59 protein-coding genes and 1 pseudogene (2 of these 60 running past the window's edge) are annotated in these 56417 nt (G+C 67.4%); 36 read left to right on the plus strand and 24 right to left on the minus strand.

The window, feature by feature from the left end; genetic code table 11:
• Positions 1-436 carry the start of a hypothetical protein gene (locus ACIA76_RS21890; RefSeq protein ID WP_397153682.1) on the minus strand. It extends 440 nt beyond the left edge of the window, so 436 of the gene's 876 nt are visible here — the first part of the coding sequence; the start codon lies at positions 434-436; the stop codon falls past the left edge of the window.
• A 424-nt stretch (positions 437-860) separates the two neighbouring features.
• Between ACIA76_RS21890 and ACIA76_RS21895 the strand changes: the two genes are divergently transcribed.
• Together ACIA76_RS21895 and ACIA76_RS21900 are read left to right on the plus strand one after the other, a co-directional pair.
• Complete coding sequence (locus ACIA76_RS21895) at positions 861-1250, plus strand: VOC family protein (RefSeq protein ID WP_397153683.1); 390 nt, start codon at positions 861-863, stop codon at positions 1248-1250.
• 180 nt (positions 1251-1430) lie between these two features.
• Positions 1431-2042 (plus strand): HD domain-containing protein, encoded by a 612-nt coding sequence (locus ACIA76_RS21900; RefSeq protein WP_397153684.1) that lies wholly within the window; start codon positions 1431-1433, stop codon positions 2040-2042.
• Here ACIA76_RS21900 and ACIA76_RS21905 read toward each other — a convergent pair.
• On the minus strand, positions 2003-2731 hold the full coding sequence (locus ACIA76_RS21905; RefSeq protein WP_397153685.1) for a GntR family transcriptional regulator: 729 nt from the start codon (positions 2729-2731) through the stop codon (positions 2003-2005). The two genes, ACIA76_RS21900 and ACIA76_RS21905, sit on opposite strands and share 40 nt — an antisense overlap.
• Positions 2732-2849: 118 nt before the next feature.
• Between ACIA76_RS21905 and ACIA76_RS21910 the strand changes: the two genes are divergently transcribed.
• The 5 genes from ACIA76_RS21910 to ACIA76_RS21930 all read left to right on the plus strand — a co-directional run bounded on the left by ACIA76_RS21910 (position 2850) and on the right by ACIA76_RS21930 (position 7731).
• Positions 2850-4250 carry a sugar porter family MFS transporter gene (locus tag ACIA76_RS21910; protein ID WP_397153686.1) on the plus strand — a complete coding sequence of 467 codons (1401 nt, stop codon included), beginning with the start codon at positions 2850-2852 and terminating at the stop codon, positions 4248-4250.
• Positions 4247-5140 (plus strand): N-acetylglucosamine kinase, encoded by an 894-nt coding sequence (locus ACIA76_RS21915; RefSeq protein WP_397153687.1) that lies wholly within the window; start codon positions 4247-4249, stop codon positions 5138-5140. The genes ACIA76_RS21910 and ACIA76_RS21915 overlap by 4 nt, the downstream gene beginning before the upstream one ends.
• A 60-nt stretch (positions 5141-5200) precedes the next feature.
• Positions 5201-6220 (plus strand): SIS domain-containing protein, encoded by a 1020-nt coding sequence (locus ACIA76_RS21920; protein ID WP_397153866.1) that lies wholly within the window; start codon positions 5201-5203, stop codon positions 6218-6220.
• Complete coding sequence (gene nagA, locus ACIA76_RS21925; RefSeq protein WP_397153688.1) at positions 6217-7380, plus strand: N-acetylglucosamine-6-phosphate deacetylase; 1164 nt, start codon at positions 6217-6219, stop codon at positions 7378-7380. The genes ACIA76_RS21920 and nagA overlap by 4 nt, the downstream gene beginning before the upstream one ends.
• A 123-nt stretch (positions 7381-7503) precedes the next feature.
• On the plus strand, positions 7504-7731 hold the full coding sequence (locus ACIA76_RS21930) for a hypothetical protein (RefSeq protein WP_397153689.1): 228 nt from the start codon (positions 7504-7506) through the stop codon (positions 7729-7731).
• Between the two features lie 96 nt (positions 7732-7827).
• Here the strand turns inward: ACIA76_RS21930 and ACIA76_RS21935 are convergent, their stop codons facing one another.
• A complete protein-coding gene (locus tag ACIA76_RS21935) occupies positions 7828-8184 on the minus strand; it encodes a hypothetical protein (protein WP_397153690.1) in 357 nt (118 codons plus the stop codon).
• A gap of 278 nt (positions 8185-8462) precedes the next feature.
• On the opposite strand from ACIA76_RS21935, the gene ACIA76_RS21940 reads away from it, so the two are divergent.
• From ACIA76_RS21940 to ACIA76_RS21950, 3 genes are all read left to right on the plus strand, one after another.
• Positions 8463-9857, plus strand: coding sequence for an ATP-binding protein (locus tag ACIA76_RS21940; protein WP_397153691.1), 1395 nt, complete (start codon positions 8463-8465; stop codon positions 9855-9857).
• A complete protein-coding gene (locus ACIA76_RS21945) occupies positions 9854-11800 on the plus strand; it encodes a VWA domain-containing protein (RefSeq protein ID WP_397153692.1) in 1947 nt (648 codons plus the stop codon). The genes ACIA76_RS21940 and ACIA76_RS21945 overlap by 4 nt, the downstream gene beginning before the upstream one ends.
• A 62-nt stretch (positions 11801-11862) precedes the next feature.
• Positions 11863-12237 carry a ubiquitin-like protein gene (locus ACIA76_RS21950; protein WP_397153693.1) on the plus strand — a complete coding sequence of 125 codons (375 nt, stop codon included), beginning with the start codon at positions 11863-11865 and terminating at the stop codon, positions 12235-12237.
• Here ACIA76_RS21950 and ACIA76_RS21955 read toward each other — a convergent pair.
• Positions 12223-13125, minus strand: a complete 903-nt coding sequence (locus tag ACIA76_RS21955; protein WP_397153694.1) for a LysR family transcriptional regulator — start codon at positions 13123-13125, stop codon at positions 12223-12225. The genes ACIA76_RS21950 and ACIA76_RS21955 overlap by 15 nt on opposite strands.
• 93 nt (positions 13126-13218) lie before the next feature.
• Between ACIA76_RS21955 and mqo the strand changes: the two genes are divergently transcribed.
• The 3 genes and pseudogenes from mqo to ACIA76_RS21970 form a co-directional block, all read left to right on the plus strand.
• Positions 13219-14685, plus strand: coding sequence for a malate dehydrogenase (quinone) (gene mqo, locus ACIA76_RS21960; RefSeq protein ID WP_397153695.1), 1467 nt, complete (start codon positions 13219-13221; stop codon positions 14683-14685).
• A gap of 17 nt (positions 14686-14702) precedes the next feature.
• Positions 14703-15386 carry a PAS and ANTAR domain-containing protein gene (locus ACIA76_RS21965; protein ID WP_397153696.1) on the plus strand — a complete coding sequence of 228 codons (684 nt, stop codon included), beginning with the start codon at positions 14703-14705 and terminating at the stop codon, positions 15384-15386.
• A 21-nt stretch (positions 15387-15407) separates the two neighbouring features.
• A pseudogene (locus ACIA76_RS21970) lies at positions 15408-15509 on the plus strand (DUF2382 domain-containing protein); the annotation flags it as partial.
• Between the two features lie 164 nt (positions 15510-15673).
• Here ACIA76_RS21970 and ACIA76_RS21975 read toward each other — a convergent pair.
• The 5 genes from ACIA76_RS21975 to pgsA form a co-directional block, all read right to left on the minus strand.
• Positions 15674-16486, minus strand: coding sequence for a hypothetical protein (locus ACIA76_RS21975; RefSeq protein ID WP_397153697.1), 813 nt, complete (start codon positions 16484-16486; stop codon positions 15674-15676).
• Positions 16487-17020: 534 nt separating this feature from the next.
• The gene (locus tag ACIA76_RS21980; RefSeq protein ID WP_397153698.1) at positions 17021-17833 is read right to left on the minus strand and encodes a PspA/IM30 family protein; all 813 of its coding nucleotides are present in this window, start codon (positions 17831-17833) and stop codon (positions 17021-17023) included.
• Positions 17834-18040: 207 nt separating this feature from the next.
• Positions 18041-18442, minus strand: coding sequence for a helix-turn-helix domain-containing protein (locus ACIA76_RS21985; protein WP_397153699.1), 402 nt, complete (start codon positions 18440-18442; stop codon positions 18041-18043).
• 52 nt (positions 18443-18494) lie between these two features.
• On the minus strand, positions 18495-19028 hold the full coding sequence (locus ACIA76_RS21990; protein ID WP_397153700.1) for a CinA family protein: 534 nt from the start codon (positions 19026-19028) through the stop codon (positions 18495-18497).
• The gene (gene pgsA, locus ACIA76_RS21995) at positions 19025-19693 is read right to left on the minus strand and encodes a CDP-diacylglycerol--glycerol-3-phosphate 3-phosphatidyltransferase (RefSeq protein WP_397153701.1); all 669 of its coding nucleotides are present in this window, start codon (positions 19691-19693) and stop codon (positions 19025-19027) included. Before pgsA ends, ACIA76_RS21990 begins: the two co-directional genes overlap by 4 nt.
• Before the next feature lie 125 nt (positions 19694-19818).
• Here pgsA and ACIA76_RS22000 point away from each other — a divergent pair, with 125 nt between their 5' ends.
• The 11 genes from ACIA76_RS22000 to ACIA76_RS22050 all read left to right on the plus strand — a co-directional run bounded on the left by ACIA76_RS22000 (position 19819) and on the right by ACIA76_RS22050 (position 27444).
• Positions 19819-20361 (plus strand): amino-acid N-acetyltransferase, encoded by a 543-nt coding sequence (locus tag ACIA76_RS22000; protein ID WP_397153702.1) that lies wholly within the window; start codon positions 19819-19821, stop codon positions 20359-20361.
• Between the two features lie 19 nt (positions 20362-20380).
• Positions 20381-20665, plus strand: coding sequence for a YciI family protein (locus ACIA76_RS22005; protein WP_397153703.1), 285 nt, complete (start codon positions 20381-20383; stop codon positions 20663-20665).
• Positions 20666-20729: 64 nt separating this feature from the next.
• Positions 20730-21551, plus strand: coding sequence for a class I SAM-dependent methyltransferase (locus ACIA76_RS22010; protein WP_397153704.1), 822 nt, complete (start codon positions 20730-20732; stop codon positions 21549-21551).
• A 29-nt stretch (positions 21552-21580) separates the two neighbouring features.
• Positions 21581-22189: a TenA family protein gene (locus ACIA76_RS22015; protein WP_397153705.1), complete on the plus strand. Its 609-nt coding sequence runs from the start codon at positions 21581-21583 to the stop codon at positions 22187-22189.
• Positions 22190-22233: 44 nt separating this feature from the next.
• On the plus strand, positions 22234-22635 hold the full coding sequence (locus ACIA76_RS22020; RefSeq protein WP_397153706.1) for a nuclear transport factor 2 family protein: 402 nt from the start codon (positions 22234-22236) through the stop codon (positions 22633-22635).
• Between the two features lie 127 nt (positions 22636-22762).
• Positions 22763-23944, plus strand: a complete 1182-nt coding sequence (locus ACIA76_RS22025) for a diguanylate cyclase domain-containing protein (RefSeq protein WP_397153707.1) — start codon at positions 22763-22765, stop codon at positions 23942-23944.
• A 19-nt stretch (positions 23945-23963) separates the two neighbouring features.
• Complete coding sequence (locus ACIA76_RS22030) at positions 23964-24257, plus strand: hypothetical protein (protein ID WP_397153708.1); 294 nt, start codon at positions 23964-23966, stop codon at positions 24255-24257.
• Positions 24257-24685, plus strand: a complete 429-nt coding sequence (locus ACIA76_RS22035; RefSeq protein WP_397153709.1) for a TIGR03668 family PPOX class F420-dependent oxidoreductase — start codon at positions 24257-24259, stop codon at positions 24683-24685. Before ACIA76_RS22030 ends, ACIA76_RS22035 begins: the two co-directional genes overlap by 1 nt.
• 224 nt (positions 24686-24909) lie before the next feature.
• Positions 24910-25764, plus strand: a complete 855-nt coding sequence (locus tag ACIA76_RS22040) for an oxaloacetate decarboxylase (RefSeq protein WP_397153710.1) — start codon at positions 24910-24912, stop codon at positions 25762-25764.
• A gap of 169 nt (positions 25765-25933) precedes the next feature.
• Positions 25934-26644: a cupin domain-containing protein gene (locus tag ACIA76_RS22045; protein ID WP_397153711.1), complete on the plus strand. Its 711-nt coding sequence runs from the start codon at positions 25934-25936 to the stop codon at positions 26642-26644.
• 98 nt (positions 26645-26742) lie between these two features.
• Positions 26743-27444 carry a cupin domain-containing protein gene (locus ACIA76_RS22050; RefSeq protein ID WP_397153712.1) on the plus strand — a complete coding sequence of 234 codons (702 nt, stop codon included), beginning with the start codon at positions 26743-26745 and terminating at the stop codon, positions 27442-27444.
• On the opposite strand, the gene ACIA76_RS22055 is transcribed toward ACIA76_RS22050, so the two are convergent.
• On the minus strand, positions 27445-30036 hold the full coding sequence (locus tag ACIA76_RS22055; RefSeq protein ID WP_397153713.1) for a DNA translocase FtsK 4TM domain-containing protein: 2592 nt from the start codon (positions 30034-30036) through the stop codon (positions 27445-27447).
• A 372-nt stretch (positions 30037-30408) separates the two neighbouring features.
• On the opposite strand from ACIA76_RS22055, the gene ACIA76_RS22060 reads away from it, so the two are divergent.
• Positions 30409-31203 carry an SAM-dependent methyltransferase gene (locus tag ACIA76_RS22060; protein ID WP_397153714.1) on the plus strand — a complete coding sequence of 265 codons (795 nt, stop codon included), beginning with the start codon at positions 30409-30411 and terminating at the stop codon, positions 31201-31203.
• Here ACIA76_RS22060 and ACIA76_RS22065 read toward each other — a convergent pair.
• The 3 genes from ACIA76_RS22065 to dapA form a co-directional block, all read right to left on the minus strand.
• Positions 31200-31823, minus strand: coding sequence for a TIGR03085 family metal-binding protein (locus ACIA76_RS22065; protein ID WP_397153715.1), 624 nt, complete (start codon positions 31821-31823; stop codon positions 31200-31202). The genes ACIA76_RS22060 and ACIA76_RS22065 overlap by 4 nt on opposite strands.
• 91 nt (positions 31824-31914) lie before the next feature.
• Positions 31915-33906 carry a ribonuclease J gene (locus ACIA76_RS22070; protein WP_397153716.1) on the minus strand — a complete coding sequence of 664 codons (1992 nt, stop codon included), beginning with the start codon at positions 33904-33906 and terminating at the stop codon, positions 31915-31917.
• Positions 33907-33929: 23 nt separating this feature from the next.
• The gene (dapA, locus tag ACIA76_RS22075) at positions 33930-34838 is read right to left on the minus strand and encodes a 4-hydroxy-tetrahydrodipicolinate synthase (RefSeq protein WP_397153717.1); all 909 of its coding nucleotides are present in this window, start codon (positions 34836-34838) and stop codon (positions 33930-33932) included.
• A 111-nt stretch (positions 34839-34949) separates the two neighbouring features.
• Here dapA and ACIA76_RS22080 point away from each other — a divergent pair, with 111 nt between their 5' ends.
• Complete coding sequence (locus ACIA76_RS22080) at positions 34950-35405, plus strand: hypothetical protein (RefSeq protein ID WP_397153718.1); 456 nt, start codon at positions 34950-34952, stop codon at positions 35403-35405.
• Here the strand turns inward: ACIA76_RS22080 and ACIA76_RS22085 are convergent.
• The 4 genes from ACIA76_RS22085 to ACIA76_RS22100 all read right to left on the minus strand — a co-directional run bounded on the left by ACIA76_RS22085 (position 35402) and on the right by ACIA76_RS22100 (position 39056).
• Positions 35402-36442: a hypothetical protein gene (locus tag ACIA76_RS22085; protein ID WP_397153719.1), complete on the minus strand. Its 1041-nt coding sequence runs from the start codon at positions 36440-36442 to the stop codon at positions 35402-35404. The two genes, ACIA76_RS22080 and ACIA76_RS22085, sit on opposite strands and share 4 nt — an antisense overlap.
• Positions 36429-37613, minus strand: a complete 1185-nt coding sequence (locus tag ACIA76_RS22090) for a sensor histidine kinase (RefSeq protein ID WP_397153720.1) — start codon at positions 37611-37613, stop codon at positions 36429-36431. Before ACIA76_RS22090 ends, ACIA76_RS22085 begins: the two co-directional genes overlap by 14 nt.
• Before the next feature lie 151 nt (positions 37614-37764).
• A complete protein-coding gene (locus ACIA76_RS22095; protein ID WP_397153721.1) occupies positions 37765-38442 on the minus strand; it encodes a LuxR C-terminal-related transcriptional regulator in 678 nt (225 codons plus the stop codon).
• A gap of 161 nt (positions 38443-38603) precedes the next feature.
• Positions 38604-39056 carry a flavodoxin family protein gene (locus ACIA76_RS22100; protein ID WP_397153722.1) on the minus strand — a complete coding sequence of 151 codons (453 nt, stop codon included), beginning with the start codon at positions 39054-39056 and terminating at the stop codon, positions 38604-38606.
• Positions 39057-39169: 113 nt separating this feature from the next.
• On the opposite strand from ACIA76_RS22100, the gene ACIA76_RS22105 reads away from it, so the two are divergent.
• From ACIA76_RS22105 to puuE, 6 genes are all read left to right on the plus strand, one after another.
• A complete protein-coding gene (locus ACIA76_RS22105) occupies positions 39170-39904 on the plus strand; it encodes a GntR family transcriptional regulator (RefSeq protein WP_397153723.1) in 735 nt (244 codons plus the stop codon).
• An 86-nt stretch (positions 39905-39990) separates the two neighbouring features.
• A complete protein-coding gene (locus ACIA76_RS22110; RefSeq protein ID WP_397153724.1) occupies positions 39991-41484 on the plus strand; it encodes an NCS1 family nucleobase:cation symporter-1 in 1494 nt (497 codons plus the stop codon).
• Between the two features lie 5 nt (positions 41485-41489).
• Complete coding sequence (locus ACIA76_RS22115) at positions 41490-42230, plus strand: aspartate/glutamate racemase family protein (RefSeq protein WP_397153725.1); 741 nt, start codon at positions 41490-41492, stop codon at positions 42228-42230.
• Positions 42227-43441: a DUF6986 family protein gene (locus ACIA76_RS22120; protein WP_397153726.1), complete on the plus strand. Its 1215-nt coding sequence runs from the start codon at positions 42227-42229 to the stop codon at positions 43439-43441. Before ACIA76_RS22115 ends, ACIA76_RS22120 begins: the two co-directional genes overlap by 4 nt.
• Positions 43438-44511, plus strand: a complete 1074-nt coding sequence (gene alc, locus ACIA76_RS22125; RefSeq protein ID WP_397153727.1) for an allantoicase — start codon at positions 43438-43440, stop codon at positions 44509-44511. The genes ACIA76_RS22120 and alc overlap by 4 nt, the downstream gene beginning before the upstream one ends.
• Positions 44512-44513: 2 nt before the next feature.
• Complete coding sequence (gene puuE, locus ACIA76_RS22130; protein WP_397153867.1) at positions 44514-45416, plus strand: allantoinase PuuE; 903 nt, start codon at positions 44514-44516, stop codon at positions 45414-45416.
• Between the two features lie 20 nt (positions 45417-45436).
• Here the strand turns inward: puuE and ACIA76_RS22135 are convergent, their stop codons facing one another.
• The gene (locus tag ACIA76_RS22135; RefSeq protein ID WP_397153728.1) at positions 45437-46786 is read right to left on the minus strand and encodes a TIGR01777 family oxidoreductase; all 1350 of its coding nucleotides are present in this window, start codon (positions 46784-46786) and stop codon (positions 45437-45439) included.
• A 223-nt stretch (positions 46787-47009) separates the two neighbouring features.
• Here ACIA76_RS22135 and ACIA76_RS22140 point away from each other — a divergent pair, with 223 nt between their 5' ends.
• From ACIA76_RS22140 to ACIA76_RS22150, 3 genes are read left to right on the plus strand one after another with little or no spacing between them, the layout of a single operon-like run.
• Positions 47010-47519, plus strand: a complete 510-nt coding sequence (locus ACIA76_RS22140; protein WP_397153729.1) for a cupin domain-containing protein — start codon at positions 47010-47012, stop codon at positions 47517-47519.
• A 1-nt stretch (position 47520) separates the two neighbouring features.
• Entirely contained in the window at positions 47521-48705 is a 1185-nt protein-coding gene (locus ACIA76_RS22145; protein ID WP_397153730.1) for a PLP-dependent aminotransferase family protein, read from the plus strand.
• Positions 48702-49079, plus strand: a complete 378-nt coding sequence (locus ACIA76_RS22150; RefSeq protein ID WP_397153731.1) for a hypothetical protein — start codon at positions 48702-48704, stop codon at positions 49077-49079. Before ACIA76_RS22145 ends, ACIA76_RS22150 begins: the two co-directional genes overlap by 4 nt.
• Before the next feature lie 77 nt (positions 49080-49156).
• Here ACIA76_RS22150 and ACIA76_RS22155 read toward each other — a convergent pair whose 3' ends face one another.
• Both ACIA76_RS22155 and ACIA76_RS22160 read right to left on the minus strand, forming a co-directional pair.
• Positions 49157-49822 (minus strand): epimerase, encoded by a 666-nt coding sequence (locus ACIA76_RS22155; RefSeq protein WP_397153732.1) that lies wholly within the window; start codon positions 49820-49822, stop codon positions 49157-49159.
• A 72-nt stretch (positions 49823-49894) separates the two neighbouring features.
• Positions 49895-50311, minus strand: a complete 417-nt coding sequence (locus ACIA76_RS22160) for a hypothetical protein (RefSeq protein WP_397153733.1) — start codon at positions 50309-50311, stop codon at positions 49895-49897.
• Between the two features lie 303 nt (positions 50312-50614).
• On the opposite strand from ACIA76_RS22160, the gene mdoH reads away from it, so the two are divergent.
• A complete protein-coding gene (gene mdoH / locus ACIA76_RS22165; RefSeq protein ID WP_397153734.1) occupies positions 50615-52726 on the plus strand; it encodes a glucans biosynthesis glucosyltransferase MdoH in 2112 nt (703 codons plus the stop codon).
• Between the two features lie 140 nt (positions 52727-52866).
• On the opposite strand, the gene ACIA76_RS22170 is transcribed toward mdoH, so the two are convergent.
• From ACIA76_RS22170 to ACIA76_RS22185, 4 genes are all read right to left on the minus strand, one after another.
• Positions 52867-53739 (minus strand): SGNH/GDSL hydrolase family protein, encoded by an 873-nt coding sequence (locus ACIA76_RS22170; protein ID WP_397153735.1) that lies wholly within the window; start codon positions 53737-53739, stop codon positions 52867-52869.
• A gap of 390 nt (positions 53740-54129) precedes the next feature.
• On the minus strand, positions 54130-54798 hold the full coding sequence (locus ACIA76_RS22175; protein ID WP_397153736.1) for a TetR/AcrR family transcriptional regulator: 669 nt from the start codon (positions 54796-54798) through the stop codon (positions 54130-54132).
• An 85-nt stretch (positions 54799-54883) separates the two neighbouring features.
• Complete coding sequence (locus tag ACIA76_RS22180) at positions 54884-55795, minus strand: LLM class flavin-dependent oxidoreductase (RefSeq protein ID WP_397153737.1); 912 nt, start codon at positions 55793-55795, stop codon at positions 54884-54886.
• Between the two features lie 235 nt (positions 55796-56030).
• Positions 56031-56417: the 3' portion of a DUF1062 domain-containing protein gene (locus tag ACIA76_RS22185; protein ID WP_397153738.1), read on the minus strand. Its footprint extends 162 nt past the window's final position; 387 of the gene's 549 nt are visible here — the last part of the coding sequence; the start codon falls outside the window, past its right edge; the stop codon is at positions 56031-56033.

The following is a 56417-nucleotide window of genomic DNA, read 5'->3' on the forward strand; positions in this document are numbered from 1 at the left end:
ACGCCGTGTCACAGATGACGCCTTCCCGCTCGTGCCCCAGGTTGTGCACCATGGCGGTGAAATTCGGGGCGTCGTCGGGGTTCATGTTCTTGAGCAGCGCCGGAAACGGTTTGTACTCGCCCACTTGGCGTTTGACGCCGTAGAGGGTGAGGTTGTCGCCGCCACCGGCGGTGATGAGCCGGGCGAGGTCGATGGTCCAGCTGTTGTACACCGGTCGCGGCGTGACAGGTCCGGGCGCGAGCCACACGACCAGCCCGACCGCGGTGCCGTCGAACGCGGTGACCCAGTGCGTGCGGCATTCGATACCGCCCGCGGTGCGTGCGCCGTCGATCCCGGGGCCGTCCCTCATGATGTCGGTGACGACTCCGCGAAAGAGGTTCTCCCCCTGGTAGTCGAAACCGAGCGTGGGTGCCACGCGACGCAGTCGCCGTGCCATCCGTTGACCCCCTGCGGAATGAACCACAATCTCGCTGTGTATCAGAGTGCCGATGACGTCGATCCCGACCCACAAACGTGGTAGGTCCATGGCGCAGCATGCTAGTTCCACGCGGCAGGGCTTTCGAAGTGTTTCGCGCAGTGTTACGCTCGCGACGCGCCGACTGGTGAGCGATTCCCACGTCCGTAAGCGAATCCCGTTGGCGGGACGACGCTTTCGTTGTGATGGGTGGGATCACCGTGTACGAATGTCCGTGGGGCAGGGAGGCGAGAGCCTTCCGGCACACACTCTCCCCTGCCACACACAGGCATTGGGCTCCTTGCGTCCGTCTCGCTCATTGCGAAGCAGCATCCGCCGCTGGCGGCGAACAAGCACCCGGGTACCGGTATCGCACCACCGTCATACCATCGAGAGGGGTCGGAACATGTCAGAGAACACGCACGAGGCACAGATCGAGGGCGTGCAGGCGCTCGCGCTCCATCACGTCGCGATCGTCGTGAGCGACGTCGATTGCGCGGTGGATTTCTATTGCGGCGTACTGGGTTTGGGGCGGCGGACCGATCGTCCCGACGACCTCGGGCCCGGCGCCTGGCTGGATCTCGGCGACCGGCAGATCCACCTGATGCAGGCCACCGTCCCACCCGCCCTCGGCCAGCACTTCGCCGTTCTCGTCGACCGACTCGACACCGTGGTGGACACGCTGCGAGCACGGGGACTGGAAGTGTCCGATCCGTTTTCGACCGCCCCGGGGCATCTGCAGTCGATGGTGTCCGATCCCGACGGCAACGTCGTCGAGCTGCATCAGCTCGTATGACGCTGAGGTGTCGGCAGCCGTGAATTGTCGAAACGATAGGGGGCAATGGGCGCGCGCGGCGTTGGATACGAACTTCGTGGCGGTGCGAATCCGGTGTCCGGAATTCTCGGTCGGGACGAATGGTATCGAGATCCCTTGTGGGCAAACAGATTTCGTCTGACACCGCTGGAACGACGACTGTTGCGGACATGGGAGCTGCGGCGACTGCAATTCGTCGTGCACGCGGGTGCGGCCGCATCCACGACGAACCAGACCTACACCCGGCTCGAGCACAGCCTCGGATTGCTCGCTCTCGTCGCGCATTTCGCCCCGCACGACGAGGTCGCGCGGTTGGCCGCGCTGCTGCACGACATCGGGCACCTGCCGTTCAGCCACACGTTCGAAGGCGTTGCCGGACTCGACCATCACGAGTTGGGCCGACAACGTATTCGTGAGCTGACGCCACTGCTCGCCGAATACGGTATGGATGCCGACGAGGTGCTCGGCGTCATGGACAGCGGCACATCCGTACTGCGCGGGCGCCCAGGAAGTCTCAAACTCGATCACCTCGAGTCGCTATCCGTACCAACTCGAGCGGCTCTACCTCGATACCGCCTGCGTCGACGGCGATCCGATCGGATTCACGGCGAGCCAGCTGGCGGTACTACCCGAATTACCCTGGCGCTGTGTGGCTCTCATCGGTTGCGAACCGAGGGGTTCCTAGTCCCTGGAACCTCATTCACCTCGCCGGCCTCGCGATGGCGATGGTTCGGTCACGCGCGGGCGACGAAGCGGAAGCGGTCGCCGCGGTAGACCGATCGGGTCCACTCGATGGGCCGGCCGGTGTGATCGCAGGCGCGCCGATGCACCAGCAGGATCGGGGAGCCGACCGCCACCTCGAGCGCAGTGGCCTCCTCCGGCGTGGTGAGCGCGGTCTCGACGGTATCTTCCACCGCGGCCACCTCGAGTCCGTAATGATCGCGCAGGGTGGCATACAGCGAGCCGCGATCGGCGAGGCGGCGGGCGAGATTCGGCAGCGGATCGGCCAGATGGGCGACCTCGATCGCGAGCGGTTCACCGCCGACCGAGCGCAGCCGCTGCAGACGATGGATCCGGCGGCCGGGCGCGATGGCGAGCCGTTCGGCCACGGCCTCGTCGGCCGGTGTCTTCGTCAGCGCCAGGACGCGGGAGCTGACCTGCAGCCCCTGGGTGTTCAGATCGTCGGTCAACGACGTCAGCTGCTGGAGGTGAACCACCTTCGGCGGCGCCACGAAGGTGCCGCTGCCCTGGACGCGGCGCAGCAGTCCCTCCGCGGCGAGTTCGGCCAGCGCCTTGCGCAGCGTGGTCCGCGACGTGCCGAGCTGTTCGGCCAGCACGCGCTCCGGCGGCAGCGAGGTGGACGGTTCCAGCGTGCTGATCAGATCGCGCAGTGCCAGCTTGGTGCCGTAATAGCGCGGTTGCGGCTGCGTGAGTCCCGAAGCCGTCCCGGCGGCGTTGTGCATACTGCAAAACCTACCGCTCGACCTCCGGTTTGACGCGGTAATTGGTATATGCCAATCTCACACCGGCAAATTGGTGTACACCAATTCCTTCCCTGTTCAATGGTGAGAGGCGAAGAATATGGGGTTCGTGGGCGAGCTGCGGGCGTCGTCCCGACTGGGAGTGCTGGTCGGCGGGGCGGCCGCCAGCGTCGGGGTGATCTACGGGTACGACCTGTCCAACATCGCCGGAGCGCTGCTGTTCATCACCGACGAGTTCGGTCTGACCACCCATCAGCAGGAGCTGCTGACCACGGTGGTGGTGATCGGCGAGATCGCGGGCGCGATCGGTGGCGGCATGCTCGCGAACCGGATCGGCCGCAAGTGGTCGATGGTTCTGGTCGCGTCGACCTATGCGGTCTTCGCGTTGCTGGGCGCGCTGTCGACCGCGCTGCCGATGCTGATGGTGGCCCGGTTCCTGCTGGGCATCACGATCGGCATCTCGGTGGTCGTGGTGCCGGTGTTCGTCGCCGAATCCGCGCCCACCCGAATACGCGGCGCGCTGCTGGTGGCCTATCAGGTGACGACCGTGATCGGCATCATCATCGGATATCTCGCGGCGTATCTGCTGGCCGGCTCGCACAGCTGGCGCTGGATGCTGGGCCTGGCTGCGGTGCCCGCGCTGCTCACCACGATTCTCGTGCTGCGCCTGCCCGATACCGCGCGTTGGTATGTGATGAAGGGCCGCACCGAACAGGCCCGGCAGGTGCTGCGGCAGGTCGAGCCGGAGGCCGACACCGAGGCCGCCCTGGCCGAGATCGAGGACAGTCTGCGCTCGGAATCCGGTGGCGCACTGCGGGAGATGCTGCGGCGACCGTATCTGCGGGCGACGGTGTTCGTGGTCGGACTCGGCTTCTTCATCCAGATCACCGGCATCAACGCCATCGTCTACTACAGCCCGCGGCTGTTCGAGGCGATGGGCTTCCGTGGTCATTTCGCACTGCTCGTACTGCCCGCGCTGATCCAGGTCGCGTCGCTGGCCGCGGTGCTGGTCGCGCTCGTGCTGGTCGACCGGCTCGGCCGGCGGCCGATCCTGTTGTCCGGCATCGCGATGATGATCGTGGCGAATATCGTGCTCATCGCGGTCTTCATGGCCGGATCCGAATTCGGCGGTGCGCTGACCGTTTTCGGATTCCTCGGCGTGCTGCTGTTCACCGTCGGCTTCACCTTCGGCTTCGGCGCGCTGGTGTGGGTCTACGCGGGTGAGAGCTTCCCGGCGCGGCTGCGGTCGATGGGCTCGAGCGCGATGCTCACCTCCGATCTGGTGGCCAATGCGATCGTGGCGGCGGTATTCCTGACGCTGCTCCAATCCCTCGGCGGCGCGGGCACATTCGCGGTCTTCGGCGCACTCGCGGTGGCGGGATTCGCCTTCGTGTATCGGTTGGCGCCGGAGACCAAGGGCCGTGGGCTCGAGGAGATCCGGCACTACTGGGACAACGGCGCCCGCTGGCCCGCACCGCTCGACGAAGGTACGCACCGATGACCGCCATCCTCGGTCTGGACATCGGCGGGTCCAAGACGATGGCCCTGCGCGCCGAGGACGGCGTCGTCGTCGCCCAGGCGCGCGCGGGCAGCGCCAATGTGGCCTCGGTCGGTGTGCTCGAGGCCGGACGTCAGCTCGATCTCGTCCTGGAACGGGTCCAGGGCCACGGCGCGCGCATCGTCTGCGCGGGCGCGGCGGGCGCCGACACCCCGGAGGGCCGGGCCCGGCTGCGCGATCTGCTCGCCGAGCGACTGCCCGATGCGATGATCCACGTCGTGCACGACACCGAACTCCTGCTGGCGGCAGCGGGATTGGACGAGGGCGTCGCGCTCATCTCCGGCACCGGATCGGTCGCCTGGGGTCGCCGCGGCGATCAGACCGCGCGCGCGGGCGGCTGGGGTTATCTGCTCGGCGATCAGGGCAGCGGCTACTGGGTGGCGCGCGAGGCGGTCTGCCGCGCGCTGGCCCGGGTCGACCGCGGCCGGCCCGAGGATCGGCTCGGCCGCGCGCTGGCCGCCGAATGCGGACTGCGCTCGACCGAACAACTGCTCGACCATTTCTACAACCACACCGACCGCCGGTACTGGGCTCGGCGCGCCAACATCGTCTTCGATCTGGCCGCGACCGGCGATCCGAGCTGCCGCGCGATCGTCGACGAGGCGGTCGCCCAACTGACCGAACTCGTCGAAACCGTCACGGGCAGACTGTCCTTCGACGGTCCGGTGATCGCGGCGGGCGGGCTGGTGGTCAATCAACCGCTGTTGCATCGGGAGCTGCGCGACAGCCTCGCCGAACGCGGTATCCGCGATCTGCGCGTGCTCGACACCGACCCGGTCAGCGGCGCCTTGCGACTCGCACAGCAGCTGGCGGATCGCGGCGCGCCGGCCTGACCGAACAAGCCATCCACCTCGAGGAGTGACATGACAGATCAGATCAAGCCCGGCGCGCTGATGGCGGCGGAGATCGCCGAACAGCCCGCGGCGTGGCAGCGACTGCTGAGCGAGGGCACCGGCGCGATCCGCGCCGCCGCGGCCCGAATCGCCGAGTACAAGCCGCGATTCGCGCTGTTCGTCGCGCGCGGCACCAGCGATCACGCGGCGCTGTACGGCAAGTATCTGGTGGAGATCCACCACGGTCTGCCCGCCGGACTGGCCTCCCCGTCGACGATGACGATCTACGGCAGCACTCCGGATCTGCGCGATGTCCTGGTGATCGCGGTGAGCCAGTCGGGCGGCTCGCCCGATCTGGTGCAGTCGGTGGAGGTCGCCCGCCGCCAGGGCGCGCTGACCGTGGCGCTCACCAACAATCCGGATTCCGCGCTGGCCGCGGCCGCCGAGATCCATATCGATCTGCTCGCCGGGCCGGAGCTCGCGGTCGCGGCGACCAAGTCTTACACCGCCGAACTGCTCGCGCTGTATCTGATGCTCGACTACGCCCGCGGCGGCGATGGTGCGGGCACCGAGGAGCTGCCCCGCCTAGGCGCGCAGGTGCTCGAATCGGGCGCGGCCCTCGCCGGTGTCGCCGAGCGATACCGCTTCGCGCAGCGCCTGATCACCTCCGCGCGCGGTTATTCCTATCCGACCGCCCGCGAGGCAGCGCTGAAGCTGATGGAGACCTCCTACCTCTCGGCACAGGCGTTCTCGGGTGCGGATCTGCTGCACGGCCCGCTGGCCACCATCGACCCGTCGGTGCCCGTGGTGACGATCGTGCCCGAGGGTGCGGGCGGCAAGGCGATGCTGCCGGTGCTGGCACGCCTGGCCGAACTGCGCGCCGATGTGTTCGGTGTCGGTGCCGCCGAGGCGATTTCGGGTCTGAACGCGGGAATCGTCCTGCCGACCGGCGTTCCCGAACCGCTGTCGCCGCTGCTGGAAATCCTTCCGCTGCAACAACTGGCCTTCCATCTGGCGATCGCGCGCGGCGGCGATCCGGACCGGCCGCGCGGACTGAACAAGGTGACCGAGACGCTGTGACCCTGCTCAGCGCCGGCACTCTCGTGCTGGACGACCGAATCTGCCGCCCCGGCTGGATCGAGTTCGAGGGCCAGCGCATCCGCGCGTGCGGAGCCGGAATCGCCCCCCGCACACCCGATATCGACCTGCCCGAGGCCATCGTCGTCCCCGGTTTCGTCGATATCCATGTACACGGCGGCGGCGGTGCGTCGTATTCGGAGGGCACCGTCTCCGATATCGAGGACGCCGCGCGCTTCCACCTGCGCCACGGCACCACGACGACCCTGGCCAGCCTCGTGACAGCCGCCCCGGAGGAGCTGCTCCGCACGGTGGCGCTGCTCGCGGAGCGGGTCGGTGCGGGCACGCTCGCGGGCATCCATCTCGAGGGACCGTGGCTCAGCCCCGCCCGGCGCGGCGCGCATGCCGAAAACCAGCTGCGCGAACCCGATTCCGCCGAGATCGCCGCCCTGCTCGAGGCCGGGCGCGGCGCGATCGCGATGGTCACCATCGCGCCCGAACTACCCGGCGCGGCGGCCGCGATCGACCGCTTCGTCGACGCGAATGTCGTTGTCGCCGTGGGCCATACCGATGCCACCTATGAGCAGACCCGGACCGCGATCGACGCGGGCGCGACCGTCGGCACCCATGTCTTCAACGCGATGCGGCCGCTGCACCACCGTGAGCCCGGACCCGCACTCGCGCTGCTCGAGGATCCCCGGGTGACCGTCGAACTCATCGCCGACGGCGTGCACATCCATCCGGCCCTGCTGCGAGATCTGGTGTGTGCCACCGGTTCCGAGCGGATCGCCCTGGTCACCGATGCGATGGCCGCCGCGGGCACCCCCGACGGCGCCTACCGCCTCGGCCCGGTCGATGTGACGGTGTCCTGCGGAGTCGCGCATGTGACCGGCACCTCGACCATCGCCGGAAGTACCGCGACCATGGATCGGCTGTTCCGCGCGGCCGTCGAGGCGGCGGGCCCCGATCCCGACGCGGCGCTGCTGGCCGCCGTGCGGATGACCGCGACGACCCCGGCACGCGCGCTGGGCCTCGACGAGGTGGGGTGTCTGCGTGCCGGGCTGCGGGCGGATCTGGTCGTCCTGGATTCCCGGCTGGAACCGGCCGCCGTCATCCATCGTGGCAGCGTGGCCGCCGGACGGCTCGCCCTGCTCGAGGCGTAAATCCGTTGCGTCGCAGGCACCGAGGGCGGGCACCGGGTCGCGCTGGCCAATCGCGACCGGTTCGCCCGAGACCTGTTACCCGGCTTACCACTCGGCATCGCGCGCGGCATCGTCGATGCTAGTGTGCCGGACCGGGTCGCGCGGGCCTTGGCGTTGCCACGTCCCGGTGTGGCGGTCGGTCCGGTCGACGCCGCCCTGCGTGCCCGCCGAATCCTGATGCGGTACCTGCCGTCTCGCACCCAGCCCGTCCCCTTGATCGAGATGAGCCGGGATCGCAGCTACCCCAACGGTTATCGCATCGACGACCTCGGTCCGATGCCCGCGGCCTGTCCGGTCCGGCACGCGGAGTAGCTCATCGACCGGCCTGCTCGCCGATCGCCACCGCCGCCCCCTTCGCGGCGGTGGCGAGATTATGTCCGGCACAACCGATTCGAATCGTCGACGCGGTCACTTGCCGATCTCATCGGCCCCCAGGACGGTCCCGCTCACGGCCGGCGCGATGGAATCGCCGGGGCCCTCGACCGTGCACGCGGTGATGATCGCCGTCGCGGCGGCGAGCGCGGTGGCCTTGACGCGCAAGCCATTTCGGCTCTCGCTCACCGGGATCGGCGTCATCGACAGATAGGCCACCCGCAACCCGAAGCCGCAGGCGAACCAGGCCGGGGCACCCCAGCCGACCAGCACACCCATCGCTCCGCCGAGCACCCCGAGCTCGACGGCGATAGATCCGAACAACTGCGCCAGCAGGCACAGCACCGCACCACATTCCAGCGTCCGAGACCCACAGACGCGCTCGGTAGACACTACGAACTCCTTCCGCGCGTTCCCCCGAAACCGCGTTTCGTCCTCCGTCGACATCGGCGAAGATCGCATCGCGATCGCATATCGCCCGTGCGCACCCGCCACAGCCGCCGGACGACTACCTGGGATGTTCGCACCGCGCCGAGTACCGGCGCGATGGTTTCAATCCAGCCTGAAATGGTCCGCGGCGTGGGCGGACAGCTCGACGGCCCCTTGTCCAGCGTGTTTCCTACCGGAGAACAAGGTCGACGGGAGGGCCGGATCGTCGTAGCGTCGACACGGTGACACCCCCACACGATCTGCCCCGGACCGCGGGCGAGCTGCGGGCGGCCGGCCATCGGCCGCGCGGCGTGAAGGCCGAGATCCGGGAGAATCTGCTGGACCTGCTCGGATCCGGCGGCGACCCCTGGCCCGGCATCGTCGGATTCGACCGGACCGTGCTGCCGCAGCTGGAGCGGGCGCTGCTGGCCGGGCACGACGTCGTCCTGCTCGGTGAGCGCGGCCAGGGCAAGACGCGACTGCTGCGCACGCTGATCGGCCTGCTCGACGAATGGTCGCCCGTCATCGCGGGCGCCGAACTCGGTGAACATCCGCTCGATCCGATCAGCCCGCTCGGTAAGCGCATGGCCGCCGAACTCGGCGACGATCTGCCGGTCGCCTGGCGCCATCGCACGGAACGCTATGCGGAGAAGCTCGCCACGCCCGATACCTCCGTCGGCGATCTGATCGGCGATGTCGACCCGGTCAAGGTCGCCGAGGGACGCAGCCTGGGCGATCCGGAGACCATCCACTTCGGGCTCGTACCGCGCGCGCACCGCGGCATCGTCGCCATCAACGAGCTGCCCGATCTGGCGGAACGGATCCAGGTCGCGCTGCTGAATGTCATGGAGGAGCGCGATATTCAGGTACGCGGCTACACCCTGCGCCTGCCGCTGGACGTGCTGCTGGTCGCCACCGCCAATCCGGAGGACTACACCAACCGCGGCCGGATCATCACCCCGCTGAAGGACCGCTTCGGCGCGGAGATCCGCACCCACTATCCGCTCAGCGTGGATACCGAGGTGGATCTGGTCCGCCAGGAGGCCGAGCTCGTGGCCGAGGTGGGCGATCCGCTGATCGAGGTGCTCGCCCGATTCGTGCGGCAGCTGCGCGAATCGCCCGCGATCGATCAACGTTCCGGTGTGTCGGCCCGATTCGCGGTGGCCGCCGCCGAGACCGTTGCCGCCGCCGCGCTGCGCCGCTCCGCCCTCACCGGCGAACGCCCGGCCGTCGCGCGCCCGATCGATCTCGAATCCGTCCCCGCGGTGCTGCGCGGCAAGCTCGAATTCGAATCCGGTGAGGAGGGCCGCGAACAGGAACATCTCACCCATCTGCTGCGCCGCTCGTTCGCCGAGACCGCACGCGGTCGCCTCGGCGGGTTGAATCTGCGGCCGCTGGTCGAGGCGCTCGGCGACGGCGCCATGGTCACCACGGGTGAGCGGGTGCCAGGGGCGGAAATGCTCGCGGCGCTGCCCGAACTGCCGATCCTGCACGAGGTGGCCGGGCGGCTCGGCGTCGCCGCCACCGATCCGCCGCCCCGGATCGCCTCGGCGGTCGAATTCGCGCTGGAGTCACTGTATTTGGCCCGCAAGGTCGCCAAGGATTCCGACGACGGCACGGCGGTGTACGGGCCGTGACCACCGACCGCTACGCCTACGGCCCGTATCACGACGGGCCGGATCCCCTTGCGCCCCCGCTGGATCTGCGCGAGGCGCTCGATCACATCGGGCGCGATGTGATGGAGGGCAGCTCGCCGCGCAGTGCCCTGGAGGAGCTGCTGCGGCGCGGGCTGCGCGACACCCGCGGTCTCGACGAGCTGACCCGGCGGCTGTGGCAGCGCCGCGCGGAGATCACCCGTCGACACCGTCTGGACGGCACGCTGCAACAGGTCAGGGAGCTGCTGGACGAGGCGGTGACCGCCGAGCGCACCGCCCTGTTCCCCGACCCGTCCGATGACGCCCGCTTCGCCGAGGCGCAGCTGGACGCGCTACCGCCGAGCACGGCCGCGGCGGTCAGCGAATTGGCCGAGTACCCCTGGCGTTCGGAGACCGGTCGCGAGAACTACCGGAAGATCCGGGACCTGCTCGGCCGAGAGCTGCTGGATTCCCGCTTCCAGGGCATGAAACAGGCCCTGCGCAATACCGGTCCCGAAGATGTCGAGCGGATCCGGCAGATGATGTCGGACCTGAACGACCTGCTCGCCGCGCATGCGCGCGGCGACGATACCGAGCAGCGGTTCGCCGAATTCATGGCTCGCCATGGTGAGTTCTTCCCGGAGAATCCGCGCGATACCGACGAGCTGATCGATGCGCTGGCCGCCCGCGCCGCCGCCGCGCAGCGCATGCTGAATTCGATGTCGGCCCAGCAGCGCGCCGAACTGGAGGAGCTGATCGGCCAGGCATTCGGCGATCCCCGGCTGGCGCAACAGATTTCGGCGCTGGACACGAATCTGCGATCGCTGCGGCCCGGTGAGGACTGGGAATCGGCGCAGCGGTTCCGGGGCGAGGATCCGCTCGGGCTCGGCGAGGGCGCCCAGGCGCTGCAGGATCTCGCCGAATTGGATGCGCTGGCAGAGCAATTGGGCCAGTCCTATCCCGGCGCCCGGCTCGAGGATATCGACCTGGACGCGCTGGCCCGCCAGCTCGGCGACGAGGCACGCGTGGACGCGGCCCGGCTGGCCGAACTCGAGCGCGAACTGCGCCGCCAAGGGCTGTTCGAGCGCGCGCCCGACGGCTCGCTTCGATTGACGCCCAAGGCATTACGACGACTCGGCGAGGTGGCGCTGCGTAATATCGTGGGCCAGTTGCGATCTCGACGGGGCCAGCGGGATACCGCCCTGGCGGGTGCGGCGGGCGAGCCGACGGGCGCCTCGCGGGCCTGGCAGTTCGGCGATACCGAGCCGTGGGATGTGCCGCGGACCGTGCGCAATGCCGTACTGCGCTCGGCCTCGACGGGCGGGCGCACCGTGACCCTGGACGTCTCCGACGTCGAGATCATGGAGACCGAACAGCGGTCCCGGGCGGCGGTGGCGCTCTGCGTGGACACCTCCTGGTCGATGGTGCAGGACGGGCGCTGGGTACCGATGAAGCGCACGGCGCTGGCCCTGCAGCATCTGGTCGCCACCCGATTCCGTTCCGACGCACTGAGTCTGATCACCTTCGGCCGCCACGCCACGACCGTCGACATCGGCGAGCTCACCGGCCTCGAGCCGGTGTGGGAACAGGGCACGAATCTGCACCATGCCCTGCTGCTGGCCGCCCGGCACGTCCGCCGCCACCCCGACGCCGTACCGGTCGTACTCGTCGTCACCGATGGTGAGCCCACGGCCCATCTGGAACCCAGCGGCGAGGCCTACTTCAACTGGCCACCCGAACCGCGCACCCTCGCCGTCACCATGAGCCAGGTCGACGCCCTCGCCAAACTCGGCGCTTCGATCACGGTCTTCATGCTCGGCGAGGACCCCCGCCTGGCCGCCTTCGTCGACCTGGTGGCCCGCCGCAGCGGCGGCCGGGTCGTCGCCCCCGACCTCGACGGCCTGGGCACGGCCGTGGTCAGCGACTACCTCCGAGCCCGCCGATAGCCCACGCGACATGCCGCCGCCGAAGCACGCCTTCGGCGGCGAGCCGGACTTGAATGACCTACATGACCGCCTCCCGCAAGTTCTGCCTGATCGTCGCGATCGCGATCGCGGCAAGCCTGCCGACGCTCGCGGCAGCCGACCCCGGCCCCACCCCACCCGCCGCCCCGCCGACCGCCTCGCAACTCACCCTGTACATCAAGGCAACCCGGGACACGAGAGTGGCATTGGGCGAGAAACTCCCCCTGACCGGGGAATTCCCCATCGAAGCCGCACCAACCGACAGCATCAGAAACGTCAAGACCAAGATCGACGCCCAATACGAGATCTCCCCCAACCACCAACGCCTCACCCAGGACGGCAATACCCTCGAAGACAGCCGCAGCCTGCTCTCCTACAACATCACCAGCGACACCCACCTCCTCTTACAGGTGGTCTGACGCGGCACGCGTCGCGATGTACTCCCGCAGCCTGGATACGACCGGAGTCGGCCGATACGCACCACCCACCAGCCCGATGCTGCGGCGCCGGCGACCGGTCAGCGCCACGGCGACGAGTTCGGGATGCGCGAGTTCGGGAGTCGGCAGCAGCGCGATCCCGAGTCCATGGCCGACCAGCGCGCGCAAGGTATCGAATTCGGTGATCTCGAAAACCACACGCGGTTCGAAACCCGCTGCCGCACACCAGGAGTCGAGCAACTGCCGCAGGTGATAGCTCGGCGGATTGGCGACGAACGGTTCCGCGGCCAGCTCCGCGAGATCGACCCGCTTACGTCCGGCGAGCCGATGCCCACGCGCCACGTAGAGGTGAATGTCCTGATATCCCAGGACGATCGCGGGCGGATCATCGGGCGCGGGAATCATCACCGCCAGATCCAGGCGGCCGTCGCGAATCTGCTCGGCGAGCGCCTCCCCATGCGCCTGCACGAGATGGAGCCGGATCCGCGGCGCCGCGGCATGGAATTCGGCCAGCAGGCCGGGCATGCTGATCGGTCCGAGGCTGAGCGGGAATCCGAATCGCACCAGCCCGGCCTCGGGATCGGCGTGCCCTCGGACAACATCCACCGCATCGCCCAAGGCCCGCAACGGTTCTCGCATGCGTTCGAATAGTTCTCGCCCCGCCGGCGTCAGGGCGACCCGACGGCCCACGGGCTGGAACAGCGATACCCCGAGCGCCTGCTCCAGCGCCTTGAGTCGCCGGCTCAGCGACGACTGCGGCACGCCCAGCAGATCCGCGGCCCTGGTGATGTGCTGTTCGCCCGCGGCGGCCTCGAATGCCGCCAGCAGTGGTGCGAACGCCTCGACGCCGGTCGCCTCGTATTCATCCACATTCGGATCATAAAGGCGCCGTTCTTGTATTGGACGGATGGGTTCGGGCGCGGCGACAATGGCCCCGAGACGGCCATGACAGGGAGGTCACGAATGTCGGATACCCATGAGATCCACGATGTCGTGCTGATCGGCGGCGGCATCATGTCGGCCACGCTCGGCGCACTGCTCACCAGGCTGCGGCCCGACTGGTCCGTGGTGCTCTACGAGCGGCTCGACGAACTCGCCGGAGAGAGTTCGCAGGCCTGGAACAACGCGGGCACCGGACATTCCGGACTCTGCGAGCTGAACTACATGCCGGATCCGGCCGATTCGAGCAGGGCCGAGGAAATCGCGCGGCAGTTCCACCTCTCGCGACAGTTCTGGGCGTCCCTGGTCACCGAGGGGCGACTGCCGGACCCGACGCGGTTCGTGCGAGCGGCGCCGCATCTGGACGTGGTGTTCGGTGAACGCGATATCGCCTATCTGCGTGCGCGTTTCGAGACCCTGCGCAAGCTACCGGCGTTCGCGGCGATGCGCTACAGCCGCGATCCCGAGACGATCGCCCGATGGGCGCCGCTGATCATGGCAGGCCGTGATCGCCGAGAACCCGTGGCGGCCACCCGATACGAGGCCGGAACCGATATCGACTTCGGGGCGCTCACGCGCGCACTCGCGGACCTGATGACCGACGCCGGGGCGCGGATCCGGACCGGGCACGAGGTCATCGCCCTGCGCCGCGGCCCCGACGGTATCTGGTCGGTGCGGGTTATGGATCGAAATACCAAGCGCCACACGGTTGTTCGCGCCCGATTCGTATTCGTGGGAGCGGGTGGATACGCACTGAAGCTGCTGCAGCGGGCCCGCCTTCCCGAGGTTCGCGGTTACGCCGTCTTCCCGTTCGGCGCCCGGTTCCTGCGTACCGACGATCCGGAACTGGTGCGGCGGCACGACGCGAAGGTCTACGGTCGCGCCGCGCTCGGCGCGCCGCCGATGTCGGTGCCGCATCTGGACCGGCGGTTCGTCAACGGCCGGGAATCGCTGCTGTTCGGGCCCTACGCGACATTCAGCACCAGACTGCTCACTCGTGGCCGGCTCGTGGATCTGTTCACCACGCTGCGGCCGCACAATGTCGCGGTCCTGCTCACCGCCGGGCTGCGGAACCTGGGACTGGTTCGCTATCTGATCGGTCAGCTGCTGTCCACGCGCCGCGCAAGATTCGCCGAGCTGCAACGATTCTGCCCCGATGCCGATCCGGCGGACTGGTATCCGATCCAGGCGGGTCAGCGCGCGCAACTGGTCAAGCCCGACGCACACCGGATCGGCGTGCTCACCTTCGGCACCGAACTGGTCACCGGCGCGGACGGCACGATTGCCGGACTGCTCGGCGCCTCCCCGGGCGCGTCCACCGCCCCGGCGATCATGGTCGAACTGCTCGCCCGCTGCTTCCCGGGGCATGCCGCGGAATGGGAATCGACTCTGCACGCGCTCATGCCCGGGCTCGCGAGTCCCGGCGATGCCGATCGGCGGACCGTCGAGGACATGCTGTCCTGGACCGGGGCGCGGCTGCGCTTGGCGTAGTGGCGGATACTGGGGTGATGATCGACGGTGAGAAGCTCGAGCCGCAGTTGGTGAGTGCGCTCGGGAGTGTGATCGGTAACGAGCCGTGTGCGACCGCGGGGGAGTTCCGGTTCAGCTTTGCCGGGCAGCGGTGGGAGTGGTCGGACGAGTTGGCGCGGATGCACGGATATGAGCCGGGGGCCGTGGAGCCGACCACCGAACTGCTGCTGTCGCATCAGCATCCCGATGATCGGGCAACCGTCGAAACGCTGATTCATAAGATCGTCGAGTCGTCCGAGCCGTTCTGCAGTCGGCATCGGATCATCGACACCGCGGGCGACACCCGTGAGGTGATCGTGATCGCCGATTACGACACCGCCGACGACGGGAGCGTCATCGGCACCGTCGGGTACTACATCGAGCTCACCGGCATCCTCGGCGAGGAGCGCAACGATGTCATCGACGAGGTCATCCCGGATCTGGTCGATGCGCGCGCACCGATCGAGCAGGCCAAGGGAATCCTGTCGCTGATCTACGAACTGGATCCCGAGCGGGCCTTCGCGGTGCTGCGGTGGCGTTCCCAGTACACCAACGTCAAGCTCCGCGATCTGGCCGTGCAATTGGTGCGGGACGCGCGGCACCTGGAACCGAACCGGGCGGGGCTGCGGATCCGCTTCGACCACATCCTGCTGACGTTGCACGAGCGAGTGCCGCAGCCGTAGCGCGGATCGGACACGGCGCGACTCGGCAAATACATTGTGACCGAGGATCAATCGATTACCGTTCCGGTACAGCACGACGAGGTGCGCATAGAGCGGGAACTCATTACCGAGCCGCAGCGCTGACCGGCGCCTGCCGAATACGTCACCCCCTCTTGGACAGTGCCCCAGGGCACTCGGATCCGGGGTGGCAGGCCGACGGAGATCTTCGTCCGTACCCTGCGCGGCTTGCCCGCACCGGGCGAAGCTCCGTCGGCCGATCATCGGTCCGGCCGGATCGGGCCGTGGACCTAGCGTCGGTCCGCGAGATCGGCGAGGGCCTGGGCCCAGCCGTCGAGGCGATCGGCGGCATCGCGCAGATTCTCCAGCGCCCAGCCGAGATCGTCGGGCAGCGCCGGGGATTCGGGGACGGCCAGGACGCGGCCGGCGGCGGCGACCAGTTCCTCGAATTCGGCGACACCGTTCCCCAGCCGCTCCACCGAGGCGCGGATATGGTCGGCCAGTCCCGGGCCCGCGATCGACTTGACCTGTGCGATAACGCCGACCGCCCGTTCCATGGCGATCACGTCGGCGGCCAGCGCGTGCAGCGCGGCCGCGCCGGAACCGGCGGTCTCCAGGGTGTCGATCACATCGTCGGCGGGCAGTCGACCGCCGCGGGCGATCTGGCGGCCCAGGATGTGCAGGGCGCGTTCGGCGCGCACCAGCCGGGCGATCGGGGCGCGCGCGGCCGAGCGGACCGGCGGCAGCTTGCGCGGCACGAACGCCGCGTCCGGCAAGGGATTGCGGCGCAGATCCAGATAGCGCCGCGTGGTCACTGCCGCACCGGTCACCAGCGCCGCCGCCCCGCTGCCCACCACCAGCACCGCCCATACCGGCGCCGACATCAACACCAGCCCGGCGGTCCCCAGCGCGGTGATGCCCGAGGCCGCCCCCAACCGCAGGCTTCGCCGCCGCACTCGCCGACGCCGCCGCAGTTCTCGTTCCCGCGGATCGGCCCAGGTCCGCACCGCGTGGAAGACGTGCTCCCCCGCGTCGCGCAGACCGTCCGACAATCGCCGCGCCTGCTCGAGCGACTCCTCTTGAATCCCGCTCTCCCTCAACACATCCCGCACAAATCGCCCGGCCCCGCGCTCTGCGGCCGCCTGCCGACCGGCACGCTCGCGCGCGCTGCCTTCGCTGCGATCGTGTTCGGAATCGGGGGCGGGGGCGGGGAATCCGCGGCGGTCACCAGCCGAATCAGTGCGGGGCGCGGACGTTCTCCGCCCGCCCGCCGAAGCCTCGCCCGGGACCTGCCCGGTGCTACGCCGCTGTCCCCGGGCTGCCGGGTCCCCGGTCGCGCGACTCGCCCGCGAAGGGCTCGAATTCTCTTCCGGCACTCGCGAAGTGGGATCGGAAGGGGCCGCCGGGGCATCCAATCGCGGTGCGCGGATATCCGGCGCGCCGACGGGCGATTCGATGGGATCGGCCTGCGGTTGGGGACGGAAACCGGTGGGGAACAGTGCCTTCCAGGCCGGGCGCTGGCCCGCCTCCGGCTGCGGGGGCGGGGCCGCGGGCCGGGGGCGGGCACGGGTGGTCGCGGACTCCACGCGGGTCCGCGATTTCCCCATCACACCAACGCCTTTCGAAGCGGTGCCGCGTTACTGCTGGGCGGCCTGGCCCTTGTTGACCTGGGTCGGGGCGGCCGGATTCGGGATGGCCTGCTGCGCGTCGCCCGCGGGCAGGGCGTCGCCACGCATGGAGGCACGGATCTGCTCGAGGCGGTTGTGGCCGGCCATCTGGATGCTCGCCTGCTGGACCTCCATCATGCGGCCCTGCACCGTGTTCTGCGCCAGCTCGGCGGCACCGAGCGCGTTGGCGTAGCGGCGCTCGATCTTCTCGCGCACCACGTCCAGGCTCGGGGTGGTGCCCGGCGCCGAGAGGGTCGAATCCATCTGCTGCAGCGAGGCCGACACCTGCTCCTGCATCTTGGCCTGCTCGAGCTGGGACAGCAGCTTGGTGCGCTCGGCGACCTTCTGCTGCAGCAGCATCGCGTTCTGCTCGACCGCCTTCTTGGCCTGCGCGGCGGCCTGCAGCGACTGGTCGTGCAGCACCTTCAGATCCTCGACGGCCTGCTCGGCGGTGACCAGCTGAGCGGCGAACGCCTCGGCGGCGTTGGTGTACTGGATCGCCTTGTCGGTATCGCCGGCGCCCGTGGCCTGATCGGCGAGCATGACCGCCTGACGCGCGTTGGCGTTGAGCTTCTCGACCTCGTCGAGTTGACGGTTCAGCTTCATCTCCAGCTGGCGCTGGTTACCGATCACCGAGGCGGCCTGCTGCGACAGGGCCTGGTGCTGACGCTGGGCTTCCTCGATAGCCTGCTGAATCTGGACCTTCGGATCCGCGTGCTCCTCGATCTTGGAATCGAAGAGGGCCATGAGGTACTTCCAGGCCTTGACGAACGGATTAGCCATCGATTGATCCCGCCTCCATCTGACGCGCCGCGCTCCCACGCGACTGTAGTGCGCGACCGTCACGCACCCACTATGGTCCCTATCCTGCTGCGCGGCGCCCGAGTCGGAAAATCGGCCGGTTACCAACGCTTATAGAGAATCTATCCGTTTCCGCTCCGTCGTACAGCGTTGCCGGCGTCGAACTCTCGACGCCGGCAACTTCGATGGTCACTTCGCCGGAACCAGCACCAACTTCTCCGCGCGCGGCGCGGGGATGACGATCCTGGTCTCCCCGGCGATGGCGCCGAGAGCGGCGGCGTGCATTCCCTCGAGAACCGGTTCGGTCTCCACCGGAACCTCGGTGCGGCGTTCGGCCGGTTCGCGGCGGATATCGCCGTCGGCATCGGCCATGGCCGCGCCGACATCGATCAGCACCCGCGATAACGGCATGTCCAGGGCCTGGCAGATGGCGGCCAGCAGTTCGCTGGATGCCTCCTTGCGGCCGCGTTCGACCTCGGACAGATATCCCAGGCTCACCCGGGCCGAGGTCGACACCTCACGCAGAGTCCGGCTCTGGGCGATCCGAGCACGCCGCAGACTTTCCCCTATGGCCTCTCGCAGCAGCGTCATCTCGTTCTCCTTACGTACTCATCCGCCGGACCGAGCGTATGCAGTGACAACGTCACACGCCGCCTGGTTGGTTCCCGACCGCGGCGCCCGGTGCCCGGCTGCCGCCGAGACTCCGGAGAAGTTCGGTGACCGCCGCGCGAACCGCCGCCATCCTGATCGTCCACCGGTCTCCCGGCAGTTTCAACCGCATCACCTCGGTGCCCTCGGGTCCGGCCAGGCCGAGGTAGACCGTGCCGACCGGGTGTCCATCCTGCGGATCGGGGCCCGCGACACCGGTCAGACCCACGCCGTGATCGGCCCGGCAGACCGTGCGCGCGCCCACGGCCAACTGCTCGGCGGTGCTCGCCGCGACCGGGCCGTCGAGGGCCAATGTGTGTTCGCTCACCTTCGCGAGACTGTGTTTGAGATCGGTGGCGTAGACGATCAGACCGCCGCGCAGTACCGCGCTCGCACCGGGCACGCCCGCGATGGTCGCCGCCAGCAGGCCCGCGGTGAGCGATTCCGCCGTAGCCATGGTCGTGCCGGACGCCCGCAGCAGCGCGACCAGTTCCGCCGCGGGAACGGTTGCGGCCAGCGGATCGGTCATGACCGCTTGACCGGCCCCGACCACAACCGGGCCGCCTGCACGACGTAGTCGAGCCCGGTGACCACGGTCAATACGACCGCCACGTACATCAACCAGATGCCCGCGGTGGCGAACGCCCCCGACAGCGGCAGCAGCAGCACGCCGATCGCCAGCGATTGCACCAGGGTCTTCACCTTCCCGCCGCGGCCGGCCGGGATCACACCGCGCCGGACCACGACCAGCCGCAGCAGCGTCACCCCGACCTCGCGCGCGCAGATGACCAGCGTGATCCACCAGGCCAGATCGCCCAGCGCCGACAGCCCGATCAGCGCCGCGCCGATCAGTGCCTTGTCCGCGATCGGATCGGCGAGCTTGCCGAAATCGGTGACCAGGCCGTACTTGCGGGCCAGCTGTCCGTCGATGCGATCGGTGATGGCGGCCGCGCCGAACAGCACGGTCGCGCCGAGCCGCCACCCGGTGTCGTGGCCGCCCGCGGCGAACAGCGCCAGCAGGAACAGCGGCACGATCAGAATACGCAACACCGTCAGGATGTTCGCGATGTTCATCAGCGGCACAGCCGAGGGCTCCACCGTGCGCGCGGCCTGCGCGGGGACCAGATTCGCTCGCGCTCTCGCGGCGTCCACCCAGGCGCGATCCATGTCATCGCTCTGCACGCTCACCGGCACCCCCCAACGGTTTCGGCCACGCTGTGCCCCATGGCGCCGACCCGGGCACGGGTGGGCGATCGGACGGGCTGGGTGTGCGGCACTCCACCAGACTATCGGTACCGGGGCCGACTACTGTGCACCCCATGACAACACGGGTACCGCACAGTGATTCGATCGGCGGCTCCGAGATGAGCACTCCGATCGTGCGACGTGCCCGGACCTCGGATGTGCCCGCCATCAAGGAGCTCGTCGACCGCTACTCCGGCAAGATCCTGCTGGAGAAGAACCTGGTCACCCTCTACGAATCGGTGCAGGAATTCTGGGTCGCCGAATCGCATGGACAACTGGTCGGCTGCGGCGCCCTGCATGTGCTGTGGGCGGATCTGGGCGAGGTGCGCACGGTGGCCGTCCTGCCCGAGGTGAAGGGTCAGGGCATCGGGCGGCTGATCGTGGACCAGTTGGTCACGATCGCGCGCGAACTACAGCTGCGGCGGCTGTTCGTGCTTACCTTCGAGATCGACTTCTTCGGCAGGCACGGCTTCGTGGAGATCGAGGGCACCCCGGTCACCGCGGAGGTGTTCGCCGAGATGTGCCGGTCCTACGACACCGGCGTCGCGGAGTTCCTGGACCTGAGTTATGTCAAGCCGAACACCCTCGGCAATACTCGAATGCTGTTGACCCTCTAAGCCGTTCCGGGAGTCGTTCATGCCGCTGTTCGCCGTTCACTACACCTATGCCGAATCCCAGGCCGCGGGCCGCGACGAGTATCGCCCCGAGCATCGGGCGTGGCTGTCGGATCTGGTGGCGCAGGGCGTCGTGCTGACCAGCGGGCCGTATCCGGACGGTTCGGGCGCGCTGATCGTGTTCGGCGCCGAGGACGCCGCGGCGATGGATACGCTGCTGGCGACCGATCCGTTCGCGCGGCACGGGCTGATCGAGACGGTGCGGTGCGTGGAGTGGCTGCCGGTGCTGGGCGCCTTCGCGCAGTGAATCGGTTTCGGCCGGAATCAAATACGATGCGCCCGGGCACGGCACTGTGCCAGAGTCGGTCGTCATGTCCGACTACCGCGATCTGAACCGCGCCAACTGGGACGAGCATGCGCCGCTGCACGCCGCCTCGCCGGATTACGCCTTCGAACGATTCCGCACCGATCCGTCGTTCCTGAGCGATGTCGTGCGCTTCGACCTGCCCCGGCTCGGCGATATCCGCGGGCTGCGCGGGGTACATCTGCAGTGCCACCTCGGCACCGACACCGTCTCACTGGCCCGGCTCGGCGCGACGATGACCGGACTGGACTTCTCCCCCGCCGCGCTGAAGAGCGCCCGCGAACTGGCCGAACAGATCGGCGCCGCAGTCGATTTCGTGGAGGCCGACGTCTACGACGCGGTCGAGGCGCTCGGCGGCGAACGCTTCGATCTGGTCTTCACCGGCATCGGGGCGCTGTGCTGGCTGCCCAGTATCGAACGCTGGGCGCGCACGGTCGCCGGGCTGCTGCGCCCGGGCGGGCGGCTGTTCCTGCGCGAGGACCATCCGATGGCGGCGACCCTCGACGAGACGCAGACCGATCGGTTCGTGATCGGCTATCCCTACTTCGAGACGCCCGAGCCGATGGTGTTCAACGACGCGGGAACCTACGTCGAGACCGAGCGCGAGGCGCCCGCGATGACCACGCACGAGTGGAATCACGGTCTGGGCGAGATCGTTTCGGCGCTGCTGGACGCCGGACTCGTACTCACCGGCCTGGTCGAGCACGACTGCGCCGCGTGGGCCCGGCTGCCCGACCGCATGGTGCGCGGCGAGGACGGCGAATACCGGCTGCGCGAGCATGGCGAGCGCATCCCGTTCACCTTCACCCTGCAGGCCCGCAAGCCCTGAGACCCCCGCCCGTGAGAGAGACTGCGGGCATGAGTCTTTCGGCGCATCTGGAACAACTCGGCCGCCCGCTGGTCGATCGGCAGCTGGAACATCCGACCGTCCTCGGCATCGCGCGGGGCGAGTTACCCGATCCGGTCTTCCGCTCCTGGCTCGAGCAGGACTACCTGTTCCTGCTCGACTATGTGCGGGTGTTCTCCCGGCTCGCCTGGCAGGCGCCCGCGGCACATCTGGGCGATCTGGTCGACCTCGCCCACGCCACTTACCACGACGAGCTGTCGCTGCACCGCGGTCTCGCGGCCGAATTCGACGCCGATCTCGACGGCGCCACCAAGGGCGCGCCGTGCGCTGCTTACACGGCCTTCCTCTTGGACTCCGCCGCCGACTACGCCGACGGGCTCGCCGCGCTCTATCCCTGCATGTGGGGCTATTCGACGCTCGGGCGGATTCTGGCCGAGAATCCCCCCGCGGACCCGCGCTACCGGCGCTGGATCGACACCTATGCCGATCGCGGATTCGCCGCCCTGACCCGCCGCTGCGCCCAGATGCTCGACGAGGTCGACGCCGATCCGGCCCGCGCCGAACGCCATTTCCTCGAGGGCATGCGGCATGAACTCGCCTTCTGGGATGTCCCCCGATAGGATGCGGGCCATATACAACCAGTTGCATATGCGAGGTGGGAAGAATGCATCCATTCCGGGAAGCTGTCGAGGCGCGCGATGAGTCGGCAATCGAGCAGCTACTGGCCGAGGACGTCGTATTCACCAGCCCGGTGGCCTTCAAGCCCTATCCGGGCAAGGCCATCACCGCGGCGATCCTGCGCGGGGTGATGCGGGTATTCGAGGACTTCCGCTACATCCGGGAGATCGCCGATCCGAACGGCCGCGATATCGCGCTGGTCTTCGAGACGACCGTTGCGGGCAAGCGCGTGACCGGCTGCGATTTCATACATATGAACGACGACGGCAAGGTCGACGATCTGATGGTGATGGTCCGCCCGCTGTCGGCCGCCACCGCCCTGTCCGAGGCCATGGGCGCGCAATTCGACCGCATCCAGCGCGAGGCCACCGAACATTTGCGGCGCTAGCGTCCGATTTCACATTGCAGCAAACATCGGTCCGATTTACTCTCGAGGCGAACGCCAAGCTGAACAACCTTCGAGCCAACCTCTAGCAAACGCTGTGAGCCGGCTAACCGACACGAGGTGGTACTCCTTGACGGACAGTCGATCGATGTATCGAACCTGGTGGCGCGACCGGGTCGATTATCGCTGGCTGGTCGAGACCATGGAATCCTTCGGCGCACTGGGCAGATTCAAGTTCATGCTGGGCGCCGGCGGCATAGTGATGCTGCTGATCGCCGTGCTGGCCTCGGTGGCACAGGGCGATGTCGGGGGGCGCGCGGAGACGATCCAGGGGATCGTCGAGGCCGTCGTGGCCGGGGCGTGGACCGTGCGCTGGTGGTTTCTGCCGTGGCCGCGCGAGGCCGAATCGCTGATGTGGATCGCGATCTTCGATATCGACACCGCCGCCAACGATCTGCTGGTCCGCGACCGGGTCATCGGGGTGCTGGGCGTCGTGCTGCTGATGGCGATAGGCGGCTATGTCACGGTGTTCCACGGGCCGCGCATCCTGGCGCTGCATATCGGGTGGTCGGTGCTGACGTCCGTGGCGCTGGCGACCCTGATCGCCACCGGGCAGCTGCCCACGCGCCCGCCCGCCGAACATTGGCAGCAGAACGTCGCCCTCGGCGTCGACATCGTGCTGGTGATGGTCGTCGTGGTGGGGGTGATCCTGCCGTTCGTGCAGTTCTGTCACTGGCTGCTGCGGATCAACGCCCTGTCGGATCCGCTGACCGGACTGCTGAATCGCCGCGGCCTGGACTCCTATGTCTCCCCGCGCATCGACCGCTGGTCGCACCGCTCGGCCTACGTCGCCACCCTGGATCTGGACAGCTTCAAAGCCGTGAACGACACCTTCGGCCATCCCTTCGGCGATGAGGTCCTCATCCGCACGGCCCGGCGCCTGCGCGCGGCGGTCGAGGCCGACGCACTGCTCGCCCGCACCGGCGGCGAGGAGTTCGTGGTCGTCGGCTATCTGCGCGAGGATCCCGAGGCCGTGGCCCAGCGGCTGCGCCGGGCGATCGAGACCATGCCCGAGCTGCCCATCACCATCACCGCCAGCGTCGGCCTGGCCGTCCTCGACGCCACCGACCCCCCGACCGAATACACCGACATCGCCTACCGCGCCCTGCTGCGCGATTCCGATTCCGCGATGTATCGAGCAAAACACCTGGGCGGCAACACCATCGTGATCGCCGATCGGGAGCGGCCGGTCCCGATCATGGCGACCTTCACCGAGGACCATGCCGAGATGTCCGGCCCGCGGGGGCGTTGACTGCGTTAGCTTGGAAACCATGAACGAGGGCCTACGGTTCGTGTCGTCGGTCGACGAGCTCGACGCGCTGCCGCTGATGTCGGTGATCATGGCCGTCAAGCCATCTCGGGCGGTCTTCCAGAAGTGGCGCGACCGGGACGGCCGGATGCCGAAGTGGGTGCGGATGAAGGGCGATATGCCCTACACCGCCGAGGAGCTGTGCATCGGCATGTTCCCGCTGACCGCGCCGCAGCAGTCCCGGTTCGTCGTGCTCTACGACCCCGCGGTGCACGGCGATCCGAGCGAGTGGGAGTCCGCCGCGGTGCAGGCCTGATGGATCGGCGGGCGGCCTGGGATCGCTTTCGGGCACAACGCGTCGCGCGGCTGGCCACGGTCGGCGGCGATGGGCAGCCGCATCTGGTCCCCGTCACCTTCGCCACCGATCCGGCGGCATTCGACCATCCTGTCGTGGTGATCGCGATCGACCACAAACCCAAGACAACCCACGCGCTGCGGCGACTGCGCAATATCGCCGAGAACAACCGGGTTTCGATACTCGCCGACGAATACGACGAGCAGTGGTCTCGGCTGTGGTGGGTCCGATTGGACGGCGCCGCCAGGGTTTTCGCGGCCGGGCCGGAGCATGAGGCCGCAATCGGCTGGCTGACAATGAAATACGATCAATACCGGCAAATACCGCCCACGGGCCCGGTGATTCGGATCGAGGCCACCGCGATACGCGGCTGGTCCTACGTAGGCTGACGCGCATTTGGAAATGCAGCTTTTCATACTTCCAGATGGAAGTATCAATCCATCTGCCACGGCTGTCAACACTCATCTTGGATGCAAACAACTTATTGACTGATACGGTATGTAACTGTTAGTTTCGGACATCCGGTCCCTTTCAGCCGGTAGTCCAAAACCGAATGCAGGCGCGGCAGCGCCGTCGCGAACCTGGATTCAGAAAACATCAACAGGTGAGTCGCATGAGTTATGGAAACTCTCTTCGCCAAGACATACACAACGACGCCATCACTCCCCTCATAGGGATCTACGATATGTACTCCGCCTCGCTGGCATCCCAGCACTTCGGCGGAATGTTCGTATCGGGCTTCGGCTTCGCGGCCTCGTACTACGGCCTGCCCGATATCGGATTCATCGCCTGGCCCGACATCGTCGACTTCGTTCAACGACTCCGGCTGGCCTTCCCGCATCAGCATCTGCTGGTGGACATCGACGACGGCTATGTCGACACCGAGGTCGCCTGCCACGTCATCACACATCTGGAACGCATCGGCGCGTCCGGCGTGATCCTCGAGGATCAGAAGCGTCCGCGCCGCTGCGGCCACGTCTCCGGTAAGCAGATCCTCCCCTTGGACGAGTACCTGGAGAAGCTCAACCTGGTACTCGAGACTCGGTCGGATCTGGTCGTGGTGGCGCGCACCGACGCCACCGAGGAATCCGACATTCTGTATCGGGCGGCGGCCATGGCCGATACCGAGGCCGATGTGCTGCTGGTCGACGGCGTCCGCAGCGTCGAATGGATTCGCAAGGTACGCAAGGTAGTCGGCGACAAGCCGCTGCTGTTCAATCAGATCGCCGGCGGGCTCTCGCCCCGACTGTCGCTGCCCGAACTGCAGGATCTCGGCGTGAATGTCGCGATCTACTCCACACCGTGCCTGTTCGCCGCCCACACGGCGATCACCGACGCGCTGACGCAATTGCGCGCCGATGAGGGACGGCTGCCCGAATTCGATGATTCCAGTATCGGTGTGGCGGCCTCGCTCTCGATGCTCGAGCGCAATATGGCCCGGCATCGAAAGGTCAGGCTCGCCGCCTGACCTACGCACCGGAGTCGCTGGTTCCGGCCGATCGACATTGCCCTGGATGTCGACCGGTTCACGGCGATCGGTGATCCTACGGATGCCCCGGACATATGTGCCGGGGCATCCGTCGCATGGGCTGTCGTCGGCCTGACAAATCCTGATGAAGAAGAAAGACGTAAGACCGATGACCGATGATTCGACCACGCCCGCGGACGATGCGGGCGACAAGGGTATCGATCGCCGAATGCTGTTCGGCGGTGGATTGATCGGCGCGGCCGCCGCTGCGGCGGTCGGGGGTGGATTGATCGGCGCGAAGGCCAGCGCAGCCACCTCCGTGCCACTCCCGTCGGAGAACGATGTGGCGACCCATCTCAACCAGGCCGACCACCTGTTCAAACTGACCGCCACGCCGCCGAAGACCTTCGACGGCGGCCAGCTGCAGGGGGCCGACGAGCAGACGTTCCCCATTCTGCGCGGACAGCACGGGTCGGTGTATCTGGTCCGTTTGGAGGTGGGTGGCTTCCGCGAACCGCACTGGCATCCCACCGCGTGGGAACTGAACTTCGTGATGTCCGGCACCGCGAGATGGACTCTGCTGGGAACCCATCCCGACGGCACCTACAGCAACGCGACCTTCGTCGCCGAACAAGGTGATCTGGTCTTCGCACCGCAGGGACATCTGCACTACTTCGAAAACGCCCGCACCGACGCGCCTTTGGAGACCCTGGTCTTCTTCAATTCCAGCGCGGTCGAACCCTATGACGACATCGGCATCGTGGCCTCGTTCAACGCCATGCCGCGCGACGTGCTCGCCGCCGCGTTCGGCGTGCCCGAATCGGCCTTCGCGGCCATTCCGACCGATATCAAACCGATCGTGATCGGACGCCGCCGATAGTCCACTCCCCGTTGCCCTCCCACGGATGACGCCCTCCCGGCGGTACGCTCTCGCTGTTGTCGGCCGATGAAGTCCCGGCGCACAGAAAGGGCCAGCCGATGCCGGAGGATTCGACTGAACACCCCGACGAGGGCGGTAAGGGTATCGATCGCCGGATGGTGCTCGGTGGCGCGGCGGTGGCCGCGGCCGCGGTCGGCGGCGGATTGATCGGTGCGAAGGCGAGTTCGGCGCCGGCACCGATGCCGATGCCGAGCGAGGGCGATATGGAGACCCACCTCGACCAGTCGTCGCATCTGTTCAAACTCACCGCCGCGGACCGGTCGAACTACGACGGCGGCTATCTGCAGGGGGCCAACGAGCATACGTTCCCGATCCTGCGCGGGCAGCGCGGCTCGGTGTATTTCGTCCGGCTGGAGGTCGGCGGCTTCCGCGAACCGCACTGGCATCCCACCGCCTGGGAGCTGAACTACGTGATCTCCGGCACCGCGAAATGGTCGATCCTCGGCACCCATCCCGACGGCGCCTATCACAACGCCGTCTTCGAGGCCGGGCAGGGCGATCTGGTGTTCGCGCCACAGGGCCATCTGCACTACTTCGAGAACGCCCGCACCGACGCACCTCTGGACGTGCTGGTGATCTTCAATTCCAGCGCGGGCGAACCCTATGACGACATCGGCATCGTGGCCTCGTTCAACGCCATGCCGCGCGACGTGCTCGCCGCCGCGTTCGGCGTGCCCGAATCGGCCTTCGGCGCCATCCCGACCGACATCAAACCGATCGTGATCGGGCGGCGGAAGTAACTACTCCACGTCGTCGGCATCATCGGGCGGTGGCTCGTCGGTCCCGCCGCCGCGGATCGAATACAGCACCCCGGCCAGCTCATCCGGTTTCACCAGCACGTCGCGCGCCTTGGAACCCTCACTGGGGCCGACGATTCCGCGCGTCTCCATGAGATCCATGAGCCGCCCGGCCTTGGCGAAGCCGACCCGCAGCTTGCGCTGCAGCATCGACGTCGAGCCGAACTGCGAGGTCACCACGAGCTCCACGGCCTGCACCAGCACATCCAGATCGTCGCCGATATCCGGATCGATATCCTTGGCCTCACCGGCCTTCGCGGCAGTCACGCCCTCCTGATACTGCGGCTCGGCCTGGTTCTTGGTGAATTCGACGACGCGCGAGATCTCCTCATCGGAGATGTACGCGCCCTGCAGACGGGTCGGTTTGGAGGCGCCCATCGGCAGGAACAGCCCGTCGCCCATGCCGATCAGCTTCTCCGCGCCCGGCTGGTCCAGGATGACGCGGGAGTCGGTCAGCGAGGAGGTGGCGAAGGCGAGCCGGGACGGGACATTGGTCTTGATCAGGCCGGTAACCACGTCGACCGACGGCCGCTGGGTCGCCAGGACCAGGTGAATACCCGCGGCGCGGGCCTTCTGGGTGATGCGCACGATCGCGTCCTCGACGTCACGGGGCGCGGTCATCATCAGATCGGCCAACTCGTCGACGATGGCGAGGATATAGGGATAGGGCCGATAGATCCGCTCGCTGCCCAGCGGCGTAGTGATCTGGCCGGACTTGACCTTCTTGTTGAAATCGTCGATGTGGCGGACCTTGCTGGCCTGCATATCCTGATAGCGCTGCTCCATCTCCTCCACCAGCCAGGCCAGCGCGGCGGCCGCCTTCTTCGGCTGGGTGATGATGGGCGTGATCAGATGCGGAATGCCCTCGTACGGCGTGAGTTCCACCATCTTGGGATCGATGAGGATCATCCGCACCTCATCGGGCGTGGCCCGCTGCAGCAGCGAGACCAGCATCGAGTTCACGAAACTCGACTTACCCGAACCGGTGGAACCGGCCACCAGCAGATGCGGCATCTTCGCCAGATTGGCGCTGACGAAATCGCCCTCGATGTTCTTGCCGAGGCCGATCACCAAGGGGTGGTGGTCGTTTCGCGTCGATGAGGCCTTGAGCACATCGGCGAGGCGGACCATCTCGCGGTCGGCGTTGGGCACCTCGATGCCGACGGCGGATTTGCCCGGGATCGGGGCCAGCAGCCGGACGTTCTCCGTCGCAACGGCATACGCGATATTGCGGGCCAGCGCGGTGATCTTCTCGACCTTCACACCGGGGCCGAGTTCGACCTCGTAGCGGGTGACCGTCGGGCCGCGCACGAAGCCGGTGACCGCGGCGTCGATCTTGAACTGCACCAATACCTCGGTGATCGCCTCGATCATCGATTCGTTGGCGGCGCTGCGCTTCTTGGGCGGATCGCCGTCGATCAGCAGCGACAGCGGGGGTAGGTGGTAGTCGCCCTCGACCTCGCGCTCGGTGACGAATTCGAGTTGCTGCGGCGGGGGCGGTTCGGGGGTCTGGTCGACGACCTTGGGGGCCTTCTTGGGTTTCGCCTTGGGCGCGGGCTTTTCGGGCTCCGGGGCGATGATCTCCTTGGCCTCGCGCAGCGGCGGCTCGCCGATCACCTCGGTCACCGCATCGGAGCCGCCGAATTCGTCGGTGGGGTAGTTCTCCTGCGGGGTGCGGCCGCGCTTACGCGTCTTGCGATGTGCCGGGAAGCCGTCGTCGTCATAGGTTTCCGGGTCGTAGCGGCCGTATTGCCCGTCGTAGGAGTCGTATTCGTCGCCGCCGCTCGCGGTGCCGAACAGTTCTCGCAGCCGCTCGGGAACCTCGCGCACGGTGGTTCCGGTCACCAGCAGCAGGCCGAATGCCATGGTGAGCAACAACAGTGGCACCGCCAGCCAGGAGGTCAGGCCGTCGCGCAGCGGGCCGCCCACGACGTAGCCGACGAAGCCCGCGGCATGCGCGCGATCGTCCTGATCGGTCGGCGCGCCCGCGGCGATATGCCACAGGCCCAGCGCGGGCAGACCCAGCAGCAGGCCGCCCAGCACGAGCCGGGGCCGGATCTCCGGATGCGGTTCAGTGCGCATGAGTACCACGGCGATGCCCACCGCCACGAAAGGCAGTGCGGCCGAGGCGGATCCGGATATCCAGCGCACCGCGGTATCGACCGCGTGCCCGATCGGGCCGCCCGCCGACAACCAGACCGCGGCCGCGATGACCGCGCTGAAGGCGATGAGCACCAACGCGATTCCGTCACGCCGATGTCCGTGTTCGATCTCACCAGCGCGGCTCAGGGTGCGGGTGGTCGCGCCCACGCCGCGCGCGAGCATGTTCCACCCGTTGCCGACGCCCCGGGTGAATACGGCCAGCGGGGCGGTGTTCGACCGGCGCCGCGGCGCGGGCCGACGCGCCGGAGTGGTCCGCGCGCGGGGCGTCGAACGCGTCCGGGAGCCACCGGAACGAGACCGCACCGGAGCCCGCCCCCGGGTCGATCCCGCCCGCGAACTCGACGTCGTGGTGCCGCGGGACTTACCTGCCATGCCCCTCAGGCTAGCCGCAACCGCCCCATCCAGACCATCCGCAACACCCACACCAGGACCATCGGGGGTGTGATCCCCGTCGGCTTCGCCGCCGGGGAACAGAGAGAAAGAGCGCGGGAACAGAGAGAAAGGGCGCAGGGACAGCAAGAAGGGTGCGGGAACTGAAGACGGGCACCGGGAACTGAAGACGGGCACGGGGAACAGAGAGAAGGCGCGAGGAACAGAGAGACAAGGGCATGAGGAACTGGAGAACGGGCAGGGTATGGGCCCACTTCCCCGCTCAGTCAGCGAAATTCGCGCGATGGCTCCGCAACGGGGCGATGACTTCTACGATGTATGTGCATGTCCCATCCCCAGGTTGGTGCGGTTCCCATGAACGACGAAGACGTCCGAGCGGGTCAGGCGAAACCGAGCATCGCCAGGACCTACAGCTATCTGCTCGGGGATCGCGACTACTATGCGGTCGATCAGGAGGTCGGGCAGTACTTCATGGACTCCCTGCCCGGGTCCGTCCGCATTGCCACCACGGCCCGTCGCGCGGTGGAGCGTGCCGTTCGCGAGATCTCCCATGACGGGGTGCGGCAGTTCGTCGACTTCGGTTGCGGCCTGCCCACCGTCGACAATGTGCACCAGATCGCCCAGCGGGAGGATCCCGATTCCCGGGTGGTCTACGTCGACAACGATCCGATCGTGGTCGTACACGCCGCGGCGACGATGGGCACCGACGAGCAGACCATCGTGATCCAGGGCGATGTGCGCGAGCCGGAGTCGATCTACGACAACGCCGATATCCGGGCGCTGCTCGACTTCGACCGGCCGGTCGGGCTGCTGTTCAGCGCGGTCCTCGGCTTCGTCAACGACGATGAGGATCCGTACGGGGTGATGCGGTTCTGGGTCGAGCGCATCGCGCCCGGCAGCCGGGTCTACATCTCGCATTTCCGCTCCGGCTACAACGACGAGACCCGGGCCACCGAGCAGAAGCTGCAGGGCACCTGGGGACGCGGTCGCTGGCGCAGCGATGCCGAGATCATCAAGCTGTTCTCCGGCCTCGACATCCTCGTGCCGGGCCTGGTGCCGTGCGCGCAGTGGCGACCCGAATCGGGTGACCCGAACGACATCACGTCCTGGGAGCAGTTGGTCGTCTCGGGCCTGGCCGCGAAGGTCTAGACGCTGCGGTCGGCCGCGAATACGGCCCGCACGTCCTCGTCCGAACCGGCGGCATCCAGGCGAACCTCGTTGCGCCCGAACGCGTGCAGCAGTAGCTCCGAGGGCTTGCCGGTCAGCACCACGGCGTCACCGCCGACATTGTGCGCGGTGACGCGCTTACCGTCGGGCGTCGACAGCACCAGGCTCACCGGCGATTTGCGATAGGCCATCTTGGCCATGCGCCGCAGCACATTCCACAGCCGCGCCTCGTCCTCGGCGCTCAGTTCCCGTGGCTCCCAATCGGGTTGGCCGCGGCGCACGTCCTCGTGGTGGATGTACATCTCGGGCAGATTGACGACCGCGTCGACCGGGCGCAGCGGCGACCACCACGGCGGACCTGTCCGAATCTGTTCCAGCAGTTCGGGGAACGGCTTGCGCGCCGTCGAATTCTGGACCGAATCGGTATATCCCGCAAGAGGTTTCAACAGGATGCCGGGCGATGCGTCGGGTCTGCGCTCGCGCACCACCAGATGTGCGGCCAGATCGCGCACCGTCCACGACCCGCACAGGGTGGATGCGTCCGGACCGATCGCGGTCATGGTCACCACCAGTGCGCGGCGTTCCCGCTGAGCCATACTCATCAGCCGAGGGTAACTGCCCTGCCCCGGCTTCGCCGGGGCAGGGACTGGGGGAGTCCGGGCGGGACCGGAGGAACCCGGAGGGCCGGAGCCCCTACACCCCGATGACGGTCGGGACGATCATCGGGCGGCGACGGTAGACGTCGGCGACCCAGCGGCCGACGACTCGCCGAACGCCCTGGGCGATGCGGTGGGTATCGGTGACACCCTCTCCGGCCAGGCGGATGAGTTCGGCCTCGACCAGTTCCTGAGCGCCGGTCAGGGCCTCCGGATCATCGGAGAAGCCGCGACCGGACACCTCCGGCGGGCTGACCGCCTTACCGGTGGTGGCGTCGACGACGATCGTGATGGCAATGAAACCGCCCTCACCCAGGATCAACCGATCCGACAGCGTCGACTCACCGACATCGCCGACCGACAGGCCGTCGACATAGACCTGGCCGACCGGGAAGCGGCCGACGATCGAGGCGAGGCCGTCGACCAGGTCGACCACCACGCCGTCCTCGGCGAGCATCACGCGATCCTCGGGCACACCGGTGGCGACCGCGAGCGCCCCATTGGCCCGCAGATGCCGCCATTCGCCGTGCACCGGCATGGCATTGGTCGGCCGCACCGCGTTGTACAGATACAGCAGCTCACCGGCCGAGGCATGGCCGGACACATGGACCTTCGCGCTCTGCTGGGTCACCACGGTGGCGCCGAGCCGGGCCAGGCCGTTGACGACCGCGAAAACCGCGTTCTCATTGCCCGGGATCAGCGAGGAGGCCAGCACCACGAGATCGTCGGCGCGAATGTTGATCTGGCGGTGATCGCCGCGCGCCATCCGCGACAGCGCCGAGAGCGGCTCGCCCTGTGAGCCGGTCGAGATCAGCACGAGTTTGTGCACCGGCAGATTGGCCGCCTGATCGATATCGACCACCAACCCGTCGGGCAGGTTCAGATAACCCAGGTCCTGCGCGATCTGCATATTGCGGACCATCGAGCGCCCGACGAAGCAGACCCGGCGGTTGTGGCTCGCGGCCACGTCCACGACCTGCTGAATGCGATGCACGTGACTGGCGAACGAGGCCACGATGACCCGGCCCTTCGCCTTGCCGATGACGTTGTCGAGCACCGGCCCGATCTCACGCTCGGGCGTGACGAAGCCCGGCACCTCGGCATTGGTCGAATCGACCAGGAACAGATCCACACCCTCATCGCCGAGCCGGGAGAATCCGGCCAGGTCGGTAAGGCGCCCGTCGAGCGGCAGCTGATCGAGTTTGATATCGCCGGTGTGCAGCACCAGACCGGCCGGGGTGCGCACGGCCACCGCGAGGGCGTCCGGAATCGAGTGGTTGACCGCGAAGTACTCGCATTCGAACGGACCGTGGGTGGTCTTCTCACCCTCGGTGACCTCGATCAGCTTGGGCTGCAGGCGATGTTCGCGGCATTTCGCGGCCACCAGCGCGAGGGTGAACTTCGAACCGATGACCGGAATGTCGGGCCGATGACGCAGCAGGAACGGCACCGCGCCGATATGGTCCTCGTGGCCGTGGGTCAGCACGACCGCGGCGACCTCGTCCATCCGGTCCTCGATGGCACGGAAGTCGGGCAGGATCAGGTCGACGCCGGGCTGCTGATCCTCCGGGAACAGCACGCCGCAGTCGATGATCAGCAACTTGCCGTCGAATTCGAATACGGTCATGTTGCGGCCGATTTCGCCGATGCCGCCGAGGGCGAACACCCGCAGGCCGTTGCGCGGCAACTTCGGCGGCAGGCCCATGGCATGCGGATCGGCGGCCACCGGCCGCGGCTCGGACTGTTCGGAGCGGGTGCGGCCGTTGGGCCGCCCGCGGCCGCGCCGGTTGCGGTCGCCGCGACCCGAATCCTGTTGCGCGGCAGCACGTTCCGGCTCACGTCTCGGCTGGGCCGGGGGCGCCGCCGGGGCCTGTTCCGCCGCGCGGACCGTTCGTTCGGCCTCGCGGGCGCTCTGTTTCGCCTGTTGTGCGGCCACCTTCGCTTGTTCGGCCGCCTCGATGGAGGGGGCGGGCGCCGGTGCACCCGCCGCCCTGTTGGAGGCGCGCCTGCGGACACGTCGATTGTTCACTGGATCATTACTCATAGGTTCGGTCATGCGATCACTCCGGCCGCTTCCAGATCGGCGATGATGGCGTGCAATTGCTCGGTATCGGGCAGCAGCTGCGGCAGTCTCGGCGCGCCCACCTCGATCCCGAGCGCGCGCAGCGCACCCTTGGTCAGTGCCACGCCGCCGACCCGGGCCATCGCGCGCATGAGCGGCAACATCGAGGCGTTGATATCCCGGGCGCGGACGACATCGCCCGCGAGGTAGGCCTCGCGCAGCTGGACCAGGCGCTCGGGCACGAGGTGGCCGATGACGCTGACGAATCCGACCGCGCCGACCGACAGCCAGGGCAGGTTCAGCACATCGTCACCGGAGTAGTACTCGAGTCCGGTCTCGGCGATGATCTCCGCGCCCGCGCCCAGATCGCCCTTGGCGTCCTTGACCGCGACGATGCGCGGATGCTCGGCCAGGCGGCGCAGGGTCTCCGGGGCGATCGGCACGACCGAGCGCGCCGGAATGTCGTAGAGGGTGACCGGCAGATCGGTCGCATCGGCCACGGCGGTGAAGTGCGCGAGCAGACCCTCCTGCGAGGGGCGCGAGTAGTACGGGGTCACCACGAGCAGGCCGTGCGCGCCCGCGCGCTGCGCGTTGCGGGCCAGCTCGATGCTGTGCGCGGTGTCGTAGGTGCCGGCGCCCGCGATGACGGTCGCGCGGGAGCCGACGGCATCGACGACCGCGTGCAGCAGGTCGAACTTCTCCGATTCGGTGGTGGTCGGCGATTCGCCGGTGGTCCCGGAGATCGCGAGCAGATCGACACCACGGTCGACCAGGCGGGTGGCCAGGGCGACGCCGGTTTCGACATCGAGCTTGCCCTCGGCGGTAAAGGGAGTCACCATCGCGACACCAACCGTGCCGGACGCGCGCAGCCCTGTTCGCGTCGATTCACCGTACGTCATGGTCAGAAAGGCTACCCGGTCGCCGAACGGCCGTTGAACCGTTGTCCGCCTAATGCCGTTGATGTCGCCCTGCCGGTTGCGTGATGTCAGAAATGACGTCACGCTGGTGTCATGGATTTGAACACCTATACCGCTCGCCTGCGCGAGGACCTGGTCGCGGCCGCCGCATTGGGCGATGAGAAGACCCAGGCCACCGCGGCCGCACTCGCCGCGGCCACCGAGAACGCCGCCCGGCTCACCCTGCTGGCCGCGCTGTCGGAGCTGGCCGCCGAGATCAGCACGACCCTGGGCGACCGGACCGTACACGTCTCGGTGGACGGCACCGATGCCCGAATCGACGTGCGCCCCAACGCCTCCGAGGAGCAGCATCACACTCCCACCTTCGAGGAGATGACCGGCGATATCAGCCGCGTCACACTGCGCCTGGTCGAGAACATGAAATCCCGCGCCGAGGAGGCGGCCGCCCAGAGCGGGCAGTCCCTGAACTCCTGGTTGTCGACCGCGGTCCAGGGCGCGCTGCGCGATCAGATGCGCCGGGGCGGGGCGGGCCGCTGCGATACGCCCTAATCCGACACCGTGACCGCGCCCTCGGTATCGATCTCGGTGCGGCGATCGTGATCCGGCGCATGGGCGAGCACCGTGGCGAGCACGCGCCGGCGTAGCGGCAGCACGCGCACGGTCACCGCACCGGTGTTCGCGGCATCCAATTCCCGTGTGGCGGCATCGATCACGCGCTGACGCACCCAGGGCGGGACACCCGCGAAACCGCCGTCGTCGAGCAGCACCACCTCGACGCCGCGCGCCCGGGCGCCACGCGCGGCGCCGCTGAGTTCGTCGGTGACCAGCTGGGGCGCGCGCAGGCCGTCGCGCAGTTCGGCCTCCAGCAGGCGGCACTCCTCGCGCTCGACGACCGACAGCGCCGCGCCCTCGGCGATGCGCTCCAGGATGGGCCGCGCGACCCGGTCGAGGCGGGCCAGCTGCCGAATGCGTTCGCCGTCGGCGGCGGCCATGGTCGCCTCGGCGGCCGCACGGATCGTCGCCTCCTCGCGCAGCCGGCGCAGCGAATGCTGGGTCGGGCGCATGATGAGCGCGAATGCCGAGATCGCCACGACCGTGCCGATCGGCACGATGGGCGCCACGATCGTGCTCGCCGACTGCCCGGTCCGCGCACCCCAGATCGCGATGACCCCGGCGACACCGGCCACGCCGAGCCAGGCCCAGCCCATCCGCCCGCGCAGCACCAGCACCGCGAGTACATAGGAAGAGGCGAAGGTCGTCCACAGAACGTGGTGCGCGCGTTCGGAACTCAGGCCGGACATGGTCAGCGCCGCGGCCACGGGCGCGGAGGCGGCCACGAACGCGGTCACCGTCAGCGGCAGCGGATCGACCGGAACGACCAGCACCAGCGCGCCGGCGGTGCCCAGCACCGCGAGTCCGGTCAGCGCGGCGGCGGGCGGCGCGGAGGCCAGATTGCCGACCATATAGAGCGCGATGGTCAGTTCCAGGATCACCAGGAACAGCCACGCCATGCCGCCGCGCAGACCGAGCAGATCACGAAAGCCGAAGCGGGGGTCGGTATCCGAGAACGGATCAGTGTGAGCCATCGCCGCCCCACACCAGGGTCACCGTCGTCCCCTCGCCCGGTTGTGATTCGACGAATCCCGCGCCGCCGGACAACTGCCGCATGCGACCCAGAATGCTGACCGAGATGCCGAGCCGATCGGCAGACACATGCCGCACATCGAATCCCGCACCGTCGTCGGAGAATACGAGCCGAATACTGCCCGCGCTGATGGTGCAGGTGACCGTGCGATGCACGATCCGCCCGGGCACCGCGGCGTGGCGCAGGCTGTTGCGGACCGCCTCGCCGAGTGCGGAGGCGAGCGTCGCGGCGACATGGACCGGCATGCGCAGATCGTCGAAGCCGGGCCAGGTGCGGGTGGCGAAGCGAATGCTCGGATTGATCTCGTGCACAGCCGATCTCAGGAAGATGACCGCGGCGCGGGCGTCGAGCACATCGGGTTCGTGTGCCTCCACGCGGATCTCGTCGAGCTGGTCGAGGGTGCGCTCGGCCTGGCGGCGCAGCACCTCGGAACTCTCACCGCCGCGCGAGGCGTCCAGCAGTGTGGACAGCACGGCGTCGTGGATGAGCGCCGCGAACCGGGCCCGTTCGTGATCGCGCGCCGCGGCGGCCGCGGCGGCCGCCGCGCGGCGACTGGCGATCGCGGATTCGCGATCCACATGTGCCGCCGCGCCCAGCGCGCTGGTCGCGCACCACAGGAACAGCGCCGACAAGCCGAAGATGCGCGCGAACGCGGCCAGCACCGAGGCCGCGGTGAAGTCCTCGATCAGATAGATATTGGTCAGCGCCGCCGCCGCGGAACTCATCACGAGATAGGCGATCGAGGCATGCCGCGACCAGGCCATGGCCGCGGCGACCACACCCAGCGGCACCAACCGGTACAGCCAGACCGCCGTGGCGTCGATGGTGTGCAGATGTAAGGCGAACGGCGTAGTGGCCAGGGCGGCAAGGTAACTCAGCGCGGTGAATCCGGCCACCATGCGGACCCAGCGGATCGCGGACCCGACCGAGACCGTGGCGAGCACCGGGAAGAGTCCGAACATCAACGCGACGGCCGCGGGCGTCCACCAGGCGGCCGCCGCCTGGCCCTGACCGGTGATCTCGGGCAGATCGACCAGCCCCATGATCACGCCGCCGATGCCCACCGACAGCCCGAGCCGCCGAATGATGCGATCGAACGCCACCGCGCTCATATCCTGCTCCACCGTAGACCGACCTCGCCACCACGCCGTCATGCGTGGTAGCGGTCCCGATCGGGACAGCGGAGTCTCCAACGCGTCGACGGTGATCACGACAGCGCCTCACCCGGCACTGCCGCGTCGGCCGCACCCATCGCGCGCTCGCTCATACGCGTGGCGTGCGCTCGGGCACCGGTAGCCACCCATCCTCGACGGCCCGTTTGTACAGGTCGGTCTTGGTGGGGGCGGGGCGGCCCGCATCGGCGTACTTCTGCCGGATACGGCCCAGATAATCGTTGACGGTCTGTTCGGACAGACCGGTCAGCCGCGCCACCCGAGAGGCCTTCTCGCCGGAGGCGTAGAGCGTGAGCACCTCCTGCTGACGCGGGCTCAGGCCGACGTCGGACAGCTGCGGATCGCTATCGATCGCGGCCGCCCAGTCGGTGGTCACCACCAGTTCACCCGAGGCCGCGGCGCGCACGGCCGACACCACGGTCTGCACATCCTCGGATTTGCGGACCACCCCGAGCACGCCGGCCTTGGCGGCCGCGCGCACCAGGAACGGATTGTCGGCGCCGGTGAACACCAGCACTTCGAGGCCTCGCTGGCGCAGCGCACGCACGTTGTCCTCGGGGCTGGAACCGTCGGCGAGCCGCAGATCGAGCACCACCAGATCCAATTCCGGTGCGGTCGAAAGCAATTCGCCCACGGTGCCCGCGGTGATGAGCAGTTCGAGGTCGGGCTCGGGGGCCAGCATGGTGGCCAGGCCGAGCGCGACGGACTCATGGTCCTCGACAAGCCCGATTCGGGCATGTCTCGACGTCCCCTGCTGTGTCGCCTCCACGGCGCAGTCACCTCTTCCCAAAGTCCCGAGAACCCGTCACGCTCCGAATCCGGCCGCGCACAGGCAGGTCCCGGAGCATACCTGTCTGTCGAGTATGCCGGGGGTGAGCGTGGATATGTGAGCCACCAGAAATCGGGGGACAGTGTTCGGCGGGATTTTTGCTATCCCATCAATTGCGCCGCAATGGTTCCGCCGAGTTCCCAGCACCGCTCCCGCACCCGCTTGTCCGGCGCACCGCTCGCGATCACCGGTGCGGCCGCCTGCTCCCATCCCAGTCCCGTGGTAATGGTCGCGATACCCCGCTCCGCGCCCTCGGTCCCGTGATTGCCGTGGATATAGAAACCGAACGGACGGCCTCTGGTCGAATCCAGGCACGGGTAATAGAAAGTATCGAATGCGTGTTTGAGCGCCCCGGACATATATCCGAGATTCGCGGGCGTACCCAGCAGATATCCGTCGGCGGCGAGCACATCGCCCGCGGTCACCGCCAATGCCGCGCGCCGCACCACCTCGACGCCCTCGATCGCCGGATCCGTCGCCCCCGACACCACCGCCTCGAACATTTCCTGCATGTACGGGGAGGGGGTGTGATGAACGATCAACAACCGCGCCATGCGACCGAGCCTAACGCGCGGCCGCGTCCCGCCACGGCAAGGAAAAACGTCCGGTCCGGACATCCCGTGGCATCGTCGGCCACGCCGCCGATCGGAGGCACTACGGTACGTGCGTGCCTCCCCGATCGCGCCTGCCCCGGCTGCCCGAGCTCACCCCGCCGCAGGATCCGCGCCGGGGTTACTCGCAACAGGAGATCCTGGCCGAGCTGCGGCGGCTGATCCTGGAGGGCAATCTGCCGCCCGGCACCGGGCTGCCGCTGCGCGAATTCGCGCAGCGGTTCGATGTCAGCGCGATTCCGGTGCGCGAATCGCTGCAGACCCTGATCGGCGAGGGCGTGGTCGAACATCGACCCAACTTCGGCTATTCGGTGACCCGGCTGACCGCGAGCGAACTGCGCGAACTGTATGTCGTGCGCGAACGCCTGGAATCGGTGGCGCTGGCCGCCGCCGTCGATCGCGCCGGACCGGAGGATCACCGCATCGCGACCGAGGCCCACGCCCGGCTCGAGCGGGCGGTCCTCGACGACGATCCGGCCGCCTACCACCGCGAGACCCGCACCTTCCACCTCGCCCTGACCCGTCCGTCGGGCATGGCCCGCCTGGTGCACATGCTCGAATACGCCTGGAACATCACCGAACCTGTCCAGCCCATGGTCCATGTGAGCGCCGGGGAGAGGGCCGTGCTGCACGCCGACCACAGCAGGCAGTTGAATGCCTTCCTCAACGGAGATGCCGTCGAGTTGCTGAAGGTCACCGAGCAGCATCACGCTCGATTGAATACAGTGGTCGAGGGACTGCCGACCGATACTGGCCTGTTTGCCGAGCCGGACCCGACCGAAGATATATAGTTTTCGCAACAAACCGGCAATACCGGCTCGATAGCGTCGCCGAATCAGATTCCCGCCGTGCGGGACACACGAATCGGATGTGCGACATGAGCAATATCGTTGCCCCGCCAGTTGAGGCTCCCGCTGCCTCCCGGTCCCAGTACGACCCCCGACTGACCAACGCCGACCTCGCTCCGCTGGAGAAGCAGAGCTGGGGCGTCTACAACATCTTCGCCTTCTGGATGTCGGACGTGCACAGCGTCGGCGGCTACGTCACGGCGGGCAGCCTGTTCGCCCTCGGCCTGGCCAGCTGGCAGGTGCTGATCGCCCTTATGGTCGGCATCGGCATCGTGCAACTGTTCTGCAATCTGATCGCCAAACCGAGCCAGCGGACGGGCGTGCCGTATCCGGTGATCTGCCGCAGCGCGTTCGGTGTGCTGGGCGCCAACATCCCGGCCATTATCCGCGGCCTGATCGCGGTGGCCTGGTACGGAATTCAGACCTTCCTCGCCTCGGCGGCACTGGATGTGGTGCTGGTCAAGCTGTTTCCGGGGCTGGCGCCGTACGCGGTGGTCGCCGAGCACGGCTTCCTCGGACTGTCGGCGCTGGGCTGGGGCAGCTATCTGCTGCTGTGGGTGGTGCAGGCCTGCGTGTTCTGGCGCGGTATGGACGCGATCCGCAGGTTCATCGACTTCTGCGGTCCCGCAGTCTATGTCGTGATGTTCGCGCTGTGCGGATATCTCATCGCCAAGGCCGGTTGGGGCGGCATCGATCTGAATCTGTCGACGGTGACCCACTCCGGCTGGTCGGCGGTGCCGGTGATGCTCGGCGCGATCGCGCTGGTCGTGTCCTACTTCTCGGGCCCGATGCTGAACTTCGGTGACTTCTCCCGCTACGCCCGATCGTACGCGGTGGTCAAGCGCGGCAATCTGCTCGGGCTGCCGCTCAACCTCCTGGTGTTCTCGTTGCTGGTGGTGATCACGGCATCGCTGACCGTGCCGGTCTACGGGACACTCATCACCGATCCGGTGCAGACCGTGGCCCGTATCGACAGCACCTTCGCGATCATCCTGGGCGCGTTGACATTCGCGGTCGCCACCATCGGCATCAACATCGTCGCCAACTTCGTCTCCCCCGCCTTCGACTTCTCGAATGTGCACCCGCAGAAGATCAGCTGGCGCGCCGGCGGCATGATCGCGGCCGTGGGCTCGCTGCTGATCACGCCGTGGAACCTCTACAACAATCCGGAGGTCATCCACTACACGCTCGAAACCCTGGGCGCCTGCATCGGCCCGCTGTTCGGCGTGCTCATCGCCGACTACTACCTGGTGCGCAAGCAGCGGGTAGTAGTAGACGATCTGTTCACCCTGTCTCCGCACGGAACCTATTGGTACCGAAGGGGTTACAACCCGGCCGCGATCACCGCGACGTTGCTCGGCACGACCGCGGCGGTCTTCCCGGTGCTGACCGCGGGCGATGTCACCGGTATGTACACCGCCGCCCAGTACAGCTGGTTCATCGGCTGCGGCATCGGCCTGATCGGCTATCGCCTCCTGGCCACCCGCGGCCCGCTACGCCTACCCGTCCCCGAAACCCCCTGAGGATCATGCGAATTCGCGTCATCAATCCGAATACGACCGCCGCGATGACCGCCGTCATCGACGAGTGCGCCCGGGCCGTCGCCGGTCCGGGCACCGTCGTGGAGGCGGTCACCTCGACCATGGGCCCCGCCTCCATCGAGAGCCACTACGACGAGGCGCTGGCGGTACCGGGCCTGCTCGCCGAGATCGCGCGCGGTGAGCGCGAGGGCGTCGACGGCTATGTCATCGCCTGCTTCGGCGATCCGGGCCTGTACGCCGCGCGCGAGCTGGCGCGCGGCCCGGTGATCGGCATCGCCGAGGCGGCCATGTCCGCCGCGAGCCATCTGGGCCGCGGCTTCAGCGTCGTCACCACACTCGCGCGGACCGTCGGCCAGGCGGCGGATCTCGCCGAGCGCTACGGGATGGCGCGGTTCTGCCTGGGCGTGCACGCCACCGATATTCCGGTGCTCGAGCTCGACGATCCGAAGGTCCGCGCGGTGATCGCCGACGCGTGTCGCGCCGCGGTGGCGGCCGACGGCTCCGAGGCGGTGGTGCTGGGCTGTGCGGGCATGGCCGATCTGTGTGCCCATCTGACCGAGGAGACCGGCGTGCCGGTCGTCGACGGCGTCGCCGCGGCGACCCTGTCGGTGCAGTCGCTGGTTACGCTGGGTCTACGCAAGTCCGGTCGCGGCGAATTCGCCGCACCGCCGCCCAAGCACTACACCGGCCTGCTGTCCGCCTTCGGCACCGAGGGAGCTGACTCGTGACATTGCCACCCGAATTCCTGTCCGGCCTGGCCGCCCGCGTCGGCGAGATCGACGCCGAACTGACTCGCCACTATCCCGGCGACCGGCCCGGCCAGCCGATCCACACCGCCTACGTCTGCGCCGCCGACGCGACCAAGGAACTGCCCGACGAATGGGGCTCCGCCGCGGCCGAGCTCGCCGCGCGCCACGGCGAGCTGCTCACCGGGCTGGCCGGGGCCGAGGTGCTGGCCCGCGTGCGGGAAACCCTGGTGCAGCGGCCGATTCAGGATCTGCGGCTGGACTTCGAGGACGGTTACGGCAGCCGCGGCGACGAGGTCGAGGACCGCGACGCCACCCGCGCCGGGCAGATCCTGGCCGCCCTGCCCACGACGGTCCGCTCCCGCGGTATCCGGATCAAGGGACTCACCACGGCCGAATGGGAACGCGCCGTGCGCACCCTGGAACACGTGCTGGACGGCGCGGGCGGCGTGCCCGACGGATTCGTGTTCACCGTGCCGAAACTGCGCTCGGTCGATCAGGTCGCGATCGCGGTGCGGTTGTGCGAGGAGCTCGAGTCCGCGCACGGATTACCCTGCGGCGCACTGCGTTTCGAATTGCAGATCGAGAGCCCGCAGGCGGTGATCGCCGCCGACGGCACCTCGGCCGTAGCCCGCGCCATTCACCGCTCCGCCGGGCGATGCAGCGGATTGCATTACGGCACTTACGATTACAGTGCCGCATGCGGTATCTCGCCGCAGTTCCAATCGCTCGAACATCCGGTCGCCGATCACGCCAAGGCCGTCATGCAGGCCGCGGCCGCGCAGACCGGCGTCTGGGTGTGCGACGGGTCCACCCAGGTCAATCCGGTCGGCGCCGACGACGAGGTGGCCGCGGCGCTGTCGCGGCACTTCCGGCTGGTCACCCGGTCCCTCGAACGCGGCTACTACCAGGGCTGGGATATGCATCCGGGCCATCTGGTGACGCGCTGGCTGGCGACATTCGCCTTCTTCCGGGGCGCGCTCACCGCGGCCGCGCCGCGCATCGACCGTTATCTGCGGCGTCAGGGCGGGGCCGTGGTCGACGAGCCGGCCACCGCGCAGGCGCTGGCGACGGTCGTGCTGCGCGGATTGGATTGCGGCGCAATCGGACCCGAGGACATCACCGCATCGGCACCGGCCGCCACGGTCGAGGTGCTGACCCTGTTGCGAGAAAGGAAACTGCCCACCCTATGAGCGGCGAAGGCACCGAATTCACCCTGCTGCCCGATCTGGCCGTGCGCACCCTCGGGGGCGCGGTCGTGTGGGCCGACGACGAATCGTTCGCGGAGAAGGAGAATCTCATCCGGCCCGAGGCCTCGACCTACGCGCCCGCGACCTTCGGGCACAAGGGGCAGGTCTACGACGGCTGGGAGACCCGGCGTCGCCGGCGCGCGGGCGGGGCCGCCCCGAGCGCCGACGATCGCGATCGGGCCATCGTGCGGCTCGGCGTGCCCGGCGTGATCCGTGGCGTGGTGGTGGACACCGCGTGGTTCAAGGGCAACTATCCGCCCGAGATCGCCGTGGAAGGCATTGCCGCCGAGGGCTATCCGAGCGCCGAGGGGATCGCCGCCCGCACCGACTGGACCACCCTGGTGCCGCGTAGCAAGGTGAGCGGGGATGCGGAGAATCCGTTCGTGGTCGAATCGTCGCGACGGTTCACCCATGTGCGGTTGAGCATGTACCCCGATGGCGGGGTGGCGCGGCTGCGGGTGCACGGTGAGGCGAAACCCGATCTGCACCTGCTGGATTCGGGTCCGTTCGATCTGGCCGCGCTGGAGAACGGCGGCCGCGTCACGGACTGCTCCAACCGCTTCTACTCCCATCCGCAGAATCTGCTGATGCCCGGGCGGGCCCGCGTGATGGGCGACGGCTGGGAGACCTCACGCCGCCGCGGCGGCGGCAACGATTGGGTGCGGGTGCGGCTGACCGGCGAGGGCGTGCTCCGCATGGCCGAGATCGATACCTCCTACTTCCTGTTCAACAGCCCGGGCGCCGCGCGGCTGACCGGAATTCGTTCCGACGGAACGGAAATCGAGCTGCTGTCGCGCGTCGATCTACAGCCCGATACCCGGCACCGGTTCGCGCTCGAGGTGGCCGAGCCCGTCACCGAGGCACGCCTGGATGTATATCCCGACGGCGGTTTCGCGCGGCTGCGGCTCTACGGCACGCTGACCGACGCCGCTCGCGAGCAGCTGCTCGCCGAGCCTGTATTCGCCGAGCTGTCCGATTCCTTCATAGAAGGCCTTCGGGGAGAACAGGAGTGAGCGTGACCTACCCGCGCGACATGGTGGGCTACGGACCCACACCGCCGCATCCGCACTGGCCCGGCGAGGCGAATATCGCGGTCCAGTTCGTGCTCAACTATGAGGAGGGCGGGGAGAACAGCGTCCTGGACGGCGATCCCGGATCGGAGACCTTCCTGTCGGATATCGTTCCGGCGCAGGCATTTCCGAATCGGCACATGAGTATGGAGTCGCTGTACGAATACGGTTCGCGGGCCGGGCTGTGGCGGGTGTTGCGGGCCTTCGAATCCCGCGGTATTCCGCTGACGGTCTTCGCGGTCGCCCGGGCGCTGCAGCGGAATCCGGAGGCGGTGGCGGCGTTTCGGCGCAATGGTTACGAGATCGCCTGTCACGGATTGCGCTGGATCTCATATCAAATGATCGACGCCGAGACCGAGCGCGCGGATATGACCGAGGCGGTGCGGATCGTCACCGAACTGTTCGGGGAACCGCCGCGCGGCTGGTACACCGGCCGCGATTCGCCGCGGACCCGCGAACTGGTGGTCGAACACGGCGGCTTCACCTACGATTCGGACTCCTACGCCGACGACCTGCCGTACTGGGTCCGCGTGCACGACACCGATCATCTGGTGGTGCCGTATACGTTGGAGGCCAACGATATGCGGTTCTCCTCCCCCGCGGGCTTCGCCAACGGCGACGAGTTCTTCGCCTATCTCCGCGACGCCTTCGACGTCCTCTACGCCGAGGGCGCCGACGGCTCCCCGAAGATGCTGTCGGTCGGCCTGCACTGCCGCCTGGCGGGCCGCCCGGCCCGAGCCGCGGCCCTGAGCCGCTTCCTCGATTACATCCATTCCCACGACAAGGTCTGGCTGGCCCGCCGCATCGATATCGCCGAGCATTGGGCCAGGGTGCATCCGCCGCGATAGCTCTCGGCTACATCCCACGGTCATCGGTTGTCGCGTGTGCGACCGAGCACATGACGCAGGGCCGATTCGAGATCCTCGTCGCGGAACCGATGGCCGGCGGCGGTCAGTCCGGCAGGCACCACTCGCTGGCTCGCGAGGGCGAGTTCCTCGACACCCTCGCCGCCCAGGATCAGCGCGGGACCGAACTTCGGGACCGGAAGCAGCGCGGGCCGATGCAGCACCCGAGCCAAGGTGCGGGCGTACTCACTATTGCGAACCGGTTGCGGTGCCACGGCATTGACGGGTCCGCACAGGTCGGTATCCCATAGTGCGCGATGGTAGATGTCGACCAGATCATCGATGCCGATCCACGGCTGCCACTGGCGGCCCGCACCGAGGCGCCCGCCGAGCCCGGCCGCGAACAGCGGCCGCAGCAGCCGCAGGGTGCCGCCACGCGGCGACTGCACGATTCCGGTGCGCACGAGAACCACCCGCACCCCGCTCGTATCGCCCGCGGCCTCCCATGCGGCGACCGTGTCGGCGAGGAAACCCTCTCCGCGAGAGGCGGTTTCATCCAGGATCTCGTCACCGCGATCAGCCCCGTAGTAACCGATCGCGGACGCACTGACAAAACTCGACACTCCCGCGGCCGCGGCGCATTCGGCCAGTGCACGGGTAGGACCGATACGACTCTCGGCAATGACGTGCTTATGCTCGGCGGTGAACCGCCCCGCGATGGACGCACCCGCCAGATGCACGACCGCATCGACCCCGTCGAGCAAACCCGCCGCCGGATTGTGCGGATCCCATTGCCGCTCATCGACTGTCGTCGGCGTATGCCGCACGAGCCGGATCACGGTATGGCCGCCGGTGGTGAGAAAGGCCGTCAGGGCCGACCCGACCAGACCCGACGCACCGGTCACGGCGATCGTCGCAGGCCCGAATCCACTGGCGGCCGCACGAGCATGAGCGGCCAGATCATCGGCGAGCTGGCGGTACCGATAGTCGAACATGGACCGCAGCGCGGCCGCGGGAATCGGCGTATCCACCCGATCGATCACCCGCGTATGCCGGTCATCGACCACCTCGAATTCATGAATATGCCGCCACGGCAACAACTTCCCGATCGGCGCCGAGGCCGCCCCGTCCACGGCAATCCGATCGACAAATCGCCGCGGCGGATCGTAGGCCTCGGATTCATGCCGAGCCACCCACCGCAATCCACCCGGCAACCGCAACACCGCCCGCCCATCGGCCAGTGATTCCGCCTCGGATTCGACCTCGACCGGCTGCCACGGCGGAGCCAGCCGCCGAAAGGCCCCGGGCCGCCCGAACCATCCGAACACCTCGTCCCGAGATGCCTCGACAACGCCCGAACAGTCGATGCCCATACCTCGACTGTAACTGTGCCATCCCGGTTGTCCTCGTTCCTCGCCGTCCGCGGCCTCCTACCGAATGAAAGCGACAAGATCAGCAAAGAATTAACCAACAAGATCGAACCGATAAGTTAATTCCAGGTCATCGGACCGGAGATTATTCTCTGGTTATGCCGAGTGTGCACTCGCAATTACACCGCGGCGACGCATCCATGATACGATTCCGAACCGTCATCCGATGAATTTCGAATTGACGAAAGAAGTGCTGCTACGTGTGTATGGGACGGTTTTGGTGAAGAGTGTTGTTAAGCATGTTCGAGTGGTCGGTGCGGCCGGGATTGCCGAAATCACCGGGCCGCAGCAGCAGCGACTGACTCCATGCGTGACAAATGAACTGTGCGGCGCCGAAGGGATTTCGGCGGGAATGGTACAGATGGGCCCGGGGATGGTATCGAAGGCCCATTATCATGCACATAGCGAGATTGTGGTCGTCTGCCTTCGCGGTCGAGCGGCAACGTTGGTCGGCCCGGAACTGACTCCCTATTTCCACGGCCCTGGTGAATTCATCTTCATTCCCGAGGGAGTGATTCATGTGGCTGTGAATCTCAGCGAGACCGATGACATCGTCGCGATGGAGATGAGGACGGATCCGCATTTCAATCGGGACGTGGTACTGACCCCCGAATACGATGCCGAGATCGCCGAGATCGCCACCCGGCTTCGGCTTTCCGATGCAATGGCCTCGTGACATGATTCCTCTCGAGTTGAGCCGCGGCGCCGCAGCGGTGCGGAGCGGAGCGATCGATGATCTCCACGCGACCCTGACGCGTCGCCCGGACATCGTCTCCTTTGCCGTCGGGGCTCCCGACCTCACATTGCTGCCGCCCGAACTGTTCTCCGGCCTCGCCGCCGACGCCCTGGGGAAATTCGGTAGCTCGATCCTTCAGTACGGATCCACCCGTGGGTTCGCTCCTCTGCTCGAACGGAGTCGGACGCTGTTGCGGCAGCGGAGCATCGACTGCCCGACCGATCGAATTCATATCGCGACGGGCGGGTCCGGCGCCTTGCACAATGTGTGCATGGCATTGCTCGATCCCGGCGATGTGGTGCTCGTGGAAACTCCGACATACGGCCCGGCGATCAAGGCGTTTCGCGGACACCGCGCCACGGTGGTCGGGGTGGAATCCGACCGGTTCGGAATCTTGCCGGACGCACTCGACGACGCTCTCGATCGGCACGCGGCCGCATTCGTGTATCTGTTGCCGACCTTTCAGAACCCCACCGGACGGACCATGCCCGCGCAACGGCGGGCACAAGTCGCCGAGGTGATCCGCCGCCGGGATGCCCTGGTCATCGAGGACGACGTCTACGCCGACCTTCGTTACCGCGGTGAACCGGTTCCGGCGCTGTACTCGTTCGCGCCCGACAATTCGATATACATCACATCGCTGTCCAAAACGCTGGCGCCGGCTCTGCGGATCGGGATCACGGTCATGCGCGAGGAGCTGCTGCAGGGTGTGCTTCCGCTCAAAGAGAGTATCGACATGCAGACGTCGACCTTCTGTCAGGCCATCGCCGCCGAATTCCTCGACAGTGAGACAGGTTCCGCACACCTCGCGCGAGTTGTCGAAACCTATTCCATGAAGTTGGACATCTTGACGAATGCTCTGGAGAAATACATGCCGCGCGGATTTCATTGGGTCAAGCCCGATGGCGGGATGTTCGTCTGGGTCGATGGCCCACCGGATTTCGACGCCGATGAGGTCGCCAGGCGTGGCCTGGAGCATGGTGTCGCATTCCTGCCCGGCAGTATCTTCCACGCCGACGACCGGGCCGGTCGCAACAGTATGAGACTAAGCTTCGCGGGCGTGCCGGCGAACCGAATCGACCGCGGCATCGAACTGCTGGCCGACCTGTGCGGGGAGTTCGCATGAGCGCCCCGCATCCGATCCTCGGAGTCTGGGAAGTGACCGCGGACGGGGCTCCGTTCGCTCATCACGTCATGGTCTTCCATCCGGATGGCACTGCGCTCCAGTCGAATCCGGATCGAGGTAACCCAGACACCAGCGACAGCAACGGAATAGGAACCTGGCGGGCCGAGGGCGAGATGGTCACCGGCGCGTTCCTGGAATTCGTCGTCGACCGATCCGACCGCGATCTGGTGAACAAGGGGATCATCAGTTTCGAACTCGAGGTCACCGACGACCGGTTCTCGGGATCGGCGACGGTACGGTTCTACGACCTGACCGGTGAGCTACGTCGTGGCCCGTCGACCTCGCGACTGACGGGTATCAGATTCACCGCCTGATGACTGTCAGCGGATCCGTCATCAGGTGCGGGCAACTCGCCCGCACCTGATGATCTGTTGGGCGACATGGTCTCCCGCTAGGACGCAGCTCGTGCGGCGATCTCCCGGGGCGTGAGCACACGAGTGTCCGACCCGGAGGCCGCGACGGCGATCATGGCGCGGCCGATCTCCCGATTGTCGTTGACCGCGTTCGGCGCCAGCCGCTTCAACAGCGGGATCAACGGCCCTGCAACCGCATACGCGGCGCGATACAGCCGAGTCTTGGAGACCACACCGTCCATCGGCTGTACGAATCCGGGCCGGAACATATACGCCCGGAAGGGAAGTGCCAGCAGATCGTTCTCGGTCTTCCCCTTCACCCGCCCCCACATCGACCGGCCCTTCTCACTGCTGTCGGTCCCCTGTCCGGAGACATAGACGAACGTCAGCTCGGAATTCGCGGCCGCCAGCGCGCGACCGACCTTCAAGGTCAGGTCGTAGGTGATCCGGCGGTAGTCCTCCTCTTTCATGCCGACGGAGGACACGCCGAGGCAGAAGAAGCAGTCGTCGAACTCCGGCAGCTCTCCGGCGATCGCGGACAGATCGGTGGGATCGGCCTGGACCAGCTCACGCAGTTTCAGATTCTCGATACCCAGCGAGCTGCGCCCGACGGCGAGGACCTGCGCGACCCGCTCGTCTCGGAGGCACTCGTTGAGAACGCCCTGCCCGATCATGCCGGTCGCACCGAAGAGGATTACCTTCATGCCAGGATCTTGCCTCAGCAGCAAGGGAATCGAGGGGATTCCAGTACCCGCGCGCGCCACCGGGAGGACACTTCATCGCCGCCGATGCTCGAGCGGGATCCATCCGATAATCAAGAACAGCATGAAGGCGAACCCGGCCGTTTGCATGAACAGCTGACCCATCGGGTCGGCCCACACCGTGCCCGTGCTGATGATCGACCTGATAATGCCGACCAGGAACAGACCGGATACGACAAGCACGACGACCGTCCGACGCTTTGTCCACCGTTTCCGCGGACCATCCGTCGCAACTGTCGTCAGCCCGATTGTCACCAGGGCCAGCAGCGCAGCAACGACGTCAGCCAAGCCGAACAGGCGAGTCGCCGTCAGGTCGCCCCAGTCCCTGCTGACGACCAGCCTGGTCAGGGCAGTAAGGTACAGGCCGACAAAGACAAGCGCGGCAACCGTTCTGAACCTCGACCATCGCTTCGGTGGACCCTCTGTCACCACCGATCCCTCCCCGTCTGCTCCCACGGCATGAGCCTACAACTCCGATAGAGTCCGCGCTGATCGGTCAGCATCGCGCGCTCATGGCGCTTACGGGCGGTCGTCGGGGTGAGATGCGCTGCGGTTCAGTGGATTTCCGCTACTTTCGGCCGCCGGTGGCGACCTCGATGCTAACGTCGTTGTAGATCTTGAGGATTCAGCTCCGCTTCGTCGCTCAGCGTTGAGACGACCTCACTTCATCTGCGGCTCAGGCTATTCGAGTCTTGTCGTGTTCTGTTCGATCGATGACGTCTTGGGGGAAGTGGCGTGACAACCGATGAGCGCAACAACCGTGTCCGGATCTCCGGTGCGCAGAGCCGACCGGCGCGAGCGGGCGCGAAACGTCCTGCGGGCCTGCTGTTGATCTGTGTCGGGTGGCCGGTGAGTATGTTCGTTCTGCTTGCCGGTTACCGTGAACTGCTGTCGGAGGCGGGTTTATCCGGGGCGGGGTTGGTGGCGGTGTTCCTGTTGTCGGTTCCGTTCGCGGTGTTCTTGACCATCGGCGCGAATACCTGGTGTCTGGGTGCGATCGAGGCTGCCCGTCGACGCGTCCCCGACGGCCTGCGCTGGCCGGACATGACCTCTGCTGCGAACATCACCGTGACCACGGCGATCGTGTTCCCCATCAAGAACGAGGACACCGCACAGGTTTTCGGCAATATCGCGGCCATTGGTGAATCGCTGGGGGAAGCCGGAGCGGAGCACCTGTTCGATATCTACGTCATCAGCAACTCCGACGATCCCAACTGCTGGGTGGAGGAGGAGTTGGCCTGGTATTCGGTCTCCCGGATGTTCGACCGCGTTCATTACTGGCGCCGACACCGCAAGCTGGGGAAGAAGCCCGCGAACATCGCCGAATTCTGCGAACGGTGGGGCAGCAGATACGAATACATGGTGGTACTCGATGCCGACAGTCTGATGTCGGCCGACTGCCTTCTCACACTGGTCGGCCTCATGCAGGCCAATCCGCAGGCCGCGCTGATGCAGACCGCACCCAACATCATCAAGGGACAGACGCTGTGGGCTCGCCTGCAGCAGTTCACGATTTGGAGCAATGCGCGGATCGTGCAATGGGGCGAGCGAGCCTGGCAGGGCGCGGCGGGCGCCTACTACGGGCACAACGCGATCATCCGGCTCGCGCCCTTCATGCAGCACTGCGGTCTTCCGCGAATTCCCGGAAGACCCCCCTTCGGTGGCGACATTCTCAGTCACGACTTCGTCGAGGCCGCCTTGCTCAGTCGGGCCGGCTGGGAGGTATGGCTGGTGCCCGAACTGGAGGGATCGTATGAGGAGTGTCCGCCGACCTTCGATGCGTACTTCCGGCGAGACCGGCGCTGGTTTCAGGGCGACTTCGTCAATGTCCGGCTCGTGGGTACGACGAAACTTCCACCGGCCGGGCGGATTCGGTTCGCGATGGCCGCGCTGCGCGATGTGTCGACTCCGCTGCTTCTGCTGCTGTGCGGCCTGATCATCGGGTCGGCCCATTCGCCGGGATTCGGTGCGGCGGCCATCTTTGTGCCACTTCTGGTGTGGGACTTCGCCGCCCGGCAATCGTGGGCCGGGGTGCCCGCGATCGGGTTCGGGATCTCGGTCTACAACAAATCGGTGACCCGGCAACGGCTGCCGGTCCTCCGTTCGTTCGCCAACCGGATTCTCGACCAATTACTGTGGCTGACAACCACACCGACACGATTGCTGACCCACGCGCTCTTCGTGGCGGAGCTGGCCTACGGGCGTGATGCGGGCTGGACGACCCTGCGCCGAACTGCCGGTATGTCCACGCGCAGCCAGAGCGTCGGACTCTACTTCTCCCACACCCTGTTCGGTGTCACCGTGTCGGCCGTTCTGTTCTTCACCGATTCCTGGGCCCTGTGGTGGCTGTCCCCGGTGCTGTTGTGCTGGATCTGCACGATCCCTATCGCGCGCACCTTCGCGTCACGACACGTCGGTCTCTTGGCCCGACGGGCCGGAATCCTGCTCATCCCCGAAGAGAACGTTCCGCCACCGATCATCGTCAGATCGGAAGTACTGGGCGAGCTGCTGCGCCGGGAGCTACCGCCGCAACCGTGGCGGGCGGCGCTGACCGATGACATCGCGATCGCTGTCCACCGAGCGTTCCTCGCACACGCGGCACCCCTGACCGATCATGATCGCCGTGCCGCCGCATCGGCAGCCGAGAAATACCGAACCAGTACCGACGCCGAACGACTCGACCTCACCGACGCCGAAAAGACCGCGCTGCTACAAGATCCGGACGATGTGTGGCGCAACCCTCCGCCGCCACTCTCGCTCCACTATCCGGCCGCCGTCCCGCTGCCCATGCCCGAACAGCAGCTCATCCGAACCAGATCCGCACCGTCGGCGCGTGCACACGCCTGACACCTCCCGTCCCGAGCGACGCGCCGGATTCACGGCGCTACGAGACAAACGAATGGAGCTGGTGGGCGCACAAATGAATCCGGGAGGGGCGTGGTCACGATGGCCTCCGGGGATCGTGACCACGCCGCCGGGTTGGGTGACTATCTGGTCAGGGAATCTCCGATGGCGGCTTCCACCGCAGCGGCGTCGCCTCGCATGCCTGCGGCATTCGGGTGTACCGGCGCCGCGGCCGAGCCGGGCAACCACGGCTCGACCCATCGGGTGTTCTCGGGTTGGCATGCGTCGTGGCCGATGCTGGGTGTGAACGTGTCGACGAAGACCGCGTCGTGCTGCTGCGCCTGCTCACGGAGTACGTTGTCGAGCTCCATCTCGATGCCGTTGGTGTAGGCGACGTCGCCGGGGGTGAGCGGAATCTGCGGATAGCATCCGCCGTGCTGCGGCAGGACGTCCGGATAGCCGACTACGAAAACACTTGCCGCGGGGGCCTTCTGGTGAATCCTCGCGATCGCCGCGCCGATCGCGGGCCCATCGGCGCGGATGGAATCGACGAACTTCGACCCGTACAGGGCTTTACACGGGGCACTGACCACCGGGTCGACGGCATCGGCCGCAGTGCAGGCGGCAATCACATCAGCGAAGGTGTTGTTGTCGTTGCCGCCGATGCTGATCGTCACCACCCTGGTGGCATCGGTCAGTCCGGAGATCTGCGGCGGCTGTGTCGGGTACTGCGCTGCGCCGGAGATATTCTCGGTCCGGGCACCGCCGCAGCTGCGGTCGGTCAGTGACAATCCCAGCTCGCTCGCGACCAGATGCGGATAATCCACCGAGGATTGAGCGCACACCACGGGAGCGGACGGATCCCATGGTGGAATCCCGCCGGCGACATAGGAATCACCCATGGCGACATAATCATTGCCGGGCGCGCCCGATGCGGGCGAGGGCACCAGCGCTGCCGCCGAAGCAGCGAGAAGGACGGCGGGGACATACGACAGGCGGCCACGTACCATACTCATTATGATCAATCCTCAGGGATAGCTGCCGATAGGCGAAATGCGTTGTGCCACAATGATATACAGGATCACCACGTCTGTACACGGCGTTTTCTGCGGCGTATCCGGCTGACATGCAGGCGATTTCGCGGACATGATGATTCCCCATTTCCGGCGATTATGATAAATGGCCGAGGGCGGCATTTATCGCCGGGTGTCGATATCGCCCCGCGGTTGTGGGGCACGACAATATCGGCGCCTGGCAAATGGAAGGCGCCCGCCGGGTACAGTCACTCGACCCCGGTGAGATCGCTTGTAAACATCGCCGTACCTATGGTGAATGCGCGGCCCGCCGGCCAGATGCGAATGAGGAGTGTGATGCGAGTCACATAGGGGGCCTCGTATCGAATGTGCCTATGGGCCGGTCGGCCATTCGGGGACGCCGAACAGGGCGAGGGTGATCTGGTACAGCAGCGGTGTCAGCGCCGGGAGCGCTCGAGGTCCCGGGCCGTCGAGGCAGACGCGGATGCGGTCGTCGACGGCGCCGATGAGTGCTTCGAAGGCGACGGCGGGGACGTCGGCAGGGATGTCGCCGGTGGCGCGACCGATACCGAATACGGCCGCCATGCGTTGCGCGAGAAGGGTTTTCAGGGCACGGCGCTGGTCGGCGACGACTGGTCCGGCGACCAACGACTCGGTGTGCAGGGCACGGGCGCAGGCGCTGTTGTCGGCGAGGGCGGTCAGGTATCGATCGAGGGTCGCGCGAATCAGGGTCCGCCAGTCGTGGCGGTCGAGGTTCTCCACGCTCGCGTCGAGATGTCCGAGGATGTAGTCGACCGCGGCCTGGAACGCCCCGGCGAAGCAGTCGTCTCTGCCCGTGAACTGCTGATAGAAGGTGCGGCGCGAGACGTTGGCGCGAGTCACGACATCGGCCACCGTGGTCGCGGCGTAGCCGCGCTCGGCGACCGCTTCCAGGACCCCGCAGTACATCCGCATGCGCTGGGAGTGGACGACGTCGGCCGGGTCGATGCCATGGGTGCCGGGCGGTAATCGGCCACGGTCGATTCCGCTTTCCAGTCGCATAAGCCCAGCATAGAGCCGTCCCTGTATGGCGTAGATCCCATTCACGCCGAACCAGGAGATGCGATGTCCCAGACGAGATCCGGGATCAGCGCTTGGTGATTGCTTCGCGGACGGCGGGCACGACTTCGTATGCCCAGAGGTTCAGTGTCGTGTCGCTGATGATGTCGCCAGGACGGAGCAGATAGACGAATGCGGCTGCGCCGTATTCGAGCACGGCGTAAGTCAGTTCCTCTACCCACTGCGCCACTGAGCCTCCCATCCAGCGGCCCTCGTCGTCGCGGGTCTTGGCCAGCGGGTCCCGGGTGAGACGTCCGGACACGTTGTAGATGGTGGCGATTTCGGCGGGGTCTCGCCCCGCCGCAGCGGCCGCTTCGTCGATGATGGGGCGCGACTCGGCAACCCGTGTGCTGCGCCAGTCGGCGAGCATTCCCGGCATCCATCCATCCGCGTGTCGTCCGGTGACCGCCAGCGTCTTGGGGCCGAGCGCTCCGACCCAGATCGGTGGTGCCGGTGCGGCCGCGGGTGTCAGCTCCGTGACCTGATAGAACTCGCCGTCGAACGTGACCGGATCACCGCCGCCGGAGAGCGCTCGCACCACGATGATCGCCTCTTCCAGCGCTCGCACTCGGGCTGCGGGCGGCAGGCGGAGGATACCGAGGGCGGCGATCTCTTCCTCCAGTCCGCCTGCGCCTATTCCGAGAACGAAACGACCGCGAGAGATCGTGGACAGTCCCGTGGCGGTCCGGGCGAGGACAGGAGCGGGACGGCTGAGCAGATTCGTCATGATTGTCGCGGCGGTGATGTTGCGGGTCGCGCCCAGAACGAACCCCAGCGCGGCGTAGGCGTCGATGCGCTCGGCGAAGTAGGGATGGTCGGAGAGGCTGACGAGGTCCAGACCAGCGTCGTCGGCGAGGCGGGCGTGCGCGAGTATCTCGCTCACCTGGTCGACGCCGGTCTCCAGTCCGAGGCCGAACAGGACTCTGTCGTCGAGGGTCACGATGCCGTCACCCCGAGCAGGCCGGGGTGCATATGGAATTGTCGCGCTCCGGTCCCTGGCTCCATCACGAACCAGTAATAGCACACCTGCATTAGTTTCAGCGGCAGGAATCCTCCCCGGTGCCGAGCGCGTGGCCCGGCCGATGCCGACCATGAATCCGTACCAAGCAGCGCCGCGCCCTGCCGCGGCCTGTCCGGCGGATCTCGCCGGACAGGCCTCCGGCCCCCAGGAGGGCTCAGCACTTGAGCAGGAAGGTGAAGTCGCCGGAGAGCTTGCCGCTCAGCCGGACTGACGAAACGAGCCTCCCGTCCGTGATCAGTCTCTCGACCTCGGCCCGCGAAAGACCGCAGCCTTCAGCGATCAGTCGCACCGGCCGGACAGGAATCCGCGCCGCGAAGCGGACCGAGACGTCGATCACCTCACGGTCCAGGTGATCCGATCCGCCGGTGTCGAGACGCCAGGCGTTGTCCCAATCGAGGGCGATGCGATTGCGGCGCACCACAATCGGGTCCCTGAGCAGTTCGGCCGCCAGGCTCGGATCGTTGTCATGCAGACGGTCCAGCAGCTCGGATCGTATGGAGCGCACAGTCATCCGCTCCATGACCGTGAGCTTCGTGGTCAC

Origin of the sequence: Nocardia sp. NPDC051570 (assembly GCF_044454005.1) — a bacterium.
Lineage (GTDB): Bacteria > Actinomycetota > Actinomycetes > Mycobacteriales > Mycobacteriaceae > Nocardia.

Bases quoted from the DNA above. Each gene is read 5' to 3' on its own strand.
- ACIA76_RS21905 (WP_397153685.1), bottom strand. From the start codon at position 2,731: ATGCACAACGCCGCCGGGACGGCTTCGGGACTCACGCAGCCGCAACCG.
- ACIA76_RS22170 (WP_397153735.1), bottom strand. From the start codon at position 53,739: ATGAGTATGGTACGTGGCCGCCTGTCGTATGTCCCCGCCGTCCTTCTC.
- ACIA76_RS22050 (WP_397153712.1), top strand. From the start codon at position 26,743: ATGCCGGAGGATTCGACTGAACACCCCGACGAGGGCGGTAAGGGTATC.
- ACIA76_RS22140 (WP_397153729.1), top strand. From the start codon at position 47,010: ATGAATTTCGAATTGACGAAAGAAGTGCTGCTACGTGTGTATGGGACG.
- ACIA76_RS21895 (WP_397153683.1), top strand. From the start codon at position 861: ATGTCAGAGAACACGCACGAGGCACAGATCGAGGGCGTGCAGGCGCTC.
- ACIA76_RS21950 (WP_397153693.1), top strand. From the start codon at position 11,863: ATGACCGCCTCCCGCAAGTTCTGCCTGATCGTCGCGATCGCGATCGCG.
- ACIA76_RS22175 (WP_397153736.1), bottom strand. From the start codon at position 54,798: ATGCGACTGGAAAGCGGAATCGACCGTGGCCGATTACCGCCCGGCACC.
- alc (WP_397153727.1), top strand. From the start codon at position 43,438: ATGAGCGGCGAAGGCACCGAATTCACCCTGCTGCCCGATCTGGCCGTG.
- ACIA76_RS21920 (WP_397153866.1), top strand. From the start codon at position 5,201: ATGGCGGCGGAGATCGCCGAACAGCCCGCGGCGTGGCAGCGACTGCTG.
- ACIA76_RS21980 (WP_397153698.1), bottom strand. From the start codon at position 17,833: ATGGCTAATCCGTTCGTCAAGGCCTGGAAGTACCTCATGGCCCTCTTC.
- ACIA76_RS22085 (WP_397153719.1), bottom strand. From the start codon at position 36,442: ATGGCTCACACTGATCCGTTCTCGGATACCGACCCCCGCTTCGGCTTT.
- dapA (WP_397153717.1), bottom strand. From the start codon at position 34,838: ATGACGTACGGTGAATCGACGCGAACAGGGCTGCGCGCGTCCGGCACG.
- ACIA76_RS22100 (WP_397153722.1), bottom strand. From the start codon at position 39,056: ATGGCGCGGTTGTTGATCGTTCATCACACCCCCTCCCCGTACATGCAG.
- ACIA76_RS21965 (WP_397153696.1), top strand. From the start codon at position 14,703: ATGATCGACGGTGAGAAGCTCGAGCCGCAGTTGGTGAGTGCGCTCGGG.
- ACIA76_RS22145 (WP_397153730.1), top strand. From the start codon at position 47,521: ATGATTCCTCTCGAGTTGAGCCGCGGCGCCGCAGCGGTGCGGAGCGGA.
- ACIA76_RS22010 (WP_397153704.1), top strand. From the start codon at position 20,730: ATGTCCGACTACCGCGATCTGAACCGCGCCAACTGGGACGAGCATGCG.
- ACIA76_RS22065 (WP_397153715.1), bottom strand. From the start codon at position 31,823: ATGAGTATGGCTCAGCGGGAACGCCGCGCACTGGTGGTGACCATGACC.
- ACIA76_RS22015 (WP_397153705.1), top strand. From the start codon at position 21,581: ATGAGTCTTTCGGCGCATCTGGAACAACTCGGCCGCCCGCTGGTCGAT.
- ACIA76_RS22000 (WP_397153702.1), top strand. From the start codon at position 19,819: ATGACAACACGGGTACCGCACAGTGATTCGATCGGCGGCTCCGAGATG.
- ACIA76_RS22090 (WP_397153720.1), bottom strand. From the start codon at position 37,613: ATGAGCGCGGTGGCGTTCGATCGCATCATTCGGCGGCTCGGGCTGTCG.
- ACIA76_RS21990 (WP_397153700.1), bottom strand. From the start codon at position 19,028: ATGACCGATCCGCTGGCCGCAACCGTTCCCGCGGCGGAACTGGTCGCG.
- mqo (WP_397153695.1), top strand. From the start codon at position 13,219: ATGTCGGATACCCATGAGATCCACGATGTCGTGCTGATCGGCGGCGGC.
- ACIA76_RS22155 (WP_397153732.1), bottom strand. From the start codon at position 49,822: ATGAAGGTAATCCTCTTCGGTGCGACCGGCATGATCGGGCAGGGCGTT.
- ACIA76_RS22045 (WP_397153711.1), top strand. From the start codon at position 25,934: ATGACCGATGATTCGACCACGCCCGCGGACGATGCGGGCGACAAGGGT.
- ACIA76_RS22115 (WP_397153725.1), top strand. From the start codon at position 41,490: ATGCGAATTCGCGTCATCAATCCGAATACGACCGCCGCGATGACCGCC.
- ACIA76_RS22035 (WP_397153709.1), top strand. From the start codon at position 24,257: ATGGATCGGCGGGCGGCCTGGGATCGCTTTCGGGCACAACGCGTCGCG.
- ACIA76_RS22020 (WP_397153706.1), top strand. From the start codon at position 22,234: ATGCATCCATTCCGGGAAGCTGTCGAGGCGCGCGATGAGTCGGCAATC.
- ACIA76_RS22060 (WP_397153714.1), top strand. From the start codon at position 30,409: ATGAACGACGAAGACGTCCGAGCGGGTCAGGCGAAACCGAGCATCGCC.
- ACIA76_RS21915 (WP_397153687.1), top strand. From the start codon at position 4,247: ATGACCGCCATCCTCGGTCTGGACATCGGCGGGTCCAAGACGATGGCC.
- ACIA76_RS22080 (WP_397153718.1), top strand. From the start codon at position 34,950: ATGGATTTGAACACCTATACCGCTCGCCTGCGCGAGGACCTGGTCGCG.
- ACIA76_RS21910 (WP_397153686.1), top strand. From the start codon at position 2,850: ATGGGGTTCGTGGGCGAGCTGCGGGCGTCGTCCCGACTGGGAGTGCTG.
- ACIA76_RS22005 (WP_397153703.1), top strand. From the start codon at position 20,381: ATGCCGCTGTTCGCCGTTCACTACACCTATGCCGAATCCCAGGCCGCG.
- ACIA76_RS22150 (WP_397153731.1), top strand. From the start codon at position 48,702: ATGAGCGCCCCGCATCCGATCCTCGGAGTCTGGGAAGTGACCGCGGAC.
- ACIA76_RS22030 (WP_397153708.1), top strand. From the start codon at position 23,964: ATGAACGAGGGCCTACGGTTCGTGTCGTCGGTCGACGAGCTCGACGCG.
- ACIA76_RS22040 (WP_397153710.1), top strand. From the start codon at position 24,910: ATGAGTTATGGAAACTCTCTTCGCCAAGACATACACAACGACGCCATC.
- ACIA76_RS22135 (WP_397153728.1), bottom strand. From the start codon at position 46,786: ATGGGCATCGACTGTTCGGGCGTTGTCGAGGCATCTCGGGACGAGGTG.
- ACIA76_RS21985 (WP_397153699.1), bottom strand. From the start codon at position 18,442: ATGACGCTGCTGCGAGAGGCCATAGGGGAAAGTCTGCGGCGTGCTCGG.
- ACIA76_RS22055 (WP_397153713.1), bottom strand. From the start codon at position 30,036: ATGGCAGGTAAGTCCCGCGGCACCACGACGTCGAGTTCGCGGGCGGGA.
- ACIA76_RS22110 (WP_397153724.1), top strand. From the start codon at position 39,991: ATGAGCAATATCGTTGCCCCGCCAGTTGAGGCTCCCGCTGCCTCCCGG.